Source organism: Onishia taeanensis (genome assembly GCF_900100755.1).
GTDB classification, from domain to species: Bacteria; Pseudomonadota; Gammaproteobacteria; order Pseudomonadales; family Halomonadaceae; genus Onishia; species Onishia taeanensis.
Map to the genome: position 1 here is coordinate 1 of NZ_FNCI01000016.1, position 57,193 is coordinate 57,193.

Below are 57,193 nucleotides of genomic sequence, written 5' to 3' on the forward strand. Positions count from 1 at the left end.
CTCCTTTTCCAGGCGACGAGTGCTGCTGGTCTGGTTCAGGTAGGCGTAGATATAGAGCTTGAGCAGGTCGCCCGGGTGGTAGGGTCGCCGGCCGGTGGCCGCGGTGCGCGCCTTGTCGAACCCCATTTCGATGACGTCCAGGGACTCCACGAAGGCATCAATCACCCGCACCGGGTGATTTTCCGGGACATATTCTTCAATGCTGGGAGGTAGCAGCGAGGTCTGGCTGCGAGGCTGTCCTTGTAGGTGTCGCATACAAAAATAGCCGTGAACGGGTGAGTTCACGGCTATCTTGCCAGCTTAGGAGGCTGTTTTCACACAGCCTCCTTCTGGGAGGCGTTTTTTTTGCTGATAAGCGCCATCGGGGGCCGGCCTCGTGCGTCCCCAAAACCCGATGAAGCGGCGCTACATGTTTTGGTCAGCGTTGAAATGGCGGCCAGTTTTGCCTTTTTCGGCGCTCCCGGTAAGGGCAAACTGTGGGTAGAATGAGACGAAAATTCGATGATTTAGGCTGTCGTGACTCACACTCTTAGCTGAAACACCTAGTGTGCGAGTGCGTTGCCTCCGACACTTCTGAGGCCCATCGCCGCCATGAACCGCAAGTTTTCTTTGGTCATCTTGTTGACGTCGCTGTCCGCCATGAGCCCCTTGGCTTGGTCGTTGGGCGTGGGTGACGCCAAGGTGGGGTCGGCGCTGGGAGCGCCGCTTGAAGCGACCATTCCGCTGACGGATACGCAGGGTGTATCGGCCCAGAACCTAACGGTCAGTCTGGCCGATGCCGACGGTTACCGGCGTGCTGGGCTCGAGCGAAGCCTGCTGGTCGACGCCCTGACCTTGTCGGTCGTGCCTCAGTCGGGCGGGCTCTCCGTCCGGGTCCAGTCGTCGCGAGCGGTGCGCACGCCTTATCTCGACTTGTTGGTGGACATCGATGGGCCTGACGGCGTCATACAGCGCCAGGTCACGCTGCTCTTCGACCCGCCCGGTTTTGGCTCTCAGTCGGCCACGCCGGCGCTACCCAGCCCTCAGCAAGCGAGTTCGCCTCAAGCCGAGCCTTTGCAAACCTCAATGGCACCCCGCGAGCGAGACCCGGGCTACGTCGAGTCCGGCGAAACCCTGTGGAGCGTCGCCGAGCGGCTGCGTCCGGATGCCGATATATCGATATCGCAGATGATGCTGGCGCTGCTGGATGCCAACCCCGAGGCGTTTCCGGGCGGTAATATCAATCGCCTGCGGGCAGGCTACGTGCTGAATGTGCCAACTCGAGAGCAGATGACCTCACGCTCTACTGAAGAGGCCTGGCAGCAGGTGCAGGCGCAAAATAGCGCCTTCGCTCGCGGCGAACCGGTCCCGGCGTTCGCCTCATCGACGACCTCTCAACAGGCCCCGGACTCAGCAGACGCCACGGTCGATAAGGCCGCCGCCAAGCCTGATCGAGGCGACGCCGGGGCCGCATCCGGCCTCGTGCAGGCAGACGCCCCCTCGTCTCAGGCCCCTCAAGCGTCGGCTGCTGCCTCGCAGGATCAGCCCGCCACGCAGCGCCTGACCCTGCTGACGGATGCCCAGGTTGCGTCCGAGGCAGCGGCTGGCGCATCTGGCGCCAACGAGCAGAATCAGCGTCTCGACCGCTTGGAGGCTCAGCTGTCCCTGAGTCAGCAATCCCTTGCCGCCATGCGCGACGAGCGTGATCGTGCTGAGGCTGAACTGGCCTCGCTGCGTGAAGATGTCGCCAGCCTACAGGCCAGCCTGTCAGCCCTTGCAGAGCGTCAGGCCTCTAGCGCTACCGAAGACGCAAGCGTCGCCCAATCCGAAAGTGCTGCTCAAGCCGCTAGTGAGCCGGCAGCGACGGGCCTCGCCGATCGCTACCTGATGCCGCTGTGGACCTCGCTCGGCCAGATGGTCCGCAGTCTTTCTTTCCAGTTGGCAGGCCTCGGCGTGCTGGTGTTGCTGGCGCTCTGGTGGTTAGTGCGTCGCCGTCGCGGAGCCGACCAGACACGAGCCACCGAGCAGGTGTCGGCTTCCGCGGCTTCTTCAGCGGCTGAGTCCCAGAAGGCCAAGAACGGCAGCGCGTCCGAGCGTTTCGTTCCTGATGCGCGAGAGGCCCTGATGCCCCGAGCCGAGGCCGTCAGTGAGGCGGATATCTTTATCGCCTATGGCCGCTACGAGAAGGCCCAGGCGCTGCTCGAAGAGAGCCTCAACGCCGAGCCCGGCCGCCATGATTTACGTCTCAAACTGGTCAAGACGCTGGTCGAGCAGGGGTACTGGCAGCAGGCTCATGAACAGGCGGAACACCTAGCCGACGATAATGATGCCGCTCGGCAGGCTGAGCTCGAGCGCCTGATGGCCCTTGAGCGGGCCGTGCCAACGCCATCCGCGGGCGAAGCCTCTTCAGGGGGCGGTGATGCTGATGGCCCGACACAGTTCTCTGCGGCAGACGATGCCGGGGCATCAACGCCGATTGACCTGGCGCCAATCGAGTCGATGGAGACGTTTCGTCCGCCCATCGAGCGTGAGCCGATCGCTTTCGACGGCAAGGGGCGGCATGCGCGGCCGTCCTGGCAGGAAGGCAAGGAGGTGGATTCAGAGCAGATCAGCGAGGCCCTGAAGGAAGCATCAAGGGACAAAGCTGAGTCGTCTTCAGACACCACTGCCGCGGAGGCGCCTGATGAGCCCCGTGGTATCAGCCTGGGTGAGGAGGCTGAGGTAGAAGCAGAGACAGGCCGCGACGAAACTGAACGAAGCGTCTCCGAGGAGCCGCCCGGGAAGCAGCCAGACCTCGGCGATAGCGATGAGGCATCGTCTGAGGACGGCGAGCCGGCCGCGTCGACCAATGATCGTGTGATCGATTATCACCCGCCGAGCCTAGAGGCTGATCCCGCGGTACCTGAGGAGACACTCATGCAGCCCAGCGTGGAGTTTCCTCAGTCGCAAACGTCTGCTGACCAGTACGCTGTGTCTTTCGGCGATGAAGGAGCGCTTTCCGACGATGAGGATACGCCTGCCGTGGGCGAGGATGCGGGCAGCAACCTGGCCGAGCTGATGCGACAGGCGGATACGCCTGCTCGGAGGTCGGCGTTTGCTGTCGATGAGCAAGAATTGGACATAGAGGAGGTGGCTTTCGAGCCGCTGCATCTGGATAATGGCCAGCCTGCCGATCCCCGGCCGGAAGCTCAGGTGCTGGTCAGCGATGCTGAATCGCTCCTCGAAAAGGGTGACCATGACCAGGCGCAAGCGCTGCTCGCTCGGGCACTGGAAGAAGGGGACGGCGTGACCCGCGAACAGGCAAGTCGTCTGATCGCCCAGCACAACCTATGATGAGCCGATGCCCCTTTTCGAGTCCCTTGATGAAACGCATCCCCTGACTGGCCGTCTGGCCATGGGGGTCGAGTACGACGGCAGCCAGTACTGTGGCTGGCAGCGCCTGAAGCACGCCCCCTCGGTGCAGGGGGCGCTCGAAAAAGCGATGGCTCGTGTGGCCAATACAGCCGTCACCGTTCACTGTAGCGGCCGAACTGACAGTGGCGTTCACGCTACTCGTCAGATCGTGCATTTCGATGCCCCGGCGCCGCGCTCCGAGAAGGCCTGGGTATTTGGCACCAATGCCAACCTGCCGCGGGATATCGCCGTGCATTGGGTCAAAGCGGTGCCGGGCGATTTTCACGCCCGCTTCCTGGCGCTTGGCCGGCGCTACCGTTATGTCATTCTCAATCAGCCCAGTCGCCCGGTGCTGGAACGCGCTAATGCCACTTGGTGTCGTGATCCCCTGGATGTACCCGCCATGCATGAGGCGGCCCAGGCACTGGTGGGTGAAAATGATTTCTCGAGCTTCCGCGCCGCGGGCTGCCAGTCCAAGACCACCCAGCGCCATCTGCATTTCATCGAGGTGCATCGACATGGGGCGCTGGTGGTGGTCGATGTCCAGGCCAACGCCTTCCTGCACCACATGATTCGCAACATCGTCGGTGCTCTGATCGCCGTCGGTCGCGGCGAGCAGGGGCGGGACTATCTGGCGCGGCTGCTAGCGCTAAGGGATCGTACCCAGGGTAGCGCTACGGCGCCGGGGTGTGGCCTGCACTTCGTCGACGCGATCTACGATGATGTCTATGAGCTGCCCCGGGAGCCGCTGGGGCCAAACTTGCTGGCGTTCCTGGGTGAGTGGACCGGTGAGAGAGAGCTGCCGGACTGTCCGCTGGTCGATTTTCGTCGTTCCCGACCGACCCATGCCTCGGTGCCGCCGGGCTTCATCGAAGCCGGCAAACCAAGCTAGCGAATCAGGCAACCCTGAGTGGGTTGCACTGCCCTTGATTGAGCCCCACTAATAGGGACTCGAAGCCGACGACCGCAACGAGAGGCCGGTCATGCAGCGCACCCGTGTAAAAATTTGTGGTCTGACCCGAGAGGAAGACATCGATGCCGCCGTTGCGGCCGGTGCCGATGCGCTGGGGTTCGTGCTCTGGCCGGGCAGCAAGCGTGCCATCGATCTTGCGCGGTTGGCCGAGCTGAGTGCGCGGGTGCCGGCCTTCGTGACGCGGGTTGGGCTCATCGTCGATCAGGACGCGGCCTTTGTCGAAGCGGCCTGTAAGCATCTCGATCTGCTGCAGTTCCACGGCGATGAGACGCCCGGTGTCTGCGAGAGTTTTTCTCGGCCCTATATCAAGGCGCTGCGCATGCGCGAAGGGGTCGACCTGGAAGCCGCCGCGAGCGCTTATGGCAATGCCCGAGCACTGCTGCTAGATGCCTATAAACCCGGGGTTCCCGGCGGGACTGGCGAGACTTTCGACTGGTCCCGAATCCCCGCAAACCTGGCAAAACCTGTTATTCTGGCGGGAGGTTTGCACGCGATGAATGTTCAGCAGGCGATCCGTGCAGTTGGTCCCTTTGCCGTGGATGTTTCCGGCGGCGTCGAGGCGGCGCCCGGCATCAAAGCGGCGGCCAAGATCGACGACTTTTTGCGCCAAGTCCTTACGACCTACCCATCCAAGTTCCAGTGACCCTGTGAGGTGCCTTTCGTGACCAAGTTCAGCGACCTGACCCGCATGCCGGATGCGCGAGGCCATTTTGGTCCCTACGGCGGCCGGTTCGTCTCGGAAACGTTGAGCTTCGCCCTGGAGGAGTTAGAAGAGACCTACATGGCTCTTCGCGATGATCCAGACTTCCAGGCCGAATTCGACCATGATCTGGCCCACTACGTGGGCCGTCCTTCTCCGCTTTACCACGCCGAGCGCTGGTCGAGGGAGCTGGGCGGTGCGCAGATCTGGCTGAAGCGCGAGGATCTGAACCACACCGGCGCTCATAAGGTGAACAACACCATCGGCCAGGCCCTGTTGGCCAAGAAGAGCGGTAAGCCGCGGGTCATCGCCGAGACCGGTGCCGGTCAGCACGGCGTGGCGACGGCCACTGTGGCGGCCCGCCTGGGCCTCGAATGCGCCATCTACATGGGTGCCGAGGACGTCGAGCGCCAGAAGCTCAACGTCTATCGTATGCAACTGCTGGGCGCCACCGTCATTCCGGTCGAGTCCGGTTCGCGCACTCTCAAGGATGCCATGAACGAGGCGCTGCGCGACTGGGTGACCAACGTCGACACCACTTTCTATATCATCGGCACCGTCGCCGGCCCTCATCCCTACCCGATGCTGGTGCGTGACTTCAATGCCGTGGCCGGCCGCGAGGCGCGCGAGCAGTCGCTCAAGCAAATCGGCCGCCTGCCGGATGCGTTGATCGCCTGTGTCGGCGGCGGCTCCAATGCCTTGGGGCTCTTCTATCCCTTCGTCGAGGACGAAGGCGTTGCCATGTACGGCGTCGAGGCCGGCGGCGACGGCGTCGAGACCGGTCGCCACGCGGCGCCGCTGACCGGCAATGCGCCGCGGGGCGTGCTGCACGGCAACCGTACCTACCTGATGTCCGACGAGGGCGGCCAGGTGTCCGATACCCACTCCATTTCGGCGGGCCTCGATTACCCGGGGGTCGGGCCGGAGCATGCGCTGTGGAAAGATGTCGGCCGCGTCAGCTATGTGGCCGCCAATGACAAGGAGGTGCTCGAGGCGTTCCGCGAGCTCACTCATGTCGAGGGCATCATGCCCGCCCTCGAGTCGGCCCACGCGCTGGCCTATGCCAAGGTACTGGCTCCGACCATGCGGCCTGACCAGCACATCGTCGTCAATCTCTCCGGGCGCGGTGACAAGGATATCCTCACCGTCGCCAAACTTGACGGCATCGAGATTTAATCGTGGATCGCGACCAGGACAAGGGTATGAATCGAATCGACCAACGCTTCGCCACGCTCAAGGCGCAGGGCCGCACGGCCCTGATTCCCTACCTCACCGCCGGCGACCCCGCCCCCGAGTACACCGTAGGCTTCATGCATGCGCTGGTCGAAGCCGGCGCCGATATCATCGAACTGGGGGTGCCGTTTTCCGACCCGATGGCCGATGGCCCGGTGATCCAGAAGGCTTGCGAACGGGCGCTCAAGCACGGCACCCGTCTGACGCATCTGTTCGCTATGGTCCGTGAATTCCGCGAACAGGATACCGAGACTCCGGTCGTGCTGATGGGCTATCTGAATCCCATTGAGCGCATGGGTTACGAGGCCTTCGCCGACCAGGCTCAGGCGGCCGGCGTCGATGGCGTACTGACCGTCGACATGCCGCCCGAAGAGGCCGACGAATTTGGCCCGGTGCTCAAGGCGCGTGGTCTGCAGTCGATCTTCCTAGTGGCCCCTACCACCTCGGATGCTCGCGCCGGTACAATCAGCGCCCATGGCGAAGGCTATTTGTATTATGTCTCGCTCAAGGGCGTGACGGGTGCTGCGACGCTGAACGTCGACGAAATCGACGCCCATCTGGCGCCGCTGCGCAAGCTCTCCGACCTGCCGCTGTGCGTCGGCTTCGGTATTCGCGATGGCGCCACGGCGGCGGCCGTAGGCAAGGTCGCCGAAGGTGTCATCGTCGGTAGCGTGCTGGTGGGACAGATCGCCGCCTGCGTCGACGACCCGGCGGCCATTGCGCCCCGTCTCAAGGATATTCTGGGCGAGATGCGTCAGGCGTTGGACGCCTGACGCCAGTGAGCGCGCGACGCGCTACGATATTTGAATCAACATCGGCCCGGTCGCGCCGGGCCCCGCATGATGGAAACCTTCTGATATGAGCTGGCTAGATAAGATCGTGCCCTCCATGGGGCGCATTCAGCGCAAGGACCGTCGCACCAGCGTGCCTGACGGCCTGTGGCGCAAGTGCCCCAAGTGCGAAGGGGTGTTGTATCTCCCCGAGCTGGAAAAACACCAGAGCGTTTGTCCCAAGTGCGACCATCACCTGCGCTTGACCGCGCGCAAGCGTCTCGACTGGTTTCTTGATCAGGACAATCGAGAAGAGATCGCTGAAGATCTGCAGCCAGTGGATCGTCTCAAGTTCCGCGATTCGAAGAAGTACAAGGATCGCCTTGGCGCGGCCCAGAAGAATACTGCCGAGAACGATGCCCTGATCGCCATGCGCGGCACCCTGGATGATATTCCGCTGGTGGCCGTGGCCTTCGAGTTCAGCTTCATGGGCGGCTCCATGGGGGCGGTGGTTGGCGAGAAATTCGTTCAGGCCGCGACGCGCTCTCTCGAGGAGGGCATTCCGCTGGTATGCTTCGCCGCATCGGGTGGCGCTCGCATGCAGGAAGCGCTGTTCTCGCTGATGCAGATGGCCAAGACGTCGGCGGCACTCGAGAAGCTCAAGCAGGCCGGTATCCCCTATATTTCGGTGCTCACCGATCCGGTCTACGGCGGCGTTTCCGCTTCGCTGGCGATGCTTGGCGACCTCAATGTCGCCGAACCTAATGCCCTGATCGGTTTCGCCGGTCCGCGCGTGATCGAGCAGACGGTTCGCGAAAAGCTGCCGGAAGGTTTTCAGCGCAGCGAGTTCCTGCTGGAACATGGCACCGTCGACATGATCGTGCACCGCCAGGAAATGCGCAGCCGTCTGGGTGGCGTGCTTCGCAAGCTGACGCATCAGCCGGCTTTCGGCCAGTTGGAAAATGACGAGCCGGATCTGGTCGACGAGGCCCAGCGCGAAGCTGAGCCCGAAGCCGAAGATATTAACCGCGAGGCCTGACACCAGCCGACATGAGCGCAGTTCAACCGCCATCTTCGCGGGTCAGTGACCGCCAGCCCTCGACGCTCGAGGGCTGGCTCGAGCGCCTCGAGCAGCAGCATCCGGTCAGTATCGACCTTGGCCTCGAACGCGTGGCCAAGGTCGCTGCGCGTCTGGGGCTATCCAAAGCCGGCTCGCTGAATCCTGTACCCGCCCGTATCGCAACCAAGGTGATCACCGTCGCCGGCACTAACGGCAAGGGGTCGACGGCCGCCATGCTCGATGCCCTGGCTCGTGCCCACGGGCTGAGCACCGCTACCTACACTTCGCCTCATTTGCTGCGCTACAACGAGCGTCTGCGCTTCGATGGTGAAGAGGCCAGCGATGCCATCCTGATCGAGGGCTTCGCCCGCGTCGAGGCGGCGCGTCTCGAGGATGAACCGGTCAGCCTGACCTACTTCGAGGCCGGCACTCTGGCTGGGCTCTGGTCGATTGCTCAGCGCCAGCCGGATATCGCCATCCTGGAAGTGGGGCTGGGCGGCCGGCTGGATGCCGTTAACGTCATCGATGCCGATGTCGGGGTGGTCACCACCGTCGCCCAGGATCATGCCGCCTTTCTGGGCACCGATCTCGAGGGCATCGGTCGCGAGAAGGCCGGTATTCTGCGGGCCGGGCGCCCGGCCGTGCTGGGCAGTGCATCGTTACCGGAAAGCGTTCATGACACGGCGGCCCGACTGGGAGCGCAGGTGCATTGCCTGGCGCAAGATTTCACCCAGAGTGCTGACACCGATGGCTGGTGCTGGCAGGGCCACGACGCCGAGGGCGAAAGCCTGGCCCTCACGACGTTGCCCGATCCCGGCTTGCCGCTGGATAATGCCGCTTCTGCGCTACAGGCGCTGGCATTGGCGGGCGTGACCCTCGAGGCCGAGGCCTGTAAGAGGGCTCTCCGTGAGGTGGTGCTCGCCGGGCGTATGCAGTGGCGAGGCAACTGGTGTCTGGACGTAGGGCATAACCCGCACGCCGCCGCCTATCTGGCCGAACGCCTGTCCCAGCGGCCCTGTGCCGGGCGCCGTGTCGCGCTGCTGGGGATGCTCGCAGACAAGGACGCCGAAGGTGTGGTGACGGCCTTGGACCAGGCCGTTGATGCCTGGGTGCCGGCCAGCCTTGGCGGCGACCGGGCCCGGCCGGCAGGCGATCTTGCCGAGCTGATTCGTTCTTTGGGCGGTGAAGTGCTCTCGCTTGCCGACTCGCCGGCCGCTGGGGCCGCTTGGCTCGAAGCGCACCTCGAGGCGGCGGATCAGGTGCTGGTCTGTGGATCCTTCTTTACCGTGGCGGAAGTGCTGGCGCGCTGGGAATCGTCAGCGGACGATCCTTCGCCGCAGGCGTAGCAGAATAAGTGGCGCGCCAGGAAGGCGAGCCGGGGAGGGGTGAATGAAGTACGGAATGCGTGAACGGATTAGCGGAGCGATCATTCTGCTGGCCTTGGCCGTGATCTTTCTGCCGATGCTTTTCGATGACCCGGTATCACGAGATGAGCGGCCCCAGCCGATGCTCAGCATCGAAGCGCCGCTGGACGTCGAACGCGTGGACGTCGATGATCCGCAGCCGCCGAGCCGGCTCGATGAGACATCTAGCGACAGGGCAACCGATGAGAGCGACTCACAGGGCTCGACTGCCGCGGTAACGGCACCGGCGCAGTCAGACGCGACCGGTGGCAGCGACGACGCTGAAGCCCCACAGGAGTCTGCAGTGGCTCCCGCGCAGCCTTCGACTGACTCTGACTCAGAAGGGTCGACGTCTGTCGCCTCCGGCGAGTCATCGGCTGCGCCTCAGGCCGCTTCCGACCCGGGGCAGGCCGACAACGCTGGGAACGAACAATCGGCAGATCCCATCGCCGAGCTCGCTCGCGCGGCGGAAGCCAAGCGTGCTGCCTCCGGCGATTGGTCAGTGCAGGCCGGCAGCTTCGGTGAGCCTGGCAACGCCGAGCGTCTGGCGAAGAAGCTCGAAAGCCAGGGCTTCAGCGTCTTTAGTCGCCCACGGGGCAATGACCTGACCGCCGTTTATGTCGGGCCCTATGCTAGTGCCGAGGAGGGTGAGCGTGCGCGCAGCGAGCTCAAGGCCAAGGCCAATCTACAGGGGCTAGTGGTGAGGATGTCACCATGACGCTGACCTGGATCGACTGGATATTTGTGGGCGTGTTGGCCATTACCATGCTGGCGGGCTTCATGCGTGGTCTCGTTCAGGAAGGTCTGGGGCTCGCCACCTGGGTGCTGGCCCTGGTGGCGGCGCGGTTCTTCGCCGAGCCAGTGGCGGACATGCTGGATGGCTTGATCGACAGCCCCGATGGCCGCCTGGTGCTGGCCTTCGTGCTGGTCACCTTCGTGGTCATCATGCTGGGCGGCATCGTCATCCGCTTGCTGCATGCCGCGGTCGAGTGGGTCGGCATGGGCTTCTTCAACCGGATCGCCGGTGCCGTATTCGGCACCCTCAAGGGGGCAGTGATTCTGGTGTTGGCCACGCTGCTGATAGGGTTTACGCCCCTCGAGCAGCTCGACGCCTGGCAGAATGCCGAGGTTCGCCCAACCTTCGAGCGTCTCGAGGCCTGGGGCCTGGATCGTGTGGCGGCCTGGGAGCGTAAGGATCCAGAGCGCGCCGAACAGCTACGCTCACTCACTTTGCCAGACATTCTGGGGCAGGACGCTCCGGCGAGGGACAAGGCTCCTGCGCGCGAGGATGGCGCACTCTGAACCCATTTTACATGGCGCCGGTTCGTTCGGCGTCGAAGCACCATTGCAAGCGAGGTAAGCCGGAATGTGCGGTATCGTAGGCCTAATGGCCAATCAGGCGGTGAACCAGGCGTTGTATGACGCCCTGACGGTCCTTCAGCATCGCGGACAGGACGCCGCCGGGATGATGACTTGGCACGAGGGACGCTTCCTGCTGCGCAAGAGTAATGGCCTAGTGCGTGATGTCTTCCACACCCGCCATATGCGCCGCCTCAAAGGCAACCTGGGAATCGGCCATGTGCGCTACCCGACGGCCGGGTCCTCCAGTGAAGCGGAGTCCCAGCCGTTCTATGTCAACTCCCCCTACGGCATTTCGCTTGCCCACAACGGCAACCTGACGAACTCCGACCAGCTCAAGCAGGAGCTGTTCTCCAGCGACCTGCGCCACATCAACACCAGCTCGGATTCCGAGGTGTTGCTCAACGTCTTCGCCCATGAGCTGGGTAAGCAAGGGCTGAGCATGGGCCCGGAAGACATCTTCGACGCCGTGCGTCGGGTGCATCGTCGCTGCAACGGTGGCTATGCGGCCGTGGCCATCATCAACGGCTATGGCATGGTGGCGTTCCGTGACCCGCACGGCATTCGTCCGGTGGTCTTCGGTACCCGTCAGGAAGAAGGTCGCCAGGAGGTGATGATCGCCTCGGAGTCGGTGGCGCTGGACGTGGGCGGCTTCGAGCTGCACCGCGACCTGGATCCGGGCGAGGCGATCTTCGTCGACCTCGACGGCAATATTCATACCCAGTCCTGTGCCGACAATCCCGTCCTCGCTCCTTGCATCTTCGAACACGTCTATCTGGCGCGTCCGGACTCCATCCTCGACGGTGCTTATGTTTACGGCACGCGCATGCAGATGGGCCGTAAGCTGGGCGATCGCATCCGCCAGGAGTGGCCCGACTACGATATCGACGTGGTGATTCCGATTCCCGACACCTCGCGGACCTCGGCGCTGGAACTCGCTCAGCATCTCGGGGTGACCTACCGCGAAGGCTTCATGAAGAATCGCTACATCGGGCGGACCTTCATCATGCCGGGGCAGACGCTGCGCAAGAAGTCGGTGCGTCAGAAGCTCAACGCCATCGACGTCGAGTTCAAGGGCAAGAACGTGCTGCTGGTGGATGATTCCATCGTGCGCGGTACCACCTGCAACGAGATCATCCAGATGGCCCGAGAAGCGGGTGCCAACAAGGTCTACTTTGCGTCCGCTGCACCGCCCGTGCGCTACCCGAACGTCTATGGCATCGACATGCCGTCTGCCGAAGAGCTGATTGCTCATGGGCGCACCGAGGCCGAGGTGGGCGACCTGATCGGTGCCGACCGCATGATCTATCAGGATCTCGAAGATCTGAAGACGGCCTGCCGCGACGTCAATCCGGCGCTTGAGGAATTCGATTGCTCGGTTTTCGATGGCCGCTACATCACCGGCGATATCGACGAGGCCTACCTGAACAACCTGGAAGCCTCGCGTAACGATTCCGCCAAGGATCATAGCGCCGGTGACCATGCCCTGGTGGGCATGCACAATCAGGACGATGACCAGGACGACGATTTCGCTTGAAGGGAGACGGTATGAACGACGAAAGCGACTTTGAGGCCTGGCACGACTGGGCGCTCGATACCCAGGCCATTCGTGCCGGACATGCCCGCACCGCCGAGCAGGAGCACGGTGAGCCGATCTTCCCGACGTCGAGCTTCGTCTATGGCAGTGCCGCCGAGGCGGCACGCAAATTCGGCGGCGAAGAAGCCGGTAATATCTACTCGCGGTTCACCAACCCCACGGTGCGCACCTTCGAGAAGCGCTTGGCGGCCATGGAGGGCGGCGAGCGCTGTGTGGCCACAAGCTCCGGCATGGCGGCCATCATGTCGACGGTGCTGGGGCTATTAGAAGCCGGCGACGAGATCGTCGCCTCGCGCTCGCTATTCGGCTCCACGGTTAGCCTGTTCGACAAGTACTTCGCCAAGTTCGGCATCGTGACCCACTACGTGGAGCTGTCGAACCTCGAGGCCTGGGAAGCAGCGATGACGCCGCGTACCAAGCTTCTGTTCGCGGAGACGCCATCGAATCCGCTCTCCGAGGTGGTGGATATCCCGGCCCTGGCCGAGATCGCGCATCGCCACGACGCGCTGTTAGCGATCGACAACTGCTTTCTGACGCCGGCGCTGCAGCGCCCGCTCGCGCTGGGCGCCGATCTGGTGATCCATTCGGCCACCAAGTATTTGGACGGCCAGGGCCGGGCGTTGGGTGGTGCAGTGGTCGGCCGTGACAAGGAGCTAGAGGCACTCTTCGGGGTAGTGCGGACCTGCGGGCCCTGCATGAGTCCCTTCAACGCCTGGGTGTTCCTGAAGGGCCTGGAGACGCTGAGTCTGCGCATGCGCGCCCACTGCGACAATGCGCTGGCGTTGGCGCGTTTCCTGGATGCCCATCCGGCGGTGACCAAGGTGCATTACAGCGGCCTCGAAACTCACCCGCAGCATCGGTTGGCTGCCGATCAGCAGCGCGGCTTCGGTGGTGTGCTGGGCTTTGAAGTCGAGGGGGGCCGTGCGGCCGCCTGGTCGGTCATCGATGCGACCCGCATCCTGTCGATCACGGGCAACCTGGGGGACGTGAAATCCACCATTGGCCATCCCGCCACCACGACCCATGGTCGCCTCTCCGACGAGCAGAAGCTCGCTGCCGGCATCGCGGAAGGGCTCGTGCGGGTCTCGGTGGGCCTCGAGGATATCGAGGACATCAAGGGCGACCTGGCCCGAGGACTGGATGCGCTGATGAGCTGACCCTGACTCGGCTCTTGTCCATGAATGACGCCCCGCTTGTCGGGGCGTTGCTGTATCTGGGAAAGACCGCGGCCATCGTTGGTGGAAAGTACATGAAACGTTCATATTTTTGCGCTGTTTCATGCGGTGCCGGCAGGTATGATCGGGAACTGATATACACCTAACTCATTGCGTGGCGGTAGCGTCAGCTCCACCTCAGCAGTAATCACTACCAAGGTCAGGAGGGCGGGGCAATGTGGCGTAACACTCGGCGAGGGTGGGGCATCGTCAGTATCGTGCTTCACTGGGCCAGTGCTGTGGCGATACTGGGCCTCTTTGTACTCGGCTGGTGGATGACCGATCTGGGCTACTACGACAGCTGGTATAACTTGGCGCCCTGGTGGCACCGTTCAATCGGTATCTTGCTGTTGGCCGCAACGCTTTTACGTCTCGCCTGGCGAGCTTTCAATCCGTCACCTGCACTGCCGGGGTCAAGGCTCGAAAGACTGGCTGCAGAACTCGGTCACCTGGGGCTTTACCTGCTGCTGGTGGTCGTCCTCGTCAGCGGCTACCTTATTTCTACCGCCGATGGACGCGGCATCAGCGTGTTCGATTGGTTCGAGGTTCCCGCTCTGCTTAGCGATCTGCCTGGCCAGGCGACGCTTGCCGGCACCGTTCATTGGTATCTCGCTCTGGCCTTGATCGGTCTCGCTAGCGTCCACATGCTGGCTGCATTCAAGCATCACATTATCGACCGTCATGACGTTCTGGTTCGCATGGTTAACCCGCGTATCTCACGCAAGCCGTGACGCTGTACTGATGCATCGCATCAATCTTCCAATGCCGGGCGCCGACAGGTCGGTGCTCGGACAAGTTTTCATCCAAGAAGGAGCAAGATGATGTTGAAGAAGACAGCACTAGCCGCTCTGACCGCTGCCGCTCTGGTACCGGTGAGTCAGGCACAGGCCGCCGATTACATGATCGATACCGAAGGGCAGCATGCCTTCGTACAGTTCAAGATTAGTCATTTGGGCTTCTCCTACATTCTGGGTTCTTTCGAGGAGTTCAGTGGCGAATTCAGCTACGACCCCGAGAACCTGGACGCGTCATCCGTGTCCATGGAGGTCGAGGTCGACAGCTTGAATACCAACCATGCCGAGCGTGATAAGCATATTCTCAGTGAAGATTTCCTCAATGCCGGGGAATATCCGACGGCTACTTTCACGTCCACCGGGTTCGAGTCAACTGGCGAAGGTGAGGGCGTACTGACAGGCGAGCTGAGCCTGCATGGCAAGACGCAGGAAATCGAGATGAACGTCGAACACATCGGCGGTGGGGAGGACCCTTGGGGCAACTATCGCCAAGGCTTCGAAGGCAGCACCACGCTGACGCTGGCTGACTTCGATATCGACATGAGCAGCATGCCGGAACCGATGCAAACGCTTGAACTCTATGTGACATTTGAAGGCATTCGTCAGTAAAACGAACCTCTAATGACGGATGATCAGGGCATTGCCGGGCGACCGGCGGTGCCTTTTTTATGCGGCACTGGAAAACTCGAGGGAAGTATTACCTGGACAAGATGCTGTAAAAGGGACGGCTCAAGATGAGGTAAAAAAAACCGGCCAACGAAGTTGGCCGGTTCGCGAGTTCCTTTCACTGCTTGCGGGATAGTCAGTCATTTTTCCTCTATTGTCTGCGGTTATTCCTAGGGTGATTAGGTCGTGTTAAAAGACGTTGTTAAGTACTGCATCAGGGAAGTGACGGCGCAACATCCGGTTCTGAAAACCATCCACGAAGCGACTGTTGATGATGACGATAAAGCGCTCGAAGGGACGGCTAGAGTCCCGCTGGGTCATGGCATCGACGCTGTGAAAGAGTCGGTCATCATGCAGATGCAAGACTTGTCCGGGGGCGGTGATGTGCTCCAGCAGCGGCTGCTGGCCGGCCTTGTCGGCATACAGGCGGTTGGTAGCGCCATCGACGTTATCGCGATTGATGACCAGGATGCTCAGGAACTTGCAGCCGTCAGCATGAATTCCCTGCCCTTGTAGTGGATCGATCATGCCCTTACCGCGGCTGCCGGTGATTTGCATCAGTATCGGTTCACGTGGGCCTATCCCCCACATCCTGGCCCAGGCCTTGACGAAGGCCTTTACGTCCTGGCGTTGCGTAAAGCGCTCTTCCAGGGCTGGGTAGTAGCGAAGCTTGTCGGCCATGCTTTCGGCATCGTTGAAGGCGCCGCCTTGTGCCATGGGGCAGTTCCCCATGACCTCGACTTCCTCTTCCTCGGTCAGGTTCAGCCACGACATGCGTTTCCAGCGGCGGTTTACATAGGGGTCCCTAGGTAGGCTGGGCAGAAAGCTCGCCCAGGCCTCTAGGTCGATGTGCGCCGAGATGTCAGCCAGGCTCCAGCCTTGCTGCGACAACTCCTGAGAGACGCGTGACTCCCAGTAAGGAGGCGGGGTTGGCTGGGCGACGGCGGACAGGTCGTAACCGTGTTTCAGGCTTTCGTTTTTCATGGTCTCGTTCCTCTTGGGGTTATGTTGCCAGTACTGGCAACAGCAAAAGTTGCTACAAAAGCAACCCCTCAAGGTTTGAGACACTTGGTCAAATAAAGCCAAGCAAAGGTGTAAAATTCCTACAGCCGCGATACGGTCAGCTCGTATTTAAGCTAGGATAAGAGACGCATGGCGTTTAGCCCTTCAGCATGGAAGGCATCATGAAGGATTACAGTAGGTTATTGGGGTGTGAGTATTGCCGCACTTCGCCGAGAGGCTGGTCTTGAGCGAAGTTACTGTCGGCGCCCAACGATGATCTGGGAGAAGTGTACTTGTCTTTTGCCTTTCGGCACATATCTCGTGTTTTCAAGCGTTTAGCCACATGGCGGTATACCAGTACGCTGGTATTTTCTGGTCTATCCGGTGTGGCCCTCTTGATATGCGCCACCCTCGATAATCCGCACTTTCTCCAGATCGTCGGTATCGTGCTGCTGTGCCTGGCGCTTTACGCCTGCCTGGGGCGAATCCTGGCGCAAGAAGCCGAGGCCACATCAGGGGCTGGCGATCTCGAGACAGTGCAGCGCCATTACTCCGAAAGCGAGCAGCGCTTTCGTGCGCTGCTCGAAAGCCTGCCCAAGGTGGCCGTGCAGGGTTACGATCGCGACCGTCGCGTCATTTACTGGAACTCGGCTAGTACCGAGCTCTATGGCTATACGCGTGATGAGGCGCAGGGCCAGCTGCTCGAGGACCTGATCATCCCCAGCGAGATGCGTTACGCAGTCATCGATGCCCATCGAGCCTGGGTACAGGAGGGCATCGAGATTCCGGCCTCGGAGCTAGAACTCAAGCGCAAGTTCGGTGAGCCGGTGGCGGTGTATTCTCACCATGTCATGCTCGGCGAGCACACCGACGAGCCGCTGATGTTCTGCATTGATGTCGATCTGTCTGACCAGAAGCAGGCTCGGCGGGATCTAGACTTTGTTACCCGGTTCGACTCCCTGACCATGTTGCCCAATCGCGGGACCTTTGCGACCCAGCTCAACGAGTGCCTGACTGACGCCGATAAGCTAGGGGAGGTGGTCGCCGTGGTTTTCGCCGATATCCAAGGCTTTGGCGAAATCAACGACGCTGAGGGTTATGAGCTTGGGGACCGTCTGCTGGTAGAGGTCGCCCATCGCTTGCGTAGTTGCCAGAGAAGCTCTGATTTGCTGTCACGGTTTGGTGGCGATGAATTCGTGATGGCCTTTCCGCACCTCAAGGCCGGCAACAATGCGATGCCGTTAATCGAAAAGGTGCTCTCAGCCTTCAAGGAACCCTTCGATATAGGGCTTGGTGAGCTGCATGTCAGCCTCAAGTTTGGGGTCAGTCTCTTTCCTGATAACGGACAGAGTGCCCGCGAGTTGATCCAGAATGCCGACGTGGCCAAGAACCGGGCCAAACTTGCGGCCGGGCAGGCCTGCTGGTTCTTCGATCAGCGCCTGCATGACGAGCTGGTGCATGAGTATCGTATGACGGAGCGCCTGCAGCGAGCGCTGCGTGACGGTGAATTGGTGCTGCATTATCAGCCGCAAGTGGCCGCCACTAGTGGTCGAGTGGAGAACATCGAAGCCCTGATTCGATGGTTTCCCCGCGACGGTGGCAGCATTCCCCCGTCTGAGTTCATCCCCATAGCCGAGCACTCGAACCTGATCTATCGCATTGGAGAGTGGGTCATCCATGAGGCGTGTCGTCAGCAGGCCGAGTGGAAGGCGTCGGGCTTGGGGGACTATCGTATCGACATCAATCTTTCCGGCAAGCAGGTGATCCAGCATGATGTCTTCGCATACCTCGAAAACTGCATGGACCAGTTTGGTCTGACGACCCGGGATATCGGCATCGAGCTGACCGAGAACGTTTTGATACGGGCCGATCAGCATATCCTCAATACGCTGCGCCGGCTCTATCATCGTGGCATGAAAATCGCTATCGATGACTTTGGCACCGGTTATTCGTCGTTGAGTTATCTCAAGCAGTTCCCGATCACGTCGTTGAAGATCGACCGGGGGTTTGTGCGGGATGCTCCCGATGAGCCAAGCGATCGCGCCATCATGGCGGCGATGGTCTTTATTGGCCATCAGCTAGGTCTTGAGGTGGTGGCCGAAGGCGTCGAGAACGAGGAGCAACTTGAGCTGGTGCGTGAGTTCGGCTGTGATCTGGTACAGGGGTTTTACTATTTCAAGCCGATGAGTGCCGGCGATATCGGCCGCTTGAAGCGCTCGCTGATGGCGGTTAGTGGGCAGTTGCCAAATCACTGATGCATAACCCTGGCGAGCTAGGTTATCGGGCCTGCGCAATGGCGTCGTGGGGCGTACAATGTCGCTCCTTTGCATAGTCGCCAGGAGGCAATGTGCCCGTATCGGATACTGTGAGCGAATCCTTGGGGCGTCGATTATGGCGTCAGACATGGCCGATGGCCATTGGTGTGATGGCCCTACTGGGTTTCCAGCTCGTCGATAGTGCCTTTATCGCCCGGCTGGGCACGGCGCCCCTGGCCGCGCAGTCGTTTACCTTCCCGCTGTCTTTTCTGATCATCGGCGTCCAGGTCGGGCTGGGGATCGCCATTGCGGCCCAGCTGTCACGGGTGCTGGGGGCTGGTGAGCAACAACGTGCCAGACGCCTGGGTAGTCTGGTGCTGGTGGTAGCCGGCTGCGTGATTGCGCTGTTGGCGCTATTGCTGTGGGCCCTTCAGGATCAGTTGTTTCCCTTGCTTGGGGCAGAGGCCGACAGCCTTTCCTTGATCCGCTCCTATTGGGGGCCTCAGCTTCTGGCGGCCTGGCTAGGGGCCTTGGTCTACTTCGGCTATAGCCTCTTTCGAGCCCACGGCGACACTCGCTTGCCGGGCAAGCTGATGGTGGTGACGAGCCTGATCAACCTCGTGCTCGATCCGCTACTTATCTTCGGCGTGGGTGGCTGGGATGGCCTGGGCCTTCCCGGCGCGGCCTGGGCGACCGTGCTCGCTTTCGGCGGCGGGCTGCTGCTGCTGACGCGCCGTCTTGCATGTCGGGACTGGTTGTCCTGGCAGGGGCTTTTTGCCGAGACTCGCCGCTCGGCGCCGGGATTCGTCGGCATCGCTGCGCCGGCCATGGTCAGCCAACTGATGCCGCCCCTGGCAGCGATGCTGTCCACTCGCATTGTCGCAACCCTCGGCGAGGCCAGCGTGGCAGCCTGGGGCCTGGCCAGTCGCTTGGAAACGGTATCGCTGATGCTGGTGCTGGCGTTGACCATGTCGCTGCCACCCTGGTTGGGGAGATGTCATGGCGCTGGCGATGGCGAGACCATTCGCCGCCTAATGCGCCTGGCGGCTAGGGTGATCATTGGCTGGCAGCTGGTGTTGGGTCTGTTGCTGGCCTTGGCGGCACCCTGGGTGGCACTCCTGCTATCGGGCAACCCGGAGGTCCGTGATGACCTGGCCATGCTGATTCGCTTCTTGTTGCCAAGCTACGCCTTCTTGGGTCTGTGCATGGTGGTGGTGTCTGCGGGCAATGCCCTGGGCTGGCCGCTGGGAGCGATGCTGATGTCGGGCATTCGCCTGTTCGTCTGCTATCTTCCCTGCCTGTGGTTAGGCAGCCAGCTTGGTGGAATGGTGGGGCTGGCCGTGGGCGCGGCCATGGGTAATGTTCTGGCCGGTATGCTCGCCTGGTGGTTATATCGGCAGCGACGCCCGTCGCTAGCATGATGGCAGTCTTATTTTCTTTTTAATGTCTTTTCTTGGGGGTTGTCTCTGATTTTTTGGCTTAATTTTGGTTTTTAACTCCGGTTTTTCTTCTTTATTCGGAATATTTTTCTTAATAACCTCCTCTATACTCGTGCCTTTCGTCAGCGTGGCTGACAATGCGTGCCTCGTGGGACCTCGGGACAGCCATGAGGCGCTGCATATCCAACCAAAGCAACAAGACAGCAATAAGAAGGGGAGAGGCAATGAAGGTCGTCGTGCTCGGCAGCGGTGTGGTTGGTGTCACCAGTGCGTACTATCTGGCACGCCAGGGCCATGAGGTGACAGTGGTCGATCGCCAGGACGCACCGGCCATGGAGACCAGCTACGGCAATGCCGGCCAGGTCTCGTTCGGCTTTTCCTCTCCCTGGGCGGCACCCGGCATACCCCAGAAGGCCATGAAGTGGATGTTCCAGGAGCATGCGCCGCTCAAGATCCAGCCCAAGCCCGATCCGACCATGGCGCGCTTCATGATGCAGATGTTCAAGAACTGCACCCCCGATCGCTATGCGGTCAACAAGGAGCGCATGGTCCGCGTCGCCGAGTACAGCCGTGGCTGCATCAATGCGTTACGCGAGGATACCGGGCTGCGATACGAGGATCGTCAGAAGGGGCTGTTGCAGCTGTTCCGCCACGAAAGCCAGGTCGCCGCCGTTGGCAAGGACATGCGCGTCCTCGAACAGTGTGGGGTGCGCCACAAGCTGCTCAATGCCGAGGAGATCAAGGATGTCGAGCCGGCGTTAGCCCGGGTGCCGGGCAAGTTCGTGGGTGGCCTGCATCTGCCTGACGACCAGACCGGCGACTGCCATCTCTTCACCAACCGTCTGGCCGATTACTGCCGCGATCAGCTCGGCGTGACCTTTCGCTTCGGCGAAACCATCGAACGCTTGAAGCGCAGCGCGGACCGCATCGAATCGGTGGTGACCAGCGCAGGTGAGATCAGTGCCGATGCCTATGTGGTGTGCATGGGCAGCTTCTCCAAGTTCCTGGTCAAGGACCTGGACATTCGCCTGCCGATCTACCCGGTCAAGGGCTACAGCCTGACCGTGCCGGTCACCGATGAGGGGGGTGCGCCGCAGTCGACGGTGATGGACGAGAGCTATAAGGTGGCGATTTCGCGCTTCGATGACCGCATCCGGGTCGGTGGTACGGCAGAGCTCGCCTCCTATGACATGAGCCTGCTCGAGAAACGCCGTGCCACCATCAGCATGGTGGTGAAGGATGTCTTCCCCGAAGGAGGCGATGTCGGGCGGGCTGAATTCTGGACCGGCCTGCGCCCCATGACGCCGGATTCCACGCCGATCATTGGCGCTACCAAGTACGACAATCTGTGGTTGAATACCGGGCACGGCACCCTGGGCTGGACCATGAGCTGTGGCAGTGCCCAGCTGCTGGCCGATCTGATGGATCGCCGTAAGCCGGAGATCGACCCGAAAGACCTGGACGTCAGCCGCTACGCCAGCTGATTGCCCCCTGCGGGAAGCTTACCGCCCCGTCGGCATCGCCGGCGGGGCGGTTTGTCGTTCTAAGGGAATAGGTGGGGCAGAACGCAGCACGCCCGGGACATCCGTCCCGGGCGTGCTGGTGTGGCGGGTGGTGTTTGTTCAGGCTTAGCCTAGTTGACCGCGGCGAAGGCCTTGGCCAGATACGGCAGGTTCCCGTCGGAGAAGCCGGCCACGTTGGCCCGACCCGAGCGAACCATGTAGATGCCGAACTCGTCACGCAGCTGGTCGACCTGTTCCGGGCTCAGGCCCGTGTAAGAGAACATGCCGCGCTGCTCGCCGACACAGGCAAACTTCTCGGCCAGGCCATGAGGCTTGAGGGCCTCGACGAAGTCGCGGCGCAGGCCGTTGATACGATCGCGCATCTCGGTCAGCTCCTCGCGCCACACCGCGGCAAGCTCGGCCGATTCGAGAATCTCAGTGACGATGGCACCGCCGTGAGCGGGCGGGTTGGAGTAGTTCTCGCGGGCCACGATGGCAATTTGCGAGCGGACGTTCTCCATCTGCTCATGGTTCTTGGCGATTGCGATCAGGGCACCGGTGCGCTCACGGTAGATGCCGAAGTTCTTGGAGCAAGAACTGGTGATCAGCACCTCGTCGAGGCTCTCGGCGAGTAGGCGCGCGCCATAGGCGTCTTCCTCCAGGCCTTCACCAAAGCCCTGATAGGCGAAGTCGACCAGCGGCAGCAGTTCGCGTTCCTGGACCACCTCCAGCACCTGCTGCCACTGCTCGCGGGACAGGTCGAAGCCGGACGGGTTGTGGCAGCAAGCGTGCAGGACCACCACGTCACCGACCGGAATCTCCTTCAGCGCCGCCAACATGCCAGGGAAGTCCAGGCGGTTCTCGGCATCGACGTAGGGATACTTGCCAAGCTCGAGGCCGGCGGCCTGGAAGATGCCCAGGTGGTTCGGCCAAGTAGGGTCGCTGACCCAGATGCCACGCCCCGGCAGCTGGGTGCGAATGAAGTCCGCAGCCAGACGCAGGGCGCCGGTGCCGCCGGGCGACTGGGTCGCGCTGGCGCGCTTTGCGGCCAGCACCGGGGAGGCTTCGCCCAGCACCATGGGCAGGATGACCTTGCCGTAGCGCGGATCACCGTGAGAGCCGATATAGCTTTTGGTGGTCTCGTTCTTCAGCAGCAGGGCCTCGGCCTCCTTGACGGCCCGCATCACGGGCGTAGTGCCGGCGGCATCCCGGTAGACCCCGACGCCCAGATCGACCTTCTGGGGGTTGGTGTCGTTGTTGAAGGCTTCGATCAACCCGAGGATCGCGTCCCCGGGCACCCGCTGAATCTGCTCGAACATTTTAGGCTGCAACCTCGTCGGTTCTGGCGGCTAGGATGAAATCGTTCTTGTGCAGGCCCTTCATTTCATGTGACCACCAAGTCACAGTGACCTTGCCCCATTCGGTAAGAAGCGCGGGATGGTGACCGGCTTCCTCGGCAATATCGCCGACCCGATTGGTAAAGGCGAGGGCCTGCTTGAAATTGCGGAACTTGAAGACACGTTCCAATTGCATGATGCCATCGCGGTCGATGATCTGCCACTCGGGAATCTGCTGGCCAAGCGTCTCGATTTCGCTGTCGGTGACGTGGGGCGCATCCCAGCTACAGGCTTCACACTGCTGTTTGGATAGATCGCTCATGGGGAAATCCTCAGGGGTTGGATAATAATGGGTGGATGGAGGCGTCAGAATGGCATCGAATCGGCCAGTCTCTTTCAAGCTCAAGCTCAAGCTCAATTTCAAGCATCGGACTGGCAATGATCAGGCACCAACGACTTTGGGCTTGGGCGGAAACTTGGGCTCATGCAGGCCCAGCGCCATGGCGCGATGCACCAGTGCCATGATGTCCTGCTGAGAAAGGTCGTGCAGGGTCTCGAGATCGTCAAGCACATAATAGAGCGGCTGCAGGATGTCGATACGGTAGGGCGTGCGCAGCGCCTCCAGGGCATCGAAGGCATGATGTTCCGGCGTCTCGGACAGGGCGTGGACGGTCTCCTTGGGCGAGGAAATGATGCCACCGCCGTAGATGCGTCGCCCCTGCGGGGTATCGACTAGGCCGAATTCCACCGTCATCCAGTAAAGTCGCGCCAGGTAGACCCGCTCCTTGGGACTGGCCGCCAGGCCGAGTTTGCCGTAGGTGGCAGTGAAGTCGGCGAAGGCCGGATTGGTCAGCATCGGGCAGTGGCCGAAGATCTCGTGGAAGATATCCGGTTCTTGAAGGTAATCCAGCTCCTCCGGCGTGCGGATGAAGGTGGCGACCGGGAAGCGGCGATGGGCGAGCAGCTCGAAGAAGGTATCGAACGGAATGAGCGCTGGCACCTGGGCGGTTTGCCACCCGGTGGTGGCCTCGAGCACCCGGTCGATTTCGGCGAGCTGGGGGATTCGGGTCTCGGGTAGGGCCAGGCGTTCCATGCCGTCGAGGTACTCCTGACAGACCCGGTTCTCAAGGATCGGCAGCTGGCGCTGCATCAGGGTCTGCCAGGTGGCGTGCTCCTGGTCACTGTAGGCGATGTGGCCTTGGGCATCGGGCATTCGCGCCTGATACTGGCTCGTCTTGGCGGCGATCGGTTGGGTCTGCGTAGCCATACAGCAGTCTCCGGTTGGCGTGCTTTTGTTATTGATCGTTTCGGGCCGTCGCGAAAGGCGCGGTAGTGCCTTGTGCTTATTTCTCCTCTCAGTCTATGAGAGCCGGGATTGAAGAGACGTCGCTTTTATGGCGCTTGATCACCTGGCGGAGCCTAAAATCGTAAAGAAAAGTTTACGATTGAGTGCTTGAGGCGTCATGAAATCGTCGCTGCTGCTGGTTCATGGTCTTGAGACGGGGTAGGTGTCACGTTAGCTTTACAGATCAGTCACGCCGTCTTGACGCCCACGTGGCCCGGTGACGTCATGTCGCGCCACCAGGACGCCGCTACCTTGATCAGGGATTCATACCGAGATACCGCCATGCGCCTTAAATTTCATTGCCAGAACCGGATCGGCATCCTCAGGGACATCGTCGCCCACTTCGCCGATTACGGCGTCAACGTGGCCCATGGCGAAGTCGGGGGTGATCATGGCAATACCATCTATCTGCACCTGCCGCAGCTGCTCAACGCTCAGTTGGCGTCCCTCAAGCCGACGCTTGAGACCATACCCGGGGTCTTCGGCGTCAAGCGCGTCAGCCTGATGCCTAGCGAGCGGCGTCATCTGGAGCTGGATGCGCTGCTCTCATCGCTCTCCGAGCCGGTGATGTCGATCGATATGGAGGGGCGAGTCGTGGCCGCCAATCGGGCCGCCGGCCAGATGCTCGGGGTGCGAGTCGACGAGGTGCCGGGCCTGTCGCTGGATCGTTACCTGCCCGACCTAGATCTTCCCGATCTGATTCGGCGCAACAATGCTCGGGTCAATGGCCTGCGTCTCAAGCTCAAGGGCGCCACCTATCTGGCCGACATCGCGCCGCTACACCGGGAGCGTCACGACGACGTGGCGTCACTGGCCGGGGCGGTGGTGACCCTGCACCGGGCGGATCGCATCGGCGAGCGCATCTATCAGGTCCAGCGCCAAGAGCTGCGCGGCTTCGAGGCAATCTTCCAGTCGAGCCCACGACTTGCCACCCTGATCCGCGAGGCCCGGCGCATGGCTCCACTGGACGCGCCGCTGCTGATCGAGGGCGAGACCGGCACCGGCAAGGAGCTGCTGGCCCGGGCCTGCCACCTGGCCAGCGCGCGAGGCCAGGCACCCTTCATGGCGCTGAACTGCGCGGGGCTTCCGGAGTCGATGGCCGAGACCGAGCTGTTCGGCTATGCTTCGGGCGCCTTTGAGGGCGCGCGGCCGGAGGGGAAGCTGGGGTTACTGGAGCTGACTGCTGGCGGCACGATCTTTCTCGATGAAGTGGGCGAGATGAGCCCGCGGCTGCAGGTCAAACTGCTGCGCTTCCTGCAGGACGGCGGCTTTCGCCGGGTCGGCAGCGACGAGGAAACCTATCTCGACGTGCGGGTGATATGCGCCACCCAACAGGACCTGCCGAGCCTCTGCGCCGAGGGACGCTTTCGCCAGGATCTTTACCATCGTCTCAATGTGCTCTCGGTTCAGGTGCCGCCACTGCGCGATTGTCTCGACGGCATTGAGGAACTGGCCGCGCACTTTCTCGACCGCGCCGCACGCCAGATCGGCTGCCCGCTACCCGAACTCTCACCGGCGGCGTTGACGAGGCTTTCTAGCTATCACTGGCCAGGCAACGTGCGTCAGCTCGAGAACGTGCTCTTCCAGGCCGTGTCGCTATGTGAAGGCAGCACCATCGACCCCGCGCACCTGCGCCTGCCTGAAGTGGGCCAAGGGCCAGGGCTCACCGGGGTGGATCTGGAGGGGTCGCTTGGCGAGATCATGGGCGACGTCGAGAAGCGTGTGCTTGCCGCCCTCTATCCTGAGCATCCCTCGAGCCGCCAGTTGGCGCGACGGCTGGGAGTCTCGCACACCACCATCGCCAACAAGCTCAAGCGTCATGGGATTGGCGATGAGGCCGAATGAGCGACCGATCAGCCCTCGCGTTGCCTGACCGATTCGCGTAGCACCAGCCGCGGCGGCAGGGCGGTTAACGGCGCGAAGGGCCGTTGGTGCTCCAGCCGGTCGATAAGCTGGGCGATCGCGGTGGCGCCCAGCTCGTAGATGGGCTGATGAATCGTGGTCAGGGCGGGGCAGGTATAGCGCCCGACGTCGATGTCGTCGTAGCCGATCACGGACAGCTTGTCCGGCACGCTGAGGCCCGCCTCGTGGGCGGCGCGAATGGCGCCGATGGCGACTAGGTCGTTGAAGGCGAACACCGCCTGGGGTGGCTGACCCTTTTCAAGCAGCTCGCGCATGGCGGCATGGCCGCCATCGGCCAGCAGGTTGGTGGCAATGATGCGCCCGGTCGGCAAGGCAAGGCCTGCATCCTCGCAGGCGCCCAGCGCGCCGCCTAGGCGCTCTTGGGATCGCGGGTGGTTGGCGGGGCCGGTGAGCAGGGCGATATCTTCGAGGCCTTGGGCGAGCAGATGCTCGATGGCGAGCCGTGCGCCCAGGCGGGAATCATCGTTGACCACGGCGATATCCGGGCGCGGGGCCGTGGCCGCATCCAGCATGACCGTGGGCAGGGTCTGCAGGTGCAGAGCCTCGAGAAAGCCGGGGCCGTTGCGTGAGGTCATCACGATCAGCCCGTCGATACGGCGCTCCAGAAGGGTCCGGAGGTAGGCCACCTGCTTGTCGTCGACGTCGTCGGCATTGCACAGCATCAGGCTGTAGCCGCAGTCGAAACAGTGGTCCTCGACGCCGCGAATGAGCGCCGAGAAGAAAGGATTGTCGGCACTGGTCACGATCATGCCGATGGTGCGACTACGCCTGGATTGCAGCGAGCGCGCAATGGTATCCGGGCGATAGCCGAGCTCCGCGATGGCCCGTTGCACCCGCTGGCGGGTCGCGGGTGCAACGGCGCGGCTCTGGTTGACCACGTGGGAGACGGTGGTGATCGACACCCCCGCCAGCTTTGCCACGTCCTTCAGTCGAGCCATGTACTCCGCTTATTCCTGGGTGATCAGCTTGAGCGGCACCGGGATATTGGCCTCGACGCTTTCCCCCTTGAGCAGGGCGTCGGCGGTGTTGATGCCAAGCGCCCCGATCAGCGCGGGGCGCTGAGCGATGGTGGCATCCATGAGGCCGTCTTTTACCGCCTGCACACCGGCATCGGTACCATCGAAGCCGACCAGGATGACGTCGTCCTTGCCGCTGGCCTGCAGGGCACGCTGAGCGCCGAGTGCCATTTCGTCATTCTGGGCAAACACCGCCTGGATGTCCGGATGGGCCTGAAGCAGGTTTTCCATCACGTTGAGGCCTTCGGTGCGATTGAAGTTGGCCGGCTGAGAGGCCACCAGTTCGAGGCCAGGTGCGGCTTCGATGGACGCCATGAAGCCTTCGCCGCGATCGCGGGTGGCCGAGGCACCCGGCACGCCTTCTAGCTGGACGACCTGGCCCTCGCCGCCCAACTGGTCGGCGATAAAGCCGCCGGCAAGCTGGCCGCCGGCCACGTTGTCGGACGCGATGTGTGAGGCCACGCGTCCCCCGTTGGCGCTGCGGTCCAGGGTGATCACCGGCACGTTGCGGGCATTGGCGGAGCGCACGCTGGAGACAGCGGCATCTGAGTCAGTCGGGTTCATCAGCAGCAGGTCGATGTCGCGAGACAAGGCGTCCTCGACGTTGGAGAGCTCCCGGGCAGCATCATTGCCGGAATCCAGCACGATCAGCTCGTGACCCAGGGCTTCGGCCCGCTGTTCAGCGCCTTCCTGCATGGTCACGAAGAAGGGATTATTCAACGTCGATACCACCAGGGCAATGCGATCGGCCATGGCATTGCCGCTGAGACCGATACCAGCGGCGACGGCGGAGGCGAGTAGCAGTTTCTTCATGGTCTGGCTCCTAAGGTCTTGTTATGCATATGCAGCGTGAGTGTCGTGCTGGCGTGTCACGACGAGTTCGACCGGCTGTCGAGCAGCACGGCCAAGAGGATGACCGCGCCCTTGGCGATCATCTGGAAATACGATGACACGCCCATGATATTGAGCGCGTTGTTGAGCACACCGATGACCAGCGCCCCGACCAGGGTGCCGAAGATGCGCCCACGCCCCCCCATCAGGCTGGTGCCCCCGATTACCACTGCGGCGATGGCGTCGAGCTCATAGCCGGTGCCGGCGGTGGGTTGGGCAGACCCCAGGCGGGCGGTCAGCACCACGCTTGCCAGCGCCGCGCAGGCCCCGGAGATCGCATAGACGCTGATCTTGATGCGGGCGACGTTGATGCCGGATAGGCGCGCCACTTTCTCGCCACCGCCCACGGCATAGACATGCCGGCCGAAACGGGTGTGATGCAGCACGCCCCAGCACAGTACGAAGACGAAGAACATCAAATAGATGGGAATGGGCACGCCCAGCCAGTAGCCGCCGCCGAGCTGCCAGAACAGGTCGGCGGCTGGGGTGGTGCCGATGGAGATCGGCCGTCCATCGGTGAAGACCAGTGCCGCCCCACGCAGTATGGTCATGGCCACTAGCGTGACGATGAAGGCCTGGATGCGTCCGAAGGCCACGAAGGCTCCGGAAATGGCGCCAAGGCAGGCGCCGGCGGCGATAGTGCCAGGCACGCCCACCCAGGGGGTCAGGCCCGAGGCCGTCATGGCGCCGGCGAAGGCGCCGGTCAGGGCGAGCACGGCGCCCACCGACAGGTCGATGCCGGCGGTCAGGATGACGAAGGTCACGCCCATGGCGATGATGGCGTTGATGCTCGACTGACGCAGCACGTTGAGGATGTTGTCGACGGTCAGGAAGTTGTCGCTCAGGGCGGCACTGACGATGACCAGTAGCGCAAGCGCCAGGAAGGCCTTGTTGTCGATCAACAGCCGGGTTGCGGCCTTGTTCATGGTGAGGGTACTCATGGGGTGACGGTCTCCGTGGCTGCTTCGCTGTGGGCAGCGGCGGTCATGATGGTTTCCTGAGTGGCGTCTTCGCGGGTGAATTCGCCGCTGATGCGGCCATTGGCGAGCACCATGATACGGTCAGAAAGCCCCAGCAGTTCGGGCATTTCTGAGGAGATCAGCAGTACGCACTTGCCCTGGCGTTTGAGCTCATTGATCAGCAGATAGATCTCGCGCTTGGCACCGACATCGACGCCGCGGGTGGGCTCGTCGAGAATCACGATGTCGGGTTGGGTCATCAGCGCCTTGGCCAGGGACACCTTTTGCTGATTGCCACCTGAGAGGGTGTCGATGGACTGGTGCATGTCCCGCAGCTTGATGCGAAAGGCGTCGATATAGTGCGCCACAGCGGCGCGTTCACGTCCGGCGTTGATCAAGCCAAGCGGGCCACAAAACGCGGGTAGGGCGGCGAGCGACATGTTGTCGGTCACCGAGTGCTCGAGCAGCAGCCCCGCCTGTTTGCGGTCCTCGGGCACATAGACCAGGCCTGCGCGCAGCGCTTCCTGGGGCGAGGCGAAGTGCACCGGCGCTTGCCGAATGCGGACTTCGCCGCCCTTGATGGGCACATCGCCGCAAATGGCCTGAGCCATCTCCGTGCGGCCGGCCCCCATCAGGCCGCCGAACCCCAGCACTTCACCGGCCCGGGCCGAGAAGGACACATCGAATACGCCGGGCGCCGACAATCGGTCGACGTTGATCATCTCCTCACCGAGCGTCGGCGGCTCATAGGGATAACGGTCGGCGAGCTCACGCCCCACCATCTTGCGGATCAGGTCGTTTTCGCTGAGTGCCGCGGTCGGCCCGTCATGCACCAGGTGGCCGTCGCGCAGCACCGCGACGCTATCGCACATGCGGAAGATTTCGGGCAGACGGTGGGTGATCATCACCAGCGACCTGCCTTCCTCGCGCAGTGCGGCGACCACCTGCTCGAGGATATCGGTCTCGATATCGGTCAGGGCATCGGTGGGCTCGTCCATGATGATGATTTCGGCGTCCAGCGACAGGGCGCGGGCGATCTCCACCATCTGCTGCTGGCCGATGCTGAGACCGGCAACTGGCGTGCGCGGATCGATATGCTGCTTGAGGCGACTCAGCAGCTCGCCGGCCTGACGATAGAGCCGCCCCCAGTCGATGGTCCCCAGACGAGTGCGCGGTTCACGGCCAAGGAAGATGTTCTCGCCGGCCGAGAGGCCGCCGACCAGGTTGAGCTCCTGATGAATAATGGCGATGCCGGCGTCCATGGCCTGTCGGGGTGTCGTGAAACGGACTTTGCTGCCGCGCAGCCAGATATCTCCTGCATCGGCCTGATGGACACCGCTGAGCACCTTCATCAGCGTCGACTTGCCGGCGCCGTTCTCGCCGGCCAGGGCCTGGACGCAGCCGGGATACAGGGCAAGGTCGACCCCTTCCAGCACGGTGACGCCTGAAAAGCGCTTTTCAATGCCTTTCAGCTCCATCAGCGTCTGGCGCGTCTCGCTACTCAAAACGGCACCCCGCTGTGCAGGGCAATGTTGGCGTAGGGCGTGCACTCACCGGTGCGAATCACCGCCTTGGCCTTATGCAGCGACTGTTTGAAAGTCTCGTGGGGGACATAGGTCGCCTGGACCTGATGACTGTCTCGCGCTTCGAGCTTGGTCATGCGATGCTGGATATCGGCATGGAGTGCCGGGCTGTGCGCGGTGATCTCATTGGCGAGGGTCACGCGCTCGACGCATAGCTCATCGAGCAGGGCATCGAGCACCGGCAAGAAACCGGGCAGGCCCGGTGTCACCGCCAGGTCGATGCGGGGAACGTCTGGTGGGATCGGTAGCCCCGCGTCGGCAATCACCAGGGTGTCGGTATGCCCGAGCTCGGCGATAAGGGCATTGAGCGGGGCGTTGAGCAGGCCATGACGTTTCACGGAATTCACGCTGTAGCTAGGAGTTCAGACCTACAGTGTAACGCGCAAACGTTTGCGCTACCGATGAGCCAAACGTCTAAGCCGGGTCCGCTTGACCTATTGGGCGTTTTGAGAGGCGTATGTCACGGCGTGGCGGCCGGCAGGGCGTCCAGAAATGCCTTCACGTCGGCGAACGGATAGGCTTCCAGCGCCGCGAAACCTTCCAGTCTGCGCGCCTTGAGGCGAGTGAACACCGGTAACGTCAGGCCACACAGAAAGCGCGTCAGCAGCGCGGAGGAAGGCGCGGCATCAAAGAATTCGCGATAGCGTTCGCGCAGAGGCGTGCACCAGGCAGTGACCTGGTGCGGCTCCAGCGGAGGAAGCGGAGCACCAGGCGGCAGTTGGGCGGGGCCTTGGCGACATACCGAACAATGGCCGCAGTGCGCGGGCGCTCGGTCGTCGCCGAAGTAGCCTGCCAGGCGATGGCTGAGGCAGCTTGTGCTCTCGAAGAGCTCCAGCATGGCATGGATGCGGCGGATCTCGCTGTGCTCCTTGTCCTGGAAGTAGGCGCTGAGTTCCTCGGTCAGGCCCTCGGCGTCCGCCTGGGGCGCGAGGACTTCGTAGACCTCGGTCATCTGCTTGCTTTCGACTTCCAGCCAGCCCTGGTCGCGGCAGTAATCCAGCGCCGTGATCACACGCGCCCGACGGGTGTCCAGGCCGCGCTCTGCCCCGAGTCGCTCCAGGGTCGCGAAGTCCAGCGTATGCCAGGTGCGAGCCGCGGTGCTTGAGTCGACGATGGCCTGTAGAAAAGCCTGGCGCTCGCCGCTGAAGCGCTCGATTAGCGCCGCTGGGCCGTTGGGAAACTTGAGCCGGTAGTCGGCGAAGTAGGCGAAGCGCGGGGCGATGATGCCGCGCAGCTCGAGCTGCACCAACAGCGTCTTGAGTGGCAGCGGGCGGATGTTGCTGTCCTGAGACAGCGCATTGAGCATCAGCTCCCATTGGCCGCCGGGGGCTGCCAGGGCCTCAGCGATCACCCGGTGGATACCGCCGGCCTCCGGAGTGTCGCCATAAACGAAGTTTTCGAGCACGTTCAAGGTATCGCGCCCGCCCAGCACCAGGCATTCGGAGGTATTGCCGTCGCGTCCGGCGCGGCCGATTTCCTGACTGTAGTTCTCGACCGACTTGGGTAGGTCGAAATGCACCACCTGGCGAATGTCGGCCTTGTCGATGCCCATGCCGAAGGCGATGGTGGCGACGATGCAGTTGACCTGCCCGCTCATGAAGTCCTGCTGGACCCGGTCGCGGGTCTCGGCGGGCAGGCCAGCATGGTAGGCCGCTGCCTGGATGCCGGCCTTGGTGAGATAGGCGGTAAGCCGCTCGGCGCTTTGCTGCAGGGTGACATAGACGATGGTGGGGCGCGGGGCTTCCTCGGCGAGCCGAGGCCTCAGCCAATCGACCAGGGTGCGGGCGCGCTGATCGGCGGCCACCGGCGTTACCGCGAGATCCAGGTTGGGTCGGTAGAAACCGGTAGTGGTGACGTCCTCTTGGGCGATGGCGAAGCGTGTACGCATATCCTGTATCACCCGAGGCGTGGCCGTGGCGGTCAGCAGCAGCACCTGTGGAATGCCGAACTGGCGCTGATAGTCGGGCAGCTTCAGGTAGTCTGGGCGGAAGTTGTGGCCCCATTCCGACAGGCAGTGCGCCTCGTCCACGACTAACAGCGAAATGGGCACCCGGCCAATGAAGGCGCGAAACCGCTCGTTCTTGAGCCGCTCAACTGAGATCATCAGGATGCGGATCTCGCCGCGCTGAACGCCTTCCATGACCCGAGCCGATTCCTCGCGGCTTTGGCTCGAGTCGATGCTGGCCGCCGCGATGCCGTGGCGGGCCAGGAAGGCGAGCTGGTCTTGCATCAGCGCCAGCAGCGGGGACACCACCAGGGTTAGATGGGGCAGGGTTAGCGCCGGCAACTGATAGCACAAGGATTTACCGGAGCCGGTGGGGAAAATCGCCGCCGCACTGCGCCCTTCGCTCACGGCCTCGACCACCTCGCGCTGGCCGGGGCGGAAATCGTCGTAGCCAAAGACGTCGCGCAGGGTCTGCTGGGGTGTCGGGGGCATGAGGGCTCCTGAGGCTGGTCCTGATGGCGCTGACCGTGATGGTGAGAGCGCCGGTTGGCGGAAAACGTCGTAATCGAAGACGTCGCGCCACAGGATACAGGTAAGCAGGGTATCCGCGCCGTGTCAGTTGCCTACCACCAGGTTGCGGCCTTGCCGTTTGGCCGAATAAAGGCGTCGGTCGGCGCGTTCGAGCAATTGGTCGCGCAGCTCGCCAACGCGATGCTCGGTAATGCCGGTGCTGATGGTGACGCCACCATTGGGTAGCCCGAAGTCATGGCGGGCGATTTCATGGCGGAGGCGTTCGGCCAGTTTCTGACAATGTGAGAGCGGGGTCAGCGGCAGCAGTACGGCAAACTCCTCGCCGCCAAGCCTTGCCAGGCAGTCCTCTTCTCTAAGCAGGCCGCGGCACAGCTCGGCGAGGCGGCGTAGCACCTTGTCGCCTTGTAGGTGCCCCCAAGTATCATTGATGTGCTTGAAGTGATCGATGTCGATCATCATCAGCGACAGGGGTGTGCCATGCCGGTTGCTGACGGAGATTTCCCGTTTCAGGTGGCACATCAGCTTGCGCCGATTGGGTAGGCCGGTGAGGTCGTCGGTGTCTGAGAGCTCGCGCAGATGCGCCTGGTACTCGATTTGCTCGGTAATGTTGACCATCAGCCCATTCCACAGCGTGCCGCTATTCAAACGCTCAGGTTTGGCACGCACGGCGATCCAGTATTCTTCGCCCTCCTGCTCGCAATGACGAAACTGCGTCGCCAAGGGCATCAGTGACTGGGCCGAGCGCTCGACGGCGACCATCAGGCGCGGGAAGTCGTCAGGGTGCACATGGTCGAAGGCGTGGCTGGCATCTTCGCTCAGCAGTTCGCGTTGAGCCGAATCGCCAAAAATCTTGCTATCGCCGGCCAGGTAGGGAAAGCAAGCTTTTCCATGATGGCTGCGATAGAACTGGAATACGATGCCGGGCAGGGACTCGGTCATGGCCTTGAGTTGATCAAGGTCATGCCGAGTGCCATCCAGTGAGGTGTCATCAAGCGCCATGAGACTATCTCTTCGCTAGTGCAGTGGTAGCCGCCACGAAGTGCATGGAGTACTCCAGGAAAGTATGGGTGCTTGGCTGCCTTCAGTGTGTCCGGTGGAGGCAATGGGCATGAAGGTTAAATATTATCTTTTGTTTATTAATGATGCACTGTACTACGGGTATGACGGTTTTTGTAAGAGATTGTAGCAATACCTAGGTAGTACCTAGCCGCTAAGGGCTTTCAAGGCTGGCTAAGGGCAGGCCAAAGAATGTCTGCATCGGCTGACGCAAGAGTTGATGAGCTTAAGCCAAGGACTCAGGACTTGAGCGTTGCCGCTTTCAGCAGGTTACTTCTTTTTATACGCTCCGCTCGCCAAGGTCATGGCGTGACGAGCGGTTAACGTGCGGCGTCATATCGGCCCTCACGCCCCATGGAAAACACGATCTGCCACAGCTGAAGGTCACGGGCGCGGAAAGCGCCGGCACAGGCTGAAAGGTAGTAACGGAACATGCGCCGAGTGGTTTCATTGTAACGATCGGCTATTTCGGGCCAGCGCGCAGTGAAGTTTGTGAGCCAGGCCATCAGGGTGCGGTCATAGTCGGCACCAAAGTTCTGCCAGTCCTCCATCAAGAGATAACTCTCGCTGGCACGGGAGATGTGCATGGCGGAAGGCAGAACGCCGTTGGGGAAAATGTATTTATGGATCCATGGATCGGCGCTGATCTCTGAGTTATTGGAGCCGATGGTGTGCAGCAGGAAGAGGCCGTCCGGGACCAGCAGGCGAGCGACAGTGTCGAAGTAGGTTCTGTAGTTGCGATGCCCCACATGTTCGAACATGCCAATCGACACGATGCGATCATACTGCCCTTCCAACTCACGGTAGTCTTGGAGGTGGATCGTGACCGGCAGGTCCTGGCATCGGCGGCGTGCCAGCTCGGCCTGCTCCTTGGAGATGGTGATACCGGTCACTTCCACGCCGTAATGGCGGGCCGCATGTTCGGCGAAGCTGCCCCAGCCGCAGCCAATGTCTAGCACCTTCATGCCCGGGGCGAGATTCAACTTGCGCGCGGCCAGGTCCAGTTTGGCGACTTGGGCTTGGTGAAGTGTGTCGGCTTGTCTCCAATAACCGCAGGAATAGCAGAGTGTTGGGTCGAGCATGCGTTCGAAGAGGTCGTTACCCAGGTCGTAATGGGCCTCGCCGACGATATAGGCTCTCGCCTTGCTTTGCAGGTTGAACAGACCGTTCTGCAGGCGATACAGCATGCGTTCTGTAGGCGTGTGAGCGCGCTCACCAAGGCCATGACGCAACATGCGGTGGATCATCTCGTCGATACGCTCGCAATCCCACCAGCCCTCCATATAAGCTTCCCCAAGCCCCAGGGTGCCCTGGTGAAGTAAGCGCGAGAAAAGGTCGGGATGCAGTATCTGCATGTCCCAGGGAGCCAAGCCATTTAGGGCCACGCCTGAGCCCTCTAGTAGTTGTTCGACGACTCGTCGGGCGCGTGTATCGGGTAGGGAGATGGCTCCGATGCGCGGGTCGCTGGTCATGGCGGTCTCCTGATCCATCAGACAAGAGGCAGTTTGGACCTACTTGCCACCTCGCGGCCCCGGATCCTTCACTACCCGTTGTTCATCCAAGCGGTTTAACTCACTGGTGTATAAAACCTGATGTATAAAACATAGCCAATAAGCGGCGGCCAAGCCTAATACCTTCGTTCAGCGTAGCGGGGAAACCGGGTTAAAAATCAACACTCTCATTCTGACAAGGAGCCACACAATGCGCGTGATCGTTGACCTTTGCGTCGTACCACTGGGCGTCGGTGTTTCGGTATCACCTTACATCGCAGCCTGTCAGCGAGAAATCGAGGCCGCGGGACTAGAGCACAGCATGCATGCGTATGGCACCAACATTGAAGGTGGCTGGGATGAGGTCATGGCGGTGATCAAACGCTGCCACGAAGTGGTCCATGAGCTGGGTGCGCCTCGCATTACCACGACCCTGAAGCTGGGGACACGCATCGACCGTGAGCAGCACATGCAGGAAAAGGTGAGCAGCGTCGAGGCATTACTGGACGCCGAACGGCAGGGTAAGGACCTGGCCTGAGCGTTGGTGCTGGGTGTGTGTTGATTCGCTACGTCGATAACAAGACCTCCCGCCAAGCAAGGTAAGAGGTACGAGTGCTGCCCATGGCGCTGTGTGCATGCGGGCTTGGACTAAGACTAAGCGTGCGAACTATTTCGTTTGCACGCTAAGTTTTGGTACAGTAGCGGGATATTTTCCTGCTCACTCGCTTGGTGCTGCCGCAATAGCGGCGGTGCTGATGCTCAGGAGTCCGCTGCCATGTCCACATCTGATCACCGCATTTTTTCTCCTACTGCACTGCATGAGCCGATGATGCCATCGCTTGGCGGAATGCTGGGTCGCGTTCATCGCCAATGGCGCACGGCCATTACCAAGGCGGTCACGCCGCTAGGGATTACCGAGGCGCGCTGGACCGTCATGGTCCATCTCTCGAAGCTAGGAGAGGGCTGTACCCAGGGGGCCTTGGCGGCCGATCTGTGCATCGAAATGCCGTCTCTTTCCCGCACCTTGAGCCAGTTGGAAGCCCAGCGATTGATCGAGCGACGTAGTGTGGATGGTGATCGTCGAGCTCGCAGCCTTTGGTTCACGCCGGCCGGAATAGATTGCCTCAGAGAACTCGAAGCGCGTATCGAGTCGGTGCGCCAGCATCTCTACCGGGGGCTCAGCGACGAGCGTCTGAATGCCTTGGCCGATAGTCTTGGCATCATCGAGTCCAATGCTCGTCAGTTGATCCGGCCGAATGAGCCTGAGGAGCGATCGCAATGACGCCGGATCAGCATTTTGCCCGCCTGGTAAAGGTCGCACTGATCGTTTTCGCGCTGTGTTTTGCCTATTTCCTGGCGGCCGACCTATGGATGCCGATGACTCCCCAGGCGCGGGTCATGCATCCGGTGGTGCGGGTCGCTCCCCAGGTCGATGGACGTGTCGCCACGGTGGGTGTTGCCAACAATCAACATGTCGAGGCCGGTGAGTCACTGTTTACTCTCGACCGCAGGCCTTATCGGCTGGCGGTCGAGGACGCCGAGCTGGCACTCGAAGAGGCGCGGCGCGAAAACGCCCAGCTCGATGCCTCGATTGCGGCGGCCAGGGCGACGCTGGCGGCCAATCGTGCCGATGCCGAGGAGCTTGAACAGGAAATGACGCGCGCCGAGCGTCTGATCGCACAGCACAGCATTTCTCAACAGGACTACGATCAGATTCGCGCCAACGCTCAGGCGGCTCGGGCGCAGGTGCAGGCCGCACAGGCCGAGATCGACGCCTTGCAGGCTGAGCGCGGCGGGCAGAACGACGACAATCTCCGTCTTCGCCAGGCGCGTAACGCCCTGGCCAAGGCGCGTCTCGACCTCAAGTACGCGGGGGTTCAGGCAGACACCAGCGGCACGGTCTCCAACCTTCAGGTCAGTGTCGGTGACTACGCCAAAGCCGGCAGTCCGATGCTGGCGCTGGTCAGCGATGATGCGGACATCATTGCCGATTTTCGTGAAAAGACGCTGCGCTCGTTACAGCAGGGCGATGCGGCCAGTGTGATCTTCGATGCCTACCCTGGGCGAGTGTTCGATGCTCGCGTGATCGGGCGCGATGCGGGCGTCAAGGATGGCCAGTTGCAGGCCGATGGCAGCCTGGCCGACCCCAAGAGCTCCGATCGCTGGGTGCGTGATGCACAGCGCCAGCGGCTGCATCTCGAGCTTGAAGAGGCCCCCGATGTGCTGGCGACGCTACCGACCGGCGCCCGCGCCTCGGTGCAACTGCATCCGGTCGGCGGACTGGCCGCCGTGCTGGGCGCGCTGCAGGCCCGCTTGGTCAGCCTGATTCACTTCATCTATTGAGGTCGTTCATGCAGCGACATGACTCACCGGCCTCCACTGACCCGGACGCCGGCGCCGCGCCTTCGCGGCTGACCCGCAATGACCTGCGCCAGATCCTGCGGATTGCCTGTGGTGTGCTGCTGGGGTTTCTGGTCTGCAAGGTGATGAACTGGAATTACGGCACCTTCTTCGCCGTTTACCCGGTGCTGTTGCTGGGGCTGGTGCCGGTGCTAAGCGCTCACGTGATTCGCCAGTTCCTGGCCAGCATGCTGGTGGTCAGCGTTATCACGCTAGTCGTTGCTGGGGGCTTTGGCGACAAACCGGTGCCGATGACGCTATTGGTCATGGGGATCTACGCTTGGCTGTTTCGCTGCATGACCCAGGGCCATCTGTTCTTGTTCGGCGCCCAGTGCGTCGTCAGCCTGTCGGTGCAGCTGAATTTCGTCAGCTACCCGCAGACCGATGTCTTCGACATCGTGACCAGCAACAGCGTGGGCTCCATCATCACGGTGGGCATCGCCATGCTGATGCATGTCATCTTTCCCGATGTGACACCTCGCACGCCGCCAAAGCGCCCGGTCAAGCCGCTCAGCAATCAGCGCCATGAGGTCATCCTGGCAACCACGGTAGCGACCCTGTCGTTTGTGGTCTTTCAAGTTTTTGACCTCAAGGATTCACTGTCGGCCCAGGTGGCCTCGATTCTAGTGTTGTTCCCCCTCAACTGGCGGGGGGCCGGCATGGCCGGCAAGCACCGGGCCGTGGGAACCCTGCTTGGCTGCAATGCGGGGCTCTTGATTCAGGTGACGTTGCTTGGCCACTACAATGTGCTGCCCTTCGCGGCATTCGGGCTATGGCTCGGCTGTCTGATCTTTGCCCGCTACCATCTTCTGGAGGGTGGCAGGCCGGCGACCGGTTTCGGCGGGCTGACCACGATGGCGATTCTCTTCGGTCAATACCTCACTCCTCAGCAGGATCTTGTCTACGACGCGCTATACCGTTTCAGCTCGGTGGCGACGGCGGTGATCTTGACGCTGATGGCTGTTTACGTGATGCACCACCTGCTCGACCGCTTCGCCGCGACGCGTCTTCAGCCTCTTGGTTGAACGCGAGCATGAGAATGTGGCTAGCCAGTGAGGGGAAAGGTGGCAGGCGAGGCAGTCAAGCGTGAAGAGTGCCGCGCACTGGCGCTTGATCAGGCAGAGCCCGGCTCGGGGTTTTCGTGCATTGGTGCCAGCCAATGGCTGCTGATGGTCAGCAGGTGGTCGGTCAGGGCCGTCAGTATCTGCCCGCCGTGGCGCCAGTGGTGCCAGTAAAGAGGCACATCGATATGGCTTTTAGGGTCAAGGTCCTGAAGCCAGCCTTCAGCCAGTTCCCGCGCCGCTTGGCGTTCCGGAATCAATCCATAGCCCATGCCGGCCAGCGCGAGGCGCACGAAGCCTTCCGATGAGGGGCAAAGGTGGTGGGGAAAGGGCGCGTGGTACTCGCGCATGGCCAAATAACGGTGCTGCAGGCCATCGTCCGGGCCATAAACGATGGCGGGCGCAGTCGCCAGTCGCTGGTGCGTGACGCCCTCGGGGAAGTGTCTGGCCACATAGGCGGGGCTCGCTAGGGCGCGATAGCGCATGCTGCCCAGGGCGTGAGCGCGCGCCCCCTGGACCGGGCGGGGCGTCGTGCAGATGCAGCCAGCCACTTCGCCATCGCGCATGCGTTTCAAGGCCACATCCTGGTCTTCCACCACCAGGTCCATCAACACGCGCTGCTCAGTGCAGAACTGCCCCACGGCCGGTGGCCACCAGGTGGCGATACTGTCGGCGTTGATGGCCAGCCGCAGGCGCTGCTCGCTGTCGCCGAGCGCCGGAACCTGATCGAGCAGGTCGTGTTCGAGCAGGCCCACCTGCAGCACGTGATTGAGTAGCCGACGCCCCAGTGGTGTCGGTGCGAGCTTAGGGCTGCGCACCAGCACTGGCTGTCCCAGCCGCGCCTCGAGCAGCTTGATGCGCTGCGAGACAGCAGATTGCGTCAGCCCCAGGTGTCGGGCCCCCCGCTCGAAGCCGGACTGGTCAACGACGGCAGCCAGTGCCTCGAGAAGTTTGTAGTCGAGCATCAGTGTGATTAATTCCCCATTCTGCCAATTAATTTCACTTATCCACTCAGTCAAGCCTAGTCTGGCGGTGCTTTGCAAGTCGTTAATTGTCGAAACTTGGCACTAAGGGGCATTCAAGATGTGGATATCTGCCGTACAAGGGCTGCTGGTGGGAGCGGGCTTGATCATCGCGATCGGTGCCCAGAATGCCTTTGTGCTCAGCCAGGGGCTGCGCCGGGAGCATATCTGGCTGGTGGCGACCATTTGTGCCTTGTGCGACTGGGTGCTGGTGGGGCTAGGGGTGTTGGGTTTGGGAACGCTGCTGGCCGAACAGCACCTGCTGATGCTGCTGGCCCGCTGGGGCGGGGCGGCTTATCTGGCGTTCCTTGCTTGGCAATCGCTGCGGCGAGCCTGGCACTCGCACGCACTGCGCGCCGATGCTGGAGCGCCGGCTTCACGTCGGCAGGTGCTGTTGGCGACGCTGGCGGTCACGCTGCTAAACCCGCAGGTCTATCTGGATACCCTGGTAATGCTCGGCATTGTCGGCGCTGTTCAGGAGAGCCCCGGGGGCTTTTTCATCGGCGCTGCGCTGGCGTCTTTTGGCTGGTTCTTCGGTCTGGTGGCGGCGGCAAGCTGGCTGGCCCCTAAGCTTGCCAACCCCAGGGCCTGGCGGGTGATCGATACCCTGATCGGGGTCACCATGGCGGTGATTGCCTGGCGCCTGCTGGCCGGCGGTATGTTGCCCGCCTGAGGCCAAGTCTGGGCTAAAGCCGCCTTAGCCAGGGCTCTCGATCTGGCGTCCTGGTAAAGGCAGAGGCGGTGTGCCAGATCCGCAAGGGGGGGGGGTGACGATGGTGCTGTCAATATATCGTTACGGCTTGTCAGGTTTCTGCGCCACCCTGTGCCTAGGTTCAGAGCCTGCCGCCCCGGGTGTCACGTTTTTGTTACAGCTGGCGCTACAATCACTCGCCGTCGACGATACGAAACGGGATATCTTGCGTTCCGCGGCGTCTCCGCGGCCCCTAGGCTAGTTGTCATTGATCGCTTCTCGCCACTCACCGCGAGGACACGATAACGACACGACAACAATGCCAAGGAGACTGCCATGAATGCCCCCACTTCACAGGCGCTAGACACTAAGACGGTGCCTTCTGCCTCTGCGCACAACCCGATCGGTACCGACGGTTTTGCGTTCGTCGAATATACGGCCCCGACCGCCGAGGGTATCGAGGCACTGCGTGCGCTCTTTAATCAAATGGGCTTCACCGAGACCCGCAAGCACCGCTCCAAGCAGGTGTTCCTGTTCCAGCAAGAGGGCGTGAACTTCGTGCTCAACGCTGAGCCCGACAGCTTCGCCGCCGAATTCGCCCGACTTCATGGCCCCAGCGCCTGCGCCATGGCTTGGCGGGTAGCCGATGCCCGCAAGGCCTTCGAGCATGCCGTGGCCGAGGGTGCCGAGCCTGCCGAGAATCCGGTTGGCCCGGGCGAGGTGGGTATTCCGGCCGTCAAGGGCATTGGCGGCTCGCTTTTGTATTTCGTCGACCATCAGGTCGATAGCCAGGGTCGCACCATCTACGACATCGATTTCGAGGCGATTCCCGGGCGTACGCCTCAGGATCACAGCGTGGGCTTGAATGTGCTGGATCACCTGACCCATAACGTCGATCGCGGCCAGATGGACATTTGGGCCAACTTCTATACCCGGGTCGCTAACTTCCGCGAGGTTCGCTATTTCGATATCGAAGGCAAGATGACCGGCCTCTTTTCCAGGGCGATGACTGCCCCTTGCGGCAAGATGCACATCCCGATCAACGAGTCGGCCGACGATAACTCCCAGATCGCCGAATTTCTGCGCGAGTACAACGGCGAAGGCATTCAGCACCTGGCGATGGCCACCGACGATATCTATTCAACCGTGCGGGCCCTGCGCGCCAATGGCGTGACCTTCCTGACCACGCCGGATACCTACTACGAAAAGGTGAATGAACGGGTACCCAACCACCAGGAGAGCGTCGATGAGCTGCGCGAGTTGAGCCTGCTGGTTGATGGAGCACCCGAGCAGGGCGTACTGCTGCAGATCTTCACCGAGACGGTCATCGGCCCGATCTTCTTCGAGATCATTCAGCGCAAGGGCAACGACGGCTTCGGCGAGGGCAACTTCAAGGCGCTGTTCGAATCCATCGAGGAAGACCAGATCCGCCGCGGCGTTCTCAAGGACGACTGAGGCAAAGCACCAGGCGTGCCGGAGATGGCATGCTTGGTGCAAGCTGCTGACGTTGTCGCCAACCGGCGCTGGATTGCCATGAACTTAGGCTTATCGATAGCGCATCCTATTGGTCGCATGGTCAACGCACGAACAAAAACGCTAAAATCTCTTATAACAACAACCCTGAAGGTGTGACATGACGGCGAGACAACAACCCAAGAACCTGTGGCTGGGGCGCTGGGGCTTCATCCTGGCGGCTACCGGCTCCGCCGTGGGCTTGGGCAATATCTGGAAATTTCCTTACATGACCGGTGAGTACGGCGGCGGGGCCTTCGTGCTGGTGTATCTGGCCTGCATCCTGGCCGTCGGCATCCCGGTGATGATGATCGAGATCGGTCTTGGCCGTCGCGGTCGCGGTAGCCCCATCGATGCCATTCGTCGCGTGGCCCGTGAGTCCGGGCGCGGCGGCCTCTGGTCGCTGCTGGGCTGGATGGCCATGCTGTGCGGCTTCATGATCCTGTCGTTCTACGTGGTGGTGGCCGGCTGGTCGTTCTCCTATTTATGGAAGACGGTGAGCGGCGGCCTGGTAGGCTCTGAGGTTGGCGACATGGCGGCGATCTTCGCAGCCAATAACGCCGATCCCTGGGCCTTGGGTGGCTGGAGCACCCTGGTGACGCTGATTACGCTGACGATCGTCGGCAAGGGCGTGCAGCAGGGCATCGAGAAGAGTGTCAGTTGGATGATGCCGGGCATGGTGATCATGCTGGCAATCATGATTGGCTATGCGATGCTCTCCGGTGGTTTCGGTGACGGCGTCGATTTCCTGTTCTCTTTCGAAATCGGCAAACTCACCAGCGAAGGCCTGCTGGCGGCCATGGGGCACGCTTTCTTCACCCTGTCGCTGGCATCCGGCGCCATTCTTACCTATGGCTCCTACCTGCCCGATAACGCCTCCATCGCGCGTACCACTTTCACGGTGGCCATCGCCGATACCCTGGTGGCGCTGATGGCGGGCCTGGCGATCTTCCCTGTGATCTTCGCCAACGGCATGGACCCGGCCGCTGGCCCTGGCCTGCTATTCATGAGCCTGCCGCTGGCCTTCCAGGCCATGCCGTTCGGCAGCGTTTTCATGGCGATCTTCTTCGTTATGCTCTCCATGGCGGCGCTGACCTCTGCCATTTCGATGATCGAGGCCACCGTGGCCTGGCTCAACGAGAGCAAGGGGATCTCACGCATCAAGGCAACTTGTGGAGCCGGCATCGTGCTGTGGCTACTGAGCACGCTGGCCATGCTGTCCTTCAACCTTGGCGCCGACTGGACCATCGCCGGCAAGCATGCCTTCGACTGGCTCGACTACCTGACCTCACGCTTCATGATGCCGCTAGGTGGCCTGGGTATGGCGCTGCTGGCCGGGTTCGTGCTGCGTCATGAGATCTTCAGGTCCGAGCTTGGTCTCTCCAACACTCAGCATGCGCTTTGGCTGTTCATGGTGCGCTACGTGAGCCCGCTGGGCATCATGCTGGTGTTCATCGACAGCCTGGGGCTGATGGATCTGGACATGGGCAGCCAGTGGTACTGGTGGCTGGGTGTGCTGGTCGCCATCACCCTGATCGGCGAGTCCCTGAGCCCACGCATCAAGCGTCAGTTGGCCGCCTGATTTGCCCGGATCGATAGGCCCCATAAGAAGACCGGGGTCTATCGATCTCAAGCCCTATGCGCTGCCCCCGCCTCGTGCGGGGGCAGCGTTTTTTGTGGCGATGTCATGATCTGGCGGTGCTTGGCTCATCAGCGCGGATTTGCCTGAAGAGCCTCGCGCATATGCCATAATGCACGCCGTTGACCCTCAAACTGCCACGAGTCGTCATTCAAGGAGCCAAGGTGTTGGGATATCTTTCAAGCGAACAGTGCAACCAGTTGCTGAGCGGCGTCCGGGCCGCTGGAAAGCAGGTGCTCTCCATCTATCGTCGCGACTTCACGGTCGAGACCAAGCAGGATGATAGCCCGCTGACCGAGGCTGACATGGCGTCGCACCATGCCTTGGTGGCGCTGCTCGAAACGGTGACCCCTCAGGTGCCGATTCTGTCCGAGGAGTCGGGAGAGATTCCCTTCGACACGCGCCAGACCTGGTCACGCTATTGGCTTATCGACCCGCTGGATGGCACCAAGGAGTTCATCAAGAAAAACGGTGAGTTCACCCTCAACGTGGCCTTGATCGAGGGCGGTGAGCCAGTGTTCGGTATCGTGCATGCCCCCGTGCTTGGCGAGCACGGAACCACCTGGTGGGGCCAGGTGGGCGAGGGCGCCTGGAAGCAGGCCGATGCTGGCGTTGAGTCGATCCAGGTACGCACATTGCCGGATGCAGCGGTTGAGCCCTGGAAGGTGGTCGGCAGCCGCTCTCATGGCGCGGCGGAATTCGAGGCCTTCTGCGCTGACTTGCCTGCCAACGAGCGAGTCTCTATGGGGAGTTCGCTGAAACTGTGTTTGGTCGCCGAGGGAGCCGCGGATCTATACCCGCGTCTGGCGCCGACCTGTGAATGGGATACCGCCGCGGCTCAGGCGGTTGTGGTCGCCGCCGGTGGTTCAGTGCTGAATGCTTACAGCCTGACGCCACTGCGCTGCAATCAGCAGGATAGCGTGCTCAACCCTTACTTTATCGTTTGCGGTGAGCGCGATGCTCGCTGGGAGCAGGCGCTGACCAAGGCGCTGAGCTGAGATAGGCCCATGGGATCGTCAGGTTTCGCCGACGTTAGAGCGGCGGATAGGGGGCTAGGGTTATAAGCTTCTAAGCAGAGATTACTGGCGATTCGCCGGCTAAAACCTTAAATTTGGCTATAAGAATTTTATCTTTCTGCGTAAAATGGAATAAACGGTTCATCGATTCGAGACGCCTGCCATGACCTCCGACCTGCATCCCACATCGCTTCCCCAGTGCGGAGATGACGCATCGCTTGCTCGGCTGCGCGATTTTCCCCGTGGCCAGGTGGCGCTGGTAGGGGCGGGGCCTGGCGACCCGGAGCTGCTGACACTCAAGGCACTCAAGCGGCTGCAGGCGGCGGAAGTGATTCTGCACGATCGCCTGGTCAGCGAAGAAATCCTGGCCATGGCCAATTCCCGGGCGCGTCGCCTCTATGTGGGCAAGGCGCGCTCGCAGCACAGCTTGCCTCAAGAAGGCATCAACCAGGCGCTGGTGGACTGGGCTCGTGAGGGCAAGCGGGTAGTGCGGCTCAAGGGCGGCGATCCCTTCATTTTCGGTCGTGGTGGCGAAGAGCTCGAGACCCTGGCAGCGGCAGGCATCGCTTTCGAGGTGATTCCCGGTATCACTGCAGCGTCTGGCTGTGCGGCCTACGGCGGCATTCCGCTGACCCATCGCGACCATGCTCAGTCGGTGCGTTTCGTTACCGGCCACCTCAAGAACGGCAGCTGCGACCTGGATTGGGCGACGCTCGCTCATTCTGGCCAGACCCTGGTGTTCTACATGGGCCTTGGCAGCCTCGATATCATCCGTGAGGCACTCATGGCCCATGGCCTTGACGCCGAGACACCGCTGGCGCTCATCGAACAGGGCACGACAGCGCGTCAGCGCGTGCATGTTGGAAGCCTGGCCCACCTGCCTGACGCCTTCCATGGCGATACCATCAAGCCGCCCACGCTGATCGTGGTGGGTAGCGTGGTGCGCCTGCATCAGACACTCGCCTGGTTCGACGGTGAACAGTCGGCCAGCCGTGGTTGGGAGGAGGGCAAGCACGCAACGCCCATCAAGGCATCTGACAGTGCCTGAGGCCTGAGAAGGCGAATGTCGCTTCCTGCCGACGTTTGATTCGTAGCGGTGGCGCCGTATCTTGGTGAGCCTCAGCCACGATCGGATTACCTCTATGCTTCACCTTTCTTCCAAGCCCCTCGGCAATGCCGATTCTCTGCCCTTTGTTTCTTATGGCGCCCTGGCGCTGCTGGTCTTGCTGTTGGCCGGTTGTGCCGGCCAGGGAACTCGCGATGAGGCGTCAGGAGGCAGTCTTGGTGCTGGCGTTGTCGGCAGCGAGGTCGGTATGGCGTCCTATTATGCGGATCGCTATCACGGGCGTAGCACCGCCAGCGGAGAGCGCTTCGACCAGCAGGCCCTGACGGCTGCCCATCGCACCCTGGCATTCGGCACCAAGGTGCGGGTTACGCGTCTCGATGATGGGCGGGAAGTGACGGTGCGCATCAACGACCGCGGCCCCTTCGTGCGGGGGCGGATCGTCGATCTTTCCAAGCGGGCGGCGCGTCGGCTAGGCATGCTGCGAGACGGTGCCGTCAAGGTGCGTTTGGACGTGCTGCGTTAGCCTCGTCATCAGCTCTGGCGTCTGGGGCACGCTTATTAGGCGGCGATCCGGCGTCTTCGGCGCGAGGAGAAGACGCTTCATCCGTCACCTGCCAGCGACGAAACTCGCGCTGCCAGCGGGCCAGCAGCGCCCGTCGTTTTAGATCATCCAGCGTTGCCAGCAGGGCGGGGCTCAGGCGGATGGGGCGTAAGGCATTGCCAAGGCGTGCCCTCAACGCATTGGCGGTACCCGGCCCCTGGAGAGCTGGGTGGACGGCTCCCAGCTTCGTGCGTTCGGCGATGACGCGCTGTCCCTGCTCGCTGATCAGGTAATCGAGGAAACGCTGCGCCGCGGCCGGGTGCTGTGCCCGCTTTGGAATCAATGCCAAGCGTTGGGTAACCAGCGCATAGTCCTTCGGCACCACCATCTCTAGCTCGGGGTTGCCGGCCACGACATTCTCGGCATAGCTGCCCAGCAGGTTATAACCCAGCCAGTATTTTCCTTCCTCGAGGCCGGTGAGCATGGCGCCGGTGGTCTCTTCAAGCACTGCACGGGTGGCGCCCAGTGCCGCGACCAGTTCCCAGTAGCGGGGCGATAGTCGTGCTTCCTCGACGGCGTAGCTGTAGCCGGCTCCGCTCTTTTCCGGGTCATAGGTCACCACCCGCCCGCGTAGCGCATCGCTGTGTTCTTCCAGCAGGTCAAGCAGGTCGGCATGACTTTGCGGCGCGCCGAAGCGCTCGGCTAGCTCGCGCCGGTAGACCATCACAATGGGCTCGAAGGTCACCGCAAACAGCTCATGTCGCCAGCGAGCCCAGTCCGGCCAGGCATCGGCGCGGGCGCCGGTCAGCGGTTGAGCATATCCGTCGTTGGCGAGTCGGTACTGCCAGGGCATGGCCGAGGAAATCAGCACATCGGCGCTGGGCGCTTGAGTCGCTAGGAAGCGGTGGTTGAGCTCGAGGGTGGTCAGGTTGCGATATGTCAGGGCAATGAAAGGGTAGCGCTGGTGAAAGTCTTCGAGCAGCGGTCGGATCTGGGGGATATCCAATGCGCCGTGAACCGTCAGTCGCTCGAGAGGTTGGGCCGGTGAGGTCGTCGCGGGAAAGTGCAGCGTTTCCTCGTCCGGGAAAGGCGTGGCCCCCAATAGCGGCCCCGATATCATCAGGCTAATTATTAGCAGGCCACGCGTCAGCAGGGTCGATTTCATCAGCGTCAGGGCAGGGCGTCTCGCGCCTGTTCCCGGCAATCGGGTCGACAGATTCATTGGCGATCTCCCGTAAAATGGATGGCCACCCTCAGCCCCGTGTCGCCTACCGTCGGCTCCAGGGTCAGGCGCGCCTTGTGGCCTCGGGCGATGCCATCGACGATGGCGAGGCCAAGCCCAGAGCCTTCGCCGCCATCACGGCCTCGGTAGAAGGGGCGCAGCACCAATAGGCGCTGATCCTTGGCAATGCCGGGGCCGTCATCCTCGACGGCCAGGGTCGGTGGGTCATCGGTGACCCGCACCGTGATGCGCCGGGCGCCGTAGCGCCGGGCATTGTCTATCAAATTGTTCAGAGCCTCCTCCAGCTGCCAGGCCACGCCATCGATCATCAGCGGCGTCTCCTCGGCTTCGACGCCAAGGTCGATGCCATCCCGATGGCAGCTCGTCCAGGCCTCGCGCGTGGCATGCCTTGCCAGCGCATTGAGGTCCAGCGGGGCAAGGTCCGGCGTGGCCTCGGGGTTGTCGAGGCGGGTCAGTGACAGCAACTGGCCAGCGAGGCGTGCGGTGCTGGCGCTGGTGGCCTGCATGGCTTTGAGAGCGCTGCGCCAGGCGGCGGGGTCATCCTGGCGCAATGCCAGTTCGGCGCGAGTCGATAGCCCGGCCAGCGGCGTTCGCAGCTGATGCGAGGCGTCGCCGATAAAGCGTTCCTGATTGGCGCGCACCCGACGCATTCTTGCCAAGAGGTCGTTGACGGTCTCGCGCAGCTCGGCGAGCTCCCGCGGCAAGGGGATTTCCAGGGGGGCGAGGGTGCGTGGGTCACGGCTGCGGATGGCGTTGCGCAGCCGCGTCAGCGGGGCGAGGGCAGAGCGAATCGCTACCAGTAGGGCGGCGATGGCCAGGGCCGCCATGGCGCCGATATAGGCCAGATTACCGCGTAGCAGGCGGAGAGTGAGAGCCTCACGGCCTTCACGCGTATGGGCGACGCGGACCTCGAAATGCTCCTGGAGGCTCCAGTCCTCCAGTCGGCTGCGGCGGGTACCCTGACGCAGGGAAAGCGCGTGCCATGTGATGTCGCGGTAGAGCAGCGTGTCGCCACGAGTGCCATCCTGAGGCACGCCCTGAAGCGCGTCTTGAAGGCTCCCATGCCCTTGGTCGAGGCGCTCATCGCTAGGCAGTCGAGCATTGCCGGTGATGAAGTTGCCCTCACCATCGTAGAGCGCATAGAAGACGCGTTCTTCGGCATCGGTGGCCAGCATTTCAAGCGCGGCCGGTGGTAGGTCGAGCCACAGCTGATCGTCTTGCCATTGCACGCGGTCGGCGATCGCAAGCGTGGCGGCTTCGAGCAGGCGGTCGAAGGCACGGTCGGCGGTATGGCGTGCATCCAGATAGGCCTGCACCAGCATCAGGGCACCCAGGCCCAGCAGCGGCAGCAAAAGCCAGCTCAGCAGCCTGCGGTAGAGGCTGGTCGGTCGCCTCATGGCGCCTCCAGCAGGTAGCCCAGGCCGCGCACCGTGCGCAGGTTCACATCGCTGTCTTTCAGGCGTTGCCGCAGGCGATGGATATAGACCTCGATGGCATTGTCGCCCATGGCCTCCCCGGCGAAGGCGTCTTCGGCGAGGCGGGCCTTGTCTACGGGCGCGCCGGCATGGCGCATCAGGCAGGCCAGCAGCCGCTGCTCACGCGGGGGCAGAGCAAGCACCTCATCGTCGAGGCTGAAGCGCTGAGCCTCGGGGTCGAAGCTGAGCCCGCCGACTCGCAGGGCCTGGTGTCGCCCCCGACGGCGAAGCAGGGCGCGGACCCTGGCCTCCAGCTCGTCTAGGACAAAGGGCTTGGCGAGGTAGTCATCAGCGCCCAGGTCCAGGCCGCGCACCCGGTCCTCTATGGCGCCTCGTGCGGTGATGATCAGCACCGGGGTGTCGCTGTCGTGGCGTCGCAGCGCGGCTAGCACCTCAAGACCGCTGGCGCCGGGCAGATTCAAGTCGAGCAGCACCAGGTCGGTCCCGTGGCCGGGCTGAGATAGCAGGGCCAGTGCCTGATCGCCGTCATCCAGCGTGGTGACTGTGAACTGCTCGAGATGCATAGCATCACTCAGGGTCTCGGCGAGCAGTGGGTCGTCCTCGACCAACAGCAGCTTCATGAACTGGCTCCTTCACTGTGTTCGCTGCTCGAGGCGAGCTCGCGCCTTGCCGACTCGAGCAGCGCCTCAGCCTGTGCGCTTTTGAGACGGCCACCGGGGCCGGACAGTGACAGCCACAAGTTGGTCGCGCCTGCAACGGCCTCGCTAAGGGCTGTACACAGCATGAACCCGCCGCTCAGTGATTGGGCCGGCGTGTCGGTGGTGTCGGTCGTCCAGTGGTCACCGGGGTGCAGCTCATGGCGCAGGCTGGTATTCGGCAGGCTAGCCAGGCGGCAATTGACCATGCCTTCGGCGACCTCGAGCAAGGCGGCGGTCTCGCCGCTCTCCTGGCAGAGTCGATCCAGCACTGGCTGGACGCGGGCGGCCAGTCCGCGACCGGGGCGGTGACGCCTGCCCAGCCGCAAGGGCGTCGACCCCAGCGAGAAGCGACCGTCTGCACCACGCGTCACATAGCCAAAGCGCTCGAGGGAGGCCAGCAGGCGAAGTAGGGTGCTCTTGTAGAAGCCGGTGGCCTCGGCCAGTTCGGCCAGCGTGAACGCTTCTTGTGGCGTATCGAAGACTTCGAGGATCTTGAGGGCCCGTTCCACGGCCTCTACGCGTTGTTCTGACATGTCTGTTTGTGCCTCGCGGGTACTGGTCGCGCCTATGCAACTTTGGTCGCGTTTGGGCGTGAGAGCGTTGACGCACCAGGTCGGGACGCCTAACTTTCCATTCCAAGGAACGTTGTTCTGCCTTACAGAATTGTAAGGTTGGTGGCAGCTTCCGACAAGTCCTGATTGCAACAGGCCGAGAGTGGTGGCTCTGTGCAGAGTCGCTTCTAACAAGAGTTGATGCAGGCGCACGCCAACGCATTACCATCCACGGTATCCAGCATGCCCGCGTTGCGGGCCGGATAACCCAGCGAGGCTAATAACAATGTCGATGAAACGCATCTTCCAGAAACATCTGTCGATGAAGACCCCCCTGACGCTGATGACCGCAGCGGCGCTGACCCTGAGCGCTACCGTGACTCAGGCCTACGAGCCGGAAGGCAAGGTCGAGTGTCTGGCGCCGGCCGACCCGGGCGGCGGCTGGGACTTCACCTGCCGCAGTGTCGGCAAGGTGCTTGAAGATCTCGATCTGGTGCCACGCAGCGTGCAGACCATCAACATGGCCGGCGCAGGTGGTGGTGTGGCCTTCGCCCATACCGTCAGCAAGCGGGCCGGTGATGACCAACTGCTGGTGGCCGCGTCTACCGCTACCACCACGCGCTTGGCTCAGGGCCAGTTTCCGGGCATGAATGCCGACATGGTCAACTGGATCGGGGCGCTGGGTGCCGACTATGGCGTCATCGCCGTGGCCGAAGACTCCGAGTATGACGACTTGCCCGAGCTGATGGATGCCGTCAGGGAAGATCCGCGCAGCGTCAAGTTCGCGGGTGGCAGCGCCAAGGGCGGTTGGGACCACCTGAAGGTGTTGATTGCCGCCCAGAAGGCCGGTATCGAGAACCTGCCGCGCATTCCCTACCTGTCTTATAACAACGGCGGTGAGGCCATGACCCAGGTGGTCGGCGGTCACGTGGACGCCTTCACCGGTGACATCACCGAGGCTCAGGGCTTCATGGAATCCGGCGATCTGCGCGTGCTGGCGGTGCTGTCCGAGGAACGCCTGCCGGGCAAGTTCAGCGATATTCCTACTGCGCGTGAGCAGGGTATCGATGCCATCGGCCCCAACTGGCGCGGCTTCTATATGCCGGCAGATATTTCCGATGACGCCAAGCAGTACTGGCTCGACGCCATGGACACCGTCTATGAAAGCGAGGAATGGAAGCAGGTCATGACCCAGAACGGTCTGATGCCCTTCCACATGAGTGCCGATAAGTTCGAGAACTTCGTGCACTCTCAGATCCAGTCAATCGAAGACCTGTCCAAAGATATCGGGCTGATCAAGTAATGACTTTCAACGACCGCATCTTCGGGGTCCTGATGATCGTCCTGGCCGTCGCGTACGGCTGGGGCGCTACCCAGTTCCCAGAACCGTTCGGAGGCGGGGCCGAGGCTGTTGGCCCCGAGACCTTTCCCTATCTGCTCGCCGTGGTGCTGACCCTTTCCAGCCTGTACATGATCGTGCGCCCTGACCCGGACAACGCTTGGCCATGGAGCCGTACCGGTGTTGAACTGGTGATCGCGGTCGTCGTGCTGGTGCTCTACGCCATGTTGCTGCAGCCGCTGGGCTTCATCCCCAGCACTCTGCTGGCGGTCGGCACCCTGTGCTGGCGCATGGGCGCGCCCCCGGTTAAGGCCTACCTGACCGGAGGCATTGCCGGCGTGGTGGTGTTCCTGATCTTCAACTTTGCACTCGACCTGGCGCTGCCGCTGGGCTTGCTCGATTTCCTGGAGGCAAACTGATGGAAACGTTGGGCTTCCTGGTCGACGGTTTCGGCGTAGCGCTGCAACCGCATAACCTGATGTTCGCGCTAATGGGGGCCTTCCTGGGCACCCTGATCGGCGCGCTGCCGGGTCTCGGTCCGGCCAATGGCGTGGCGATACTGATTCCGCTGGCGTTTACGCTGGGGCTGGCCCCGGAAACCGCCATGATCATGCTGACCTCGGTCTACGCCGGTGCCATGTATGGCGGGCGTATCTCCTCGATTCTGTTGAATATTCCCGGCGATGAGCCAGCGATGATGACCTGCCTGGATGGCTACCCGATGGCCATGAAAGGCAAGGCGGCCGAGGCGCTGGCCATCTCGGCGGTGGCGTCCTTCATCGGCAGCCTGGTGGCCACCGTGGGGCTGATCCTGCTGGCGCCGCTGCTGGCGGATTTCGCTCTGACCTTCGGTCCGGCCGAGTACTTTGCGCTGTTCATGCTGGCCTTCGCCACCCTCGGCGGTATCACCGGCAAGAACCCAATGAAGACTGTCGTCGCGGCCTGCATTGGCTTGATGATTGCGACGGTGGGTATCGATTCCACCGGCACGCAGCGTTATACCTTCAATGTGCTGGAGCTTTACGAAGGCGTCGACTTCATCATCGCCATCGTTGGCCTGTTCGCGATCTCTGAACTGATGTTCTTCATCGAGGACCGGGCTGGCGGCGGCAAGGAGAAGATCGCCGTCAACAAGCTGTCGCTTAGCTGGAAGGACATCCGCGACATTCTGCCCACCAGCCTGCGTGGCGGGGTGCTTGGGTTCGTCGCCGGGGTGTTGCCGGGTGCCGGCGCATCGCTTGGCAGCTTCATCAGTTATACCCTGGAAAAGCGCGTGCTGGGCAGCAAGGGCCGTTTCGGCGAGGGCGACCCGCGCGGCGTGGCGGCCCCCGAGGCCGGCAACAATGGCGCTTCCAGTGGTGCCCTGGTGCCGATGCTGACGCTTGGCGTGCCGGGTAGCGGTACTACCGCCGTGCTGCTGGCGCTGCTGATTTCGCTCAACATCACCCCCGGTCCGCTGATGTTCACCCAGAACGCGGACATCGTCTGGGGCGTGATTGCCGCGCTGCTGATCGGCAACTTCCTGCTGCTGCTGCTGAATATTCCGCTGGTCGGCATCTTCGTGAAGCTGCTGTCGGTTCCTCCGATGTATCTGCTGCCGATCGTGACCATGGTCGCCTTCGTGGGCATCTACTCAATCAGCAACACCACCTTCGACCTCTACTTCATGGTGGCCTTCGGTGTCTTCGGCTATGTGTTGCGCAAGCTGGAAATACCGCTGGTGCCGATCATTCTTGGCCTGCTGTTGGGGCCAGAAATGGAGAAGAACCTGCGCCATGCGCTCGAGATCTCCGACGGTGACTGGATGGTGCTGTGGGATAGCGGCCTGGCCATCGGTCTGTGGGTCGTGGCGGGTCTGGGGTTGATCCTTCCCTACATCGTCGGCCCGGTATTGCGCCGTCGCATGAAGGCGGGTGACGCGCAGTCGGACTGACGCTGGTATTTTTCTCCGATACGTCTTATCGCAAAAACGCATCACCTTTTTGGGGCATCGGCCAACTGGCCGGTGCCCTTTTTTATGGCGGGTTGATCATATTGATGCATCAGGCGGCTGCTGGAAGCTCTTTGTATTTTTGAGTGTATACAACCGCACCTTTTAGGTGCATCGACAGGATCGAGGTGACCAAAAAGGGGCAGGCAATGGGTGAGGAAGCGGGTGAGAGCGTCGGCGTGGGAGCAGTGAAGGTTGTTTAGTTTTCTCTAACACAATGATTTTCAATGATTATTGGGAATTGCTGATGTGTTGGCATGGCCCTTGCGATGTGATTGGGCAGGTCGATGAGCGGTCTGCAGCGTCGCTGGATATTGCCGAATAACAACTTTCAAAAACAGCCTTCAATAACAAGACACAAGCAAGGAGATCCATGTGAACACTTTGACCCCTACCTATCGTTGGCTGGCGGCAGCCCTGCTGTCTATGGGCGTGGCTCTGCCGGCACAGGCACAAGAAGACCCGATCAAGGTCGGCATCCTGCACTCACTCTCCGGCACCATGGCGATCAGTGAGTCCACGCTCAAGGACACCATGCTGATGCTGATCGAGCAGCAGAACGAGGCGGGTGGCCTGCTGGGGCGTCAGCTCGAGCCGGTGGTAGTGGACCCGGCCTCCAACTGGCCGCTGTTCGCCGAGAAGGCACGTGAGCTGCTGGCGCAGGAAAAGGTCGATGTGATCTTCGGCAACTGGACCTCAGTGTCTCGCAAGTCGGTCCTGCCGGTGGTCGAGGAGCTCAATGGCCTGCTTTTCTATCCGGTGCAGTACGAGGGCGAGGAGTCTTCCGAGAACGTCTTCTATACCGGGGCGGCGCCCAACCAGCAGGCTATTCCTGCGGTGAACTATCTGATGAACAACGTCGGCGTGGAGCGCTGGGTGCTGGCCGGAACCGACTATGTCTATCCGCGCACCACCAACAAGATCCTCGAGGCCTACCTGAAGGACCATGGCGTTGCCGACGAAGACATCATGATCAACTACACGCCGTTCGGGCATTCGGACTGGCAGAACATCGTCTCCGATATCAAGCGTTTCGGCAGCGAAGGCAAGAAGACGGCGGTGGTCTCGACCATCAATGGCGACGCCAACGTGCCGTTCTATCGTGAGCTCGGCAACCAAGGCATCGATGCCGCCGATATTCCGGTAGTGGCCTTCTCGGTGGGTGAGCAGGAGCTGTCGGGCATTGATACCGCGCCGCTGGTGGGCCATCTGGCCGCCTGGAACTACTTCATGAGCGTCGATAACGATGCCAACTACGACTTCATCGATGCTTGGATCGACTATACCGGTGATGAGATGTCCGTCACCAATGATCCCATGGAAGCGCATTACATCGGCTTCAACATGTGGCTCGAGGCCGTGCGCAAGGCGGGTACCCCAGACGTGGATGCGGTCAAGGACGCCATCATCGGCGTGACCGTGCCCAACCTGACCGGCGGTTACGCGGCGATGATGCCCAATCACCACATCACCAAGCCGGTCCTGATCGGCGAGATTCAGGATAACGGCCAGTTCTCGGTAGTTTGGGAAACGCCGTCGACGGTGGCAGGCGATGCCTGGTCGGACTATCTGGAAGGCTCCCGCGATCTGATCAGCGACTGGCGCAAGCCCATGGAGTGTGGCAACTACAACGTGGTCGAGGCTAGCTGCGGCGGCGGCGTCGAGGCGCAATAAGCCTCGAACAGACCAGGTTCGACGGCTTGATTTCGGACCTGGCCTGCCGCGCACGTTTCCAGAGAGGTTGCATCGCGGCTTCATATAGCGACTTTCCGTCGCGTTTTTCATTGCGATTCCAAAGGACATGCCCATGAGGATCACCCGATGCCTCACGCTGTGGCTGCTGCTGTGTGCCCTGATGCTTGCACTGCTAGGTAGCGCACAGGCGCAGCAGGATGACCCCGGCAAGCCGTTGCTCGAAGCACTTGCCAGTGCCTCCTATGCCGCCAAGAGCGATGCCATTGACGCTATCGTTGCCAGCGGTGATTCCCGCAGCCGTGCCTGGCTTGAAGCCCTCAACGACGGCAAGCTGCAACAGAACAAGCAGACCGGTCAGTTCGTGGTGGTGTTGGCCAATCGCGGCCGGAACTGGCCGGTGGAAGATGCCTTGAGCGGTGAGCCGCTCGGCGAGATGTCCCGACGCGAGCTGGACCGTATCGGCATCAATAACGCCCTACGTGGCCAGCTGCGCAGCACCCTGGCGGTGCTCGATCTCTATGTCGATAACCCTGACGCTCGCCTGCAGGCGGCCAACGACCTGCTCGGTCAGGTCGATGCGGGCATGGTGGCGCCGCTCGAGGCGGTGCGGGACCAGGAGCCTAGTGAGGCAGTGCAGGAGCGGCTGACCGAGGCGCTGGCCATTTATCGGCTCGAGCAGGGCGACGCCCAGGCTATCGAGACCCTGAGCGGCAGCCTGCATCCCGAGGCGCGAGCCGCCCTCAACGGAGCCGCTGCCAGTGACGATCCCGCCCTTGCCGCCCAGGCCAAGAAGGCACTGGACGGCATCGAGCAGACCCTCAAGATCAATCGTGGCTTTGAGACGCTGTACTTCGGCCTGAGCCTCGGCTCGGTGCTGGTGCTGGCGGCGATCGGCCTAGCGATTACCTTTGGCGTGATGGGCGTGATCAACATGGCCCACGGTGAGCTGATCATGCTCGGCGCCTATACCTCCTGGGGAATGCAGCAGCTGCTGCCGGGTCAGCCGGGCCTTGCCGTTATCCTGTCGATCCCGGCCGGTTTCCTGGTCGCAGGCTTGGCGGGAGTCGCCATCGAGCGCTGCGTGATCCAATTCCTCAAGGGGCGTCCGCTCGAGACGTTGCTTGCCACCTTCGGTGTCAGCCTGATCCTCCAGCAACTGGTGCGCACCCTGGTGTCGCCCCTCAACCGCACGGTGATAACCCCGGAGTGGATGAGCGGCTCACTGGTCATCAACGATGCGCTGTCGCTGACCCTCAATCGCCTCTATGTGCTCGGCTTCGCGCTGCTGGTCTTTGCGGCACTGATGCTGGTCATGCGTCGCACTAGACTCGGCCTCGAGGTGCGGGCGGTCACCCAGAATCGCGCCATGGCGCGGTCCATGGGTATCCGCGCGACCCGCGTCGATATGCTGACCTTCGGCCTCGGGGCAGGGGTGGCCGGGCTTGCCGGTGTGGCTCTTGCCCAGTTGACCAACGTCGGCCCCAACCTCGGCCAGAGCTATATCATCGATTCGTTCATGGTGGTGGTGTTCGGCGGCGTGGGTAACCTCTGGGGCACCCTGGTGGCGGGCATGTCGCTTGGGGTCATCAACCAGGTGCTGGAGCCATGGGCGGGCGCGGTGCTGGCCAAGATCATCGTGCTGGTATTCATCATCCTATTCATTCAGAAACGGCCTCGCGGACTCTTCCCGCAGAAAGGCCGGGCGGCGGAGGGCTGATTCGATGTCTCTTTCAAGTACGCCGTCTTCAAGCTCGCCGCTTTCCCACCTGTGGCTGACGCGGCCCTTTAGCGAACGCTCGACGCGCATATTTCTCGCCGTGCTTGCCCTGGCGCTGGCGGTGGTCACGGTGCTGCACTTGGCCTTGCCTGCCGGGCATC

The 57,193-nt window shown here is 62.1% G+C and carries 50 protein-coding genes and 1 pseudogene (1 of these 51 cut by a window edge); 33 read left to right on the forward strand and 18 right to left on the reverse strand.

Annotated features, from left to right (window positions below):
- Positions 1–255: transposase (locus BLR71_RS15090; protein ID WP_139172648.1), on the reverse strand; the 255-nt coding region annotated here is incomplete at its 3' end.
- 336 nt (positions 256–591) lie between these two features.
- Between BLR71_RS15090 and BLR71_RS15095 the strand changes: the two genes are divergently transcribed.
- The 13 genes and pseudogenes from BLR71_RS15095 (at position 592) to BLR71_RS15155 (ending at position 15,084) form a co-directional block, all read left to right on the forward strand.
- Positions 592–3,312, forward strand: a complete 2,721-nt coding sequence (locus BLR71_RS15095; RefSeq protein WP_092528286.1) for a FimV/HubP family polar landmark protein — start codon at positions 592–594, stop codon at positions 3,310–3,312.
- A 7-nt stretch (positions 3,313–3,319) separates the two neighbouring features.
- Positions 3,320–4,264 carry a tRNA pseudouridine(38-40) synthase TruA gene (gene truA, locus BLR71_RS15100; RefSeq protein ID WP_092528288.1) on the forward strand — a complete coding sequence of 315 codons (945 nt, stop codon included), beginning with the start codon at positions 3,320–3,322 and terminating at the stop codon, positions 4,262–4,264.
- An 85-nt stretch (positions 4,265–4,349) separates the two neighbouring features.
- Positions 4,350–4,988: pseudogene (locus BLR71_RS15105) on the forward strand (phosphoribosylanthranilate isomerase); the annotation flags it as partial.
- A gap of 45 nt (positions 4,989–5,033) precedes the next feature.
- A complete protein-coding gene (gene trpB, locus BLR71_RS15110; RefSeq protein WP_092528398.1) occupies positions 5,034–6,221 on the forward strand; it encodes a tryptophan synthase subunit beta in 1,188 nt (395 codons plus the stop codon).
- Between the two features lie 26 nt (positions 6,222–6,247).
- Entirely contained in the window at positions 6,248–7,051 is an 804-nt protein-coding gene (gene trpA, locus BLR71_RS15115) for a tryptophan synthase subunit alpha (protein ID WP_092528400.1), read from the forward strand.
- 85 nt (positions 7,052–7,136) lie between these two features.
- The gene (gene accD, locus BLR71_RS15120; protein ID WP_092528292.1) at positions 7,137–8,087 is read left to right on the forward strand and encodes an acetyl-CoA carboxylase, carboxyltransferase subunit beta; all 951 of its coding nucleotides are present in this window, start codon (positions 7,137–7,139) and stop codon (positions 8,085–8,087) included.
- 11 nt (positions 8,088–8,098) lie between these two features.
- A complete protein-coding gene (folC, locus tag BLR71_RS15125; protein WP_092528294.1) occupies positions 8,099–9,454 on the forward strand; it encodes a bifunctional tetrahydrofolate synthase/dihydrofolate synthase in 1,356 nt (451 codons plus the stop codon).
- Between the two features lie 55 nt (positions 9,455–9,509).
- On the forward strand, positions 9,510–10,229 hold the full coding sequence (locus BLR71_RS15130; protein ID WP_245696515.1) for an SPOR domain-containing protein: 720 nt from the start codon (positions 9,510–9,512) through the stop codon (positions 10,227–10,229).
- The gene (locus BLR71_RS15135) at positions 10,226–10,813 is read left to right on the forward strand and encodes a CvpA family protein (protein ID WP_092528298.1); all 588 of its coding nucleotides are present in this window, start codon (positions 10,226–10,228) and stop codon (positions 10,811–10,813) included. The genes BLR71_RS15130 and BLR71_RS15135 overlap by 4 nt, the downstream gene beginning before the upstream one ends.
- 64 nt (positions 10,814–10,877) lie before the next feature.
- Positions 10,878–12,407: an amidophosphoribosyltransferase gene (purF, locus tag BLR71_RS15140; protein WP_092528300.1), complete on the forward strand. Its 1,530-nt coding sequence runs from the start codon at positions 10,878–10,880 to the stop codon at positions 12,405–12,407.
- A gap of 11 nt (positions 12,408–12,418) precedes the next feature.
- The gene (locus BLR71_RS15145) at positions 12,419–13,624 is read left to right on the forward strand and encodes an O-succinylhomoserine sulfhydrylase (RefSeq protein WP_092528302.1); all 1,206 of its coding nucleotides are present in this window, start codon (positions 12,419–12,421) and stop codon (positions 13,622–13,624) included.
- Positions 13,625–13,857: 233 nt separating this feature from the next.
- On the forward strand, positions 13,858–14,412 hold the full coding sequence (locus BLR71_RS15150; protein ID WP_092528304.1) for a cytochrome b: 555 nt from the start codon (positions 13,858–13,860) through the stop codon (positions 14,410–14,412).
- 90 nt (positions 14,413–14,502) lie between these two features.
- Positions 14,503–15,084 carry a YceI family protein gene (locus tag BLR71_RS15155; RefSeq protein WP_092528306.1) on the forward strand — a complete coding sequence of 194 codons (582 nt, stop codon included), beginning with the start codon at positions 14,503–14,505 and terminating at the stop codon, positions 15,082–15,084.
- Between the two features lie 246 nt (positions 15,085–15,330).
- Here BLR71_RS15155 and BLR71_RS15160 read toward each other — a convergent pair whose 3' ends face one another.
- Positions 15,331–16,125 carry a 2OG-Fe dioxygenase family protein gene (locus tag BLR71_RS15160; protein WP_092528308.1) on the reverse strand — a complete coding sequence of 265 codons (795 nt, stop codon included), beginning with the start codon at positions 16,123–16,125 and terminating at the stop codon, positions 15,331–15,333.
- Positions 16,126–16,529: 404 nt separating this feature from the next.
- Here BLR71_RS15160 and BLR71_RS15165 point away from each other — a divergent pair, with 404 nt between their 5' ends.
- The 3 genes from BLR71_RS15165 to BLR71_RS15175 all read left to right on the forward strand — a co-directional run bounded on the left by BLR71_RS15165 (position 16,530) and on the right by BLR71_RS15175 (position 21,321).
- Positions 16,530–18,398 carry a putative bifunctional diguanylate cyclase/phosphodiesterase gene (locus tag BLR71_RS15165; protein WP_245696516.1) on the forward strand — a complete coding sequence of 623 codons (1,869 nt, stop codon included), beginning with the start codon at positions 16,530–16,532 and terminating at the stop codon, positions 18,396–18,398.
- A gap of 155 nt (positions 18,399–18,553) precedes the next feature.
- Positions 18,554–19,819 (forward strand): MATE family efflux transporter, encoded by a 1,266-nt coding sequence (locus tag BLR71_RS15170; RefSeq protein WP_092528310.1) that lies wholly within the window; start codon positions 18,554–18,556, stop codon positions 19,817–19,819.
- 242 nt (positions 19,820–20,061) lie between these two features.
- Positions 20,062–21,321, forward strand: coding sequence for a D-amino acid dehydrogenase (locus BLR71_RS15175; RefSeq protein WP_092528312.1), 1,260 nt, complete (start codon positions 20,062–20,064; stop codon positions 21,319–21,321).
- 149 nt (positions 21,322–21,470) lie between these two features.
- Here BLR71_RS15175 and BLR71_RS15180 read toward each other — a convergent pair whose 3' ends face one another.
- From BLR71_RS15180 to phhA, 3 genes are all read right to left on the reverse strand, one after another.
- The gene (locus BLR71_RS15180; RefSeq protein WP_092528314.1) at positions 21,471–22,658 is read right to left on the reverse strand and encodes an amino acid aminotransferase; all 1,188 of its coding nucleotides are present in this window, start codon (positions 22,656–22,658) and stop codon (positions 21,471–21,473) included.
- Position 22,659: 1 nt separating this feature from the next.
- Positions 22,660–22,998, reverse strand: coding sequence for a 4a-hydroxytetrahydrobiopterin dehydratase (locus BLR71_RS15185; protein ID WP_092528316.1), 339 nt, complete (start codon positions 22,996–22,998; stop codon positions 22,660–22,662).
- Between the two features lie 120 nt (positions 22,999–23,118).
- Positions 23,119–23,943, reverse strand: a complete 825-nt coding sequence (gene phhA, locus BLR71_RS15190; protein WP_092528318.1) for a phenylalanine 4-monooxygenase — start codon at positions 23,941–23,943, stop codon at positions 23,119–23,121.
- Positions 23,944–24,303: 360 nt separating this feature from the next.
- Here phhA and BLR71_RS15195 point away from each other — a divergent pair, with 360 nt between their 5' ends.
- Positions 24,304–25,866, forward strand: coding sequence for a sigma-54-dependent transcriptional regulator (locus BLR71_RS15195; RefSeq protein WP_092528404.1), 1,563 nt, complete (start codon positions 24,304–24,306; stop codon positions 25,864–25,866).
- A gap of 8 nt (positions 25,867–25,874) precedes the next feature.
- Here the strand turns inward: BLR71_RS15195 and BLR71_RS15200 are convergent, their stop codons facing one another.
- The 8 genes from BLR71_RS15200 to cfa form a co-directional block, all read right to left on the reverse strand.
- Positions 25,875–26,882 (reverse strand): LacI family DNA-binding transcriptional regulator, encoded by a 1,008-nt coding sequence (locus BLR71_RS15200; RefSeq protein ID WP_092528320.1) that lies wholly within the window; start codon positions 26,880–26,882, stop codon positions 25,875–25,877.
- A gap of 9 nt (positions 26,883–26,891) precedes the next feature.
- A complete protein-coding gene (gene rbsB / locus BLR71_RS15205) occupies positions 26,892–27,773 on the reverse strand; it encodes a ribose ABC transporter substrate-binding protein RbsB (protein ID WP_092528322.1) in 882 nt (293 codons plus the stop codon).
- 56 nt (positions 27,774–27,829) lie between these two features.
- Complete coding sequence (gene rbsC, locus BLR71_RS15210; RefSeq protein ID WP_092528324.1) at positions 27,830–28,792, reverse strand: ribose ABC transporter permease; 963 nt, start codon at positions 28,790–28,792, stop codon at positions 27,830–27,832.
- Complete coding sequence (locus BLR71_RS15215) at positions 28,789–30,315, reverse strand: sugar ABC transporter ATP-binding protein (protein WP_245696518.1); 1,527 nt, start codon at positions 30,313–30,315, stop codon at positions 28,789–28,791. Before BLR71_RS15215 ends, rbsC begins: the two co-directional genes overlap by 4 nt.
- Positions 30,312–30,731, reverse strand: a complete 420-nt coding sequence (rbsD, locus tag BLR71_RS15220; RefSeq protein WP_092528326.1) for a D-ribose pyranase — start codon at positions 30,729–30,731, stop codon at positions 30,312–30,314. The genes BLR71_RS15215 and rbsD overlap by 4 nt, the downstream gene beginning before the upstream one ends.
- Positions 30,732–30,853: 122 nt before the next feature.
- A complete protein-coding gene (locus tag BLR71_RS15225) occupies positions 30,854–32,830 on the reverse strand; it encodes a RecQ family ATP-dependent DNA helicase (protein WP_092528328.1) in 1,977 nt (658 codons plus the stop codon).
- Between the two features lie 123 nt (positions 32,831–32,953).
- Positions 32,954–33,868: a GGDEF domain-containing protein gene (locus tag BLR71_RS15230; RefSeq protein ID WP_092528330.1), complete on the reverse strand. Its 915-nt coding sequence runs from the start codon at positions 33,866–33,868 to the stop codon at positions 32,954–32,956.
- A 377-nt stretch (positions 33,869–34,245) separates the two neighbouring features.
- Positions 34,246–35,397, reverse strand: a complete 1,152-nt coding sequence (cfa, locus tag BLR71_RS15235) for a cyclopropane fatty acyl phospholipid synthase (protein WP_092528332.1) — start codon at positions 35,395–35,397, stop codon at positions 34,246–34,248.
- 229 nt (positions 35,398–35,626) lie between these two features.
- Here cfa and BLR71_RS15240 point away from each other — a divergent pair, with 229 nt between their 5' ends.
- The 4 genes from BLR71_RS15240 to BLR71_RS15255 all read left to right on the forward strand — a co-directional run bounded on the left by BLR71_RS15240 (position 35,627) and on the right by BLR71_RS15255 (position 38,840).
- Positions 35,627–35,953: an MTH1187 family thiamine-binding protein gene (locus BLR71_RS15240; RefSeq protein WP_092528334.1), complete on the forward strand. Its 327-nt coding sequence runs from the start codon at positions 35,627–35,629 to the stop codon at positions 35,951–35,953.
- A gap of 237 nt (positions 35,954–36,190) precedes the next feature.
- Positions 36,191–36,697, forward strand: a complete 507-nt coding sequence (locus BLR71_RS15245) for a MarR family transcriptional regulator (RefSeq protein WP_092528336.1) — start codon at positions 36,191–36,193, stop codon at positions 36,695–36,697.
- Positions 36,694–37,758 carry an HlyD family secretion protein gene (locus tag BLR71_RS15250; RefSeq protein ID WP_092528338.1) on the forward strand — a complete coding sequence of 355 codons (1,065 nt, stop codon included), beginning with the start codon at positions 36,694–36,696 and terminating at the stop codon, positions 37,756–37,758. The genes BLR71_RS15245 and BLR71_RS15250 overlap by 4 nt, the downstream gene beginning before the upstream one ends.
- An 8-nt stretch (positions 37,759–37,766) precedes the next feature.
- Positions 37,767–38,840: a DUF2955 domain-containing protein gene (locus BLR71_RS15255; protein WP_092528340.1), complete on the forward strand. Its 1,074-nt coding sequence runs from the start codon at positions 37,767–37,769 to the stop codon at positions 38,838–38,840.
- Positions 38,841–38,929: 89 nt separating this feature from the next.
- Here BLR71_RS15255 and BLR71_RS15260 read toward each other — a convergent pair whose 3' ends face one another.
- Complete coding sequence (locus tag BLR71_RS15260; protein ID WP_092528342.1) at positions 38,930–39,841, reverse strand: LysR family transcriptional regulator ArgP; 912 nt, start codon at positions 39,839–39,841, stop codon at positions 38,930–38,932.
- A gap of 118 nt (positions 39,842–39,959) precedes the next feature.
- Between BLR71_RS15260 and BLR71_RS15265 the strand changes: the two genes are divergently transcribed.
- From BLR71_RS15265 to BLR71_RS15290, 6 genes are all read left to right on the forward strand, one after another.
- Positions 39,960–40,571 carry a LysE/ArgO family amino acid transporter gene (locus BLR71_RS15265; RefSeq protein WP_092528344.1) on the forward strand — a complete coding sequence of 204 codons (612 nt, stop codon included), beginning with the start codon at positions 39,960–39,962 and terminating at the stop codon, positions 40,569–40,571.
- 354 nt (positions 40,572–40,925) lie between these two features.
- Complete coding sequence (gene hppD / locus BLR71_RS15270; RefSeq protein WP_092528346.1) at positions 40,926–42,044, forward strand: 4-hydroxyphenylpyruvate dioxygenase; 1,119 nt, start codon at positions 40,926–40,928, stop codon at positions 42,042–42,044.
- Positions 42,045–42,222: 178 nt separating this feature from the next.
- Positions 42,223–43,683: a sodium-dependent transporter gene (locus tag BLR71_RS15275; protein ID WP_092528348.1), complete on the forward strand. Its 1,461-nt coding sequence runs from the start codon at positions 42,223–42,225 to the stop codon at positions 43,681–43,683.
- A 221-nt stretch (positions 43,684–43,904) separates the two neighbouring features.
- Positions 43,905–44,738 (forward strand): 3'(2'),5'-bisphosphate nucleotidase CysQ, encoded by an 834-nt coding sequence (gene cysQ / locus BLR71_RS15280; protein WP_217629346.1) that lies wholly within the window; start codon positions 43,905–43,907, stop codon positions 44,736–44,738.
- Positions 44,739–44,919: 181 nt separating this feature from the next.
- Complete coding sequence (cobA, locus tag BLR71_RS15285) at positions 44,920–45,804, forward strand: uroporphyrinogen-III C-methyltransferase (RefSeq protein ID WP_092528352.1); 885 nt, start codon at positions 44,920–44,922, stop codon at positions 45,802–45,804.
- 94 nt (positions 45,805–45,898) lie between these two features.
- Positions 45,899–46,345 (forward strand): septal ring lytic transglycosylase RlpA family protein, encoded by a 447-nt coding sequence (locus tag BLR71_RS15290; RefSeq protein WP_092528354.1) that lies wholly within the window; start codon positions 45,899–45,901, stop codon positions 46,343–46,345.
- Here BLR71_RS15290 and BLR71_RS15295 read toward each other — a convergent pair.
- The 4 genes from BLR71_RS15295 to BLR71_RS15310 are packed head-to-tail and all read right to left on the reverse strand — an operon-like array spanning position 46,317 to position 50,273.
- Positions 46,317–47,585 carry an ABC transporter substrate-binding protein gene (locus tag BLR71_RS15295; RefSeq protein WP_245696521.1) on the reverse strand — a complete coding sequence of 423 codons (1,269 nt, stop codon included), beginning with the start codon at positions 47,583–47,585 and terminating at the stop codon, positions 46,317–46,319. The two genes, BLR71_RS15290 and BLR71_RS15295, sit on opposite strands and share 29 nt — an antisense overlap.
- Positions 47,582–49,003 (reverse strand): sensor histidine kinase, encoded by a 1,422-nt coding sequence (locus BLR71_RS15300; protein WP_092528356.1) that lies wholly within the window; start codon positions 49,001–49,003, stop codon positions 47,582–47,584. Before BLR71_RS15300 ends, BLR71_RS15295 begins: the two co-directional genes overlap by 4 nt.
- On the reverse strand, positions 49,000–49,662 hold the full coding sequence (locus BLR71_RS15305) for a response regulator transcription factor (protein WP_092528358.1): 663 nt from the start codon (positions 49,660–49,662) through the stop codon (positions 49,000–49,002). The genes BLR71_RS15300 and BLR71_RS15305 overlap by 4 nt, the downstream gene beginning before the upstream one ends.
- On the reverse strand, positions 49,659–50,273 hold the full coding sequence (locus BLR71_RS15310; protein WP_092528360.1) for a helix-turn-helix domain-containing protein: 615 nt from the start codon (positions 50,271–50,273) through the stop codon (positions 49,659–49,661). The genes BLR71_RS15305 and BLR71_RS15310 overlap by 4 nt, the downstream gene beginning before the upstream one ends.
- Before the next feature lie 310 nt (positions 50,274–50,583).
- Between BLR71_RS15310 and BLR71_RS15315 the strand changes: the two genes are divergently transcribed.
- The 6 genes from BLR71_RS15315 to urtC form a co-directional block, all read left to right on the forward strand.
- Positions 50,584–51,594, forward strand: coding sequence for a Bug family tripartite tricarboxylate transporter substrate binding protein (locus tag BLR71_RS15315; protein ID WP_422730787.1), 1,011 nt, complete (start codon positions 50,584–50,586; stop codon positions 51,592–51,594).
- On the forward strand, positions 51,594–52,049 hold the full coding sequence (locus BLR71_RS15320) for a tripartite tricarboxylate transporter TctB family protein (RefSeq protein WP_092528362.1): 456 nt from the start codon (positions 51,594–51,596) through the stop codon (positions 52,047–52,049). The genes BLR71_RS15315 and BLR71_RS15320 overlap by 1 nt, the downstream gene beginning before the upstream one ends.
- Complete coding sequence (locus BLR71_RS15325) at positions 52,049–53,563, forward strand: tripartite tricarboxylate transporter permease (RefSeq protein ID WP_092528364.1); 1,515 nt, start codon at positions 52,049–52,051, stop codon at positions 53,561–53,563. Before BLR71_RS15320 ends, BLR71_RS15325 begins: the two co-directional genes overlap by 1 nt.
- Before the next feature lie 483 nt (positions 53,564–54,046).
- The gene (urtA, locus tag BLR71_RS15330; protein ID WP_175491704.1) at positions 54,047–55,294 is read left to right on the forward strand and encodes an urea ABC transporter substrate-binding protein; all 1,248 of its coding nucleotides are present in this window, start codon (positions 54,047–54,049) and stop codon (positions 55,292–55,294) included.
- Between the two features lie 133 nt (positions 55,295–55,427).
- Positions 55,428–57,032, forward strand: coding sequence for an urea ABC transporter permease subunit UrtB (gene urtB, locus BLR71_RS15335; protein WP_422730786.1), 1,605 nt, complete (start codon positions 55,428–55,430; stop codon positions 57,030–57,032).
- 4 nt (positions 57,033–57,036) lie between these two features.
- Positions 57,037–57,193, forward strand: partial view of an urea ABC transporter permease subunit UrtC gene (urtC, locus tag BLR71_RS15340; protein WP_175491700.1) — the 5' end (the start) only. The gene runs 1,004 nt beyond the window's last position; 157 of the gene's 1,161 nt are visible here — the first part of the coding sequence; it begins with the start codon at positions 57,037–57,039; its stop codon lies off the right edge, out of view.

Bases quoted from the DNA above. Each gene is read 5' to 3' on its own strand.
- cfa (WP_092528332.1), bottom strand. From the start codon at position 35,397: ATGACCAGCGACCCGCGCATCGGAGCCATCTCCCTACCCGATACACGC.
- BLR71_RS15310 (WP_092528360.1), bottom strand. From the start codon at position 50,273: ATGTCAGAACAACGCGTAGAGGCCGTGGAACGGGCCCTCAAGATCCTC.
- truA (WP_092528288.1), top strand. From the start codon at position 3,320: ATGCCCCTTTTCGAGTCCCTTGATGAAACGCATCCCCTGACTGGCCGT.
- BLR71_RS15160 (WP_092528308.1), bottom strand. From the start codon at position 16,125: ATGAAAAACGAAAGCCTGAAACACGGTTACGACCTGTCCGCCGTCGCC.
- phhA (WP_092528318.1), bottom strand. From the start codon at position 23,943: ATGGCTACGCAGACCCAACCGATCGCCGCCAAGACGAGCCAGTATCAG.
- trpB (WP_092528398.1), top strand. From the start codon at position 5,034: ATGCCGGATGCGCGAGGCCATTTTGGTCCCTACGGCGGCCGGTTCGTC.
- rbsB (WP_092528322.1), bottom strand. From the start codon at position 27,773: ATGAAGAAACTGCTACTCGCCTCCGCCGTCGCCGCTGGTATCGGTCTC.
- BLR71_RS15245 (WP_092528336.1), top strand. From the start codon at position 36,191: ATGTCCACATCTGATCACCGCATTTTTTCTCCTACTGCACTGCATGAG.
- BLR71_RS15135 (WP_092528298.1), top strand. From the start codon at position 10,226: ATGACGCTGACCTGGATCGACTGGATATTTGTGGGCGTGTTGGCCATT.
- BLR71_RS15255 (WP_092528340.1), top strand. From the start codon at position 37,767: ATGCAGCGACATGACTCACCGGCCTCCACTGACCCGGACGCCGGCGCC.
- hppD (WP_092528346.1), top strand. From the start codon at position 40,926: ATGAATGCCCCCACTTCACAGGCGCTAGACACTAAGACGGTGCCTTCT.
- BLR71_RS15260 (WP_092528342.1), bottom strand. From the start codon at position 39,841: ATGCTCGACTACAAACTTCTCGAGGCACTGGCTGCCGTCGTTGACCAG.
- BLR71_RS15300 (WP_092528356.1), bottom strand. From the start codon at position 49,003: ATGAGGCGACCGACCAGCCTCTACCGCAGGCTGCTGAGCTGGCTTTTG.
- BLR71_RS15180 (WP_092528314.1), bottom strand. From the start codon at position 22,658: ATGTTCGAGCAGATTCAGCGGGTGCCCGGGGACGCGATCCTCGGGTTG.
- BLR71_RS15150 (WP_092528304.1), top strand. From the start codon at position 13,858: ATGTGGCGTAACACTCGGCGAGGGTGGGGCATCGTCAGTATCGTGCTT.
- BLR71_RS15295 (WP_245696521.1), bottom strand. From the start codon at position 47,585: ATGAATCTGTCGACCCGATTGCCGGGAACAGGCGCGAGACGCCCTGCC.
- folC (WP_092528294.1), top strand. From the start codon at position 8,099: ATGAGCGCAGTTCAACCGCCATCTTCGCGGGTCAGTGACCGCCAGCCC.
- BLR71_RS15095 (WP_092528286.1), top strand. From the start codon at position 592: ATGAACCGCAAGTTTTCTTTGGTCATCTTGTTGACGTCGCTGTCCGCC.
- urtA (WP_175491704.1), top strand. From the start codon at position 54,047: ATGGGCGTGGCTCTGCCGGCACAGGCACAAGAAGACCCGATCAAGGTC.
- BLR71_RS15250 (WP_092528338.1), top strand. From the start codon at position 36,694: ATGACGCCGGATCAGCATTTTGCCCGCCTGGTAAAGGTCGCACTGATC.
- purF (WP_092528300.1), top strand. From the start codon at position 10,878: ATGTGCGGTATCGTAGGCCTAATGGCCAATCAGGCGGTGAACCAGGCG.
- BLR71_RS15185 (WP_092528316.1), bottom strand. From the start codon at position 22,998: ATGAGCGATCTATCCAAACAGCAGTGTGAAGCCTGTAGCTGGGATGCG.
- BLR71_RS15145 (WP_092528302.1), top strand. From the start codon at position 12,419: ATGAACGACGAAAGCGACTTTGAGGCCTGGCACGACTGGGCGCTCGAT.
- BLR71_RS15315 (WP_422730787.1), top strand. From the start codon at position 50,584: ATGAAACGCATCTTCCAGAAACATCTGTCGATGAAGACCCCCCTGACG.
- BLR71_RS15130 (WP_245696515.1), top strand. From the start codon at position 9,510: ATGCGTGAACGGATTAGCGGAGCGATCATTCTGCTGGCCTTGGCCGTG.
- cobA (WP_092528352.1), top strand. From the start codon at position 44,920: ATGACCTCCGACCTGCATCCCACATCGCTTCCCCAGTGCGGAGATGAC.
- BLR71_RS15200 (WP_092528320.1), bottom strand. From the start codon at position 26,882: ATGGCTCGACTGAAGGACGTGGCAAAGCTGGCGGGGGTGTCGATCACC.
- BLR71_RS15240 (WP_092528334.1), top strand. From the start codon at position 35,627: ATGCGCGTGATCGTTGACCTTTGCGTCGTACCACTGGGCGTCGGTGTT.
- BLR71_RS15195 (WP_092528404.1), top strand. From the start codon at position 24,304: ATGCGCCTTAAATTTCATTGCCAGAACCGGATCGGCATCCTCAGGGAC.
- urtB (WP_422730786.1), top strand. From the start codon at position 55,428: ATGAGGATCACCCGATGCCTCACGCTGTGGCTGCTGCTGTGTGCCCTG.
- BLR71_RS15175 (WP_092528312.1), top strand. From the start codon at position 20,062: ATGAAGGTCGTCGTGCTCGGCAGCGGTGTGGTTGGTGTCACCAGTGCG.
- BLR71_RS15230 (WP_092528330.1), bottom strand. From the start codon at position 33,868: ATGGCGCTTGATGACACCTCACTGGATGGCACTCGGCATGACCTTGAT.
- BLR71_RS15320 (WP_092528362.1), top strand. From the start codon at position 51,594: ATGACTTTCAACGACCGCATCTTCGGGGTCCTGATGATCGTCCTGGCC.
- accD (WP_092528292.1), top strand. From the start codon at position 7,137: ATGAGCTGGCTAGATAAGATCGTGCCCTCCATGGGGCGCATTCAGCGC.
- rbsC (WP_092528324.1), bottom strand. From the start codon at position 28,792: ATGAGTACCCTCACCATGAACAAGGCCGCAACCCGGCTGTTGATCGAC.
- BLR71_RS15275 (WP_092528348.1), top strand. From the start codon at position 42,223: ATGACGGCGAGACAACAACCCAAGAACCTGTGGCTGGGGCGCTGGGGC.
- BLR71_RS15170 (WP_092528310.1), top strand. From the start codon at position 18,554: ATGGCCATTGGTGTGATGGCCCTACTGGGTTTCCAGCTCGTCGATAGT.
- BLR71_RS15325 (WP_092528364.1), top strand. From the start codon at position 52,049: ATGGAAACGTTGGGCTTCCTGGTCGACGGTTTCGGCGTAGCGCTGCAA.
- BLR71_RS15305 (WP_092528358.1), bottom strand. From the start codon at position 49,662: ATGAAGCTGCTGTTGGTCGAGGACGACCCACTGCTCGCCGAGACCCTG.
- BLR71_RS15290 (WP_092528354.1), top strand. From the start codon at position 45,899: ATGCTTCACCTTTCTTCCAAGCCCCTCGGCAATGCCGATTCTCTGCCC.
- BLR71_RS15225 (WP_092528328.1), bottom strand. From the start codon at position 32,830: ATGCCCCCGACACCCCAGCAGACCCTGCGCGACGTCTTTGGCTACGAC.
- trpA (WP_092528400.1), top strand. From the start codon at position 6,248: ATGAATCGAATCGACCAACGCTTCGCCACGCTCAAGGCGCAGGGCCGC.
- BLR71_RS15155 (WP_092528306.1), top strand. From the start codon at position 14,503: ATGTTGAAGAAGACAGCACTAGCCGCTCTGACCGCTGCCGCTCTGGTA.
- BLR71_RS15265 (WP_092528344.1), top strand. From the start codon at position 39,960: ATGTGGATATCTGCCGTACAAGGGCTGCTGGTGGGAGCGGGCTTGATC.